Source organism: Streptomyces sp. DSM 15324 (assembly GCF_001514285.1).
Taxonomy (GTDB): domain Bacteria; phylum Actinomycetota; class Actinomycetes; order Streptomycetales; family Streptomycetaceae; genus Streptomyces.
The window spans coordinates 57,672-114,272 of sequence record NZ_KQ949036.1; the positions used below are offsets into that span (position 1 = coordinate 57,672).

Sequence of the window (56,601 nt, forward strand, 5' to 3'; positions counted from 1 at the left end):
GTATGTATGGATCGGCGGTAGGCTGACGCCATGGGACACCGTGAGGATCTGCTCGAAGGCGCCAAGCGCTGCCTGCTGGCCAAGGGGTTCGCGCGCACCACCGCCCGGGACATCGTGAAGGAGTCGGGGACGAACCTCGCCTCCATCGGCTACCACTACGGCTCCAAGGACGCGCTGCTCGCGCAGGCCTACGTCGCCCTGGTGGAGGGGATGTCCTTCGACGGCGGCGGGACGATCGCCGGGGCGCCCGGCTCGCTGGAGCGGTTCAGGGAGGTGTGGTCGCACATCGTCGACAGCATGCGCGAGTCCGGCGCGATGTGGCGGCTCGGCGTGGAGATCATCGCGATGGGCGACCAACTGCCGGAGGTCCGCGCCCAGTTGTCCCGTGCGCAGCGCGAGGGCGGCCGGGGTCTGGTCTCGCTGATGACGGGCGTGCCGGAGGAGGAGGTGTCCGACGAGAGTGCCGACACCCTCGGCCGCTTCTACATGACCCTGATGTCGGGCCTGATCTCGCAGTGGACCTTCGACCCGAAGACCGCCCCCGACGGCGAGGTGCTCACCGAGGGGCTCCGTCAGATCGTCGAGGGCGCCACCCGCGGTTGACCGGCCCGCCTACGGCAGTCGGGCCGCCTTCAGTGTCATGTGCAGCAGCAGCCGGTCCTCGCCGTCGGCCAGGTCCAGGCCGGTCAGCCGCTCCACGCGGGAGAGCCGGTAGTACAGGGTCTGGCGGTGGATGCCGAGCCGGGCCGCCGTGCGGCCCGCCTGGCCCGCGCAGTCGAGGAAGACCTCGGCCGTGTGGGCGAGTTCCCGGTGGGCGGGGGTGAGCAGGGGGCGTACGGCGGGGTCGTCGGCCGTGTCCCCGGGCAGCGCGGTCAGCAACCGGTACGGCCCGATCGCCGCCCATCGGGCCACCGGCCCGAGGCGCCCGTCACCCAACGCGGCCCGAGCGGCCCCCACCGCCTCCCGCCAGGCCCCGCCGAGCTCCCCGAGCCCCACCCGCCCCACGGCGACCCCGGCCACCACCGTGGCCCCGAGGCTGCCACCACTCCCGCCCCCTGATCCCCCGAGACGTCCTGCCGCCACCGCCCCGACCTCTCGTGCCCCGCCGGCCTCACCGGCACCGGCGCCACTCACCGCCCGCCCCCCGGTGTCACCGCCGCCTCCTCCGCCTGCGCTGCCCGTGCCGCCGAGGTGGCCGGCCGGCTCGCCTCCGACGGCGCCGGGCCGGACCCCCGGGGCCGGCGTCCGTTCCAGCAGGCGGGTCGCCACCGTCGTGGCCGGGGTGAGGACGTCCGGGGCGCGCAGGCGTACCAGGACCGCCAGGGCGTGGGCCGTCGGGCCCCAGGGTGCCGTGCAGAGGGCGGTGGCGCCCGGGAGGGTGCGCAGGGACGGGGCGTCGTCGGGGGTCGTGGCCGGCCAGGGGGCCACGCAGATCAAGGTGTGCGGGACGTCCGCGCGGGGGCCGAGAGCGGTGCGCAGTTCCGCCAGCGCCGCGTCGTACGGCCAGCCCGGTTCCGCCGTCAGGACCGCCCGCAGCTCACGGGTGAGGTCGGCGCCGTGCTGGGCCTCGTCCGCGAGGAGCGCCCCGATCCGCACGGTCACCTCCATCGCCGCCGCCAGCTGCCCCCGCGAGGGACCGGGATCGTCGGCGAGGAGCCAGACGTACCCGAGGACGACCCCCCGGTGCCGTACGGGAAGGCAGATCCGCCCCCGCAGCACGCCCGCCTCCGGGGTCGGCGGGATCCGCACCGGGCCGGTGGCGCGGGTGATGCCGAAGCCCTCGAACCAGGTGCGCACGGCCGCCGTCGACCGCCGGGTCAGGATCGAGCGGGCCCGCACCGGGTCCAGCGCTGAGGCGTCCAGCTCGTCCTCGCTGTCGTACGCGCCGAACGCGATCAGCTCGAAGTCCCGGTTCTCCAGCGTCGCGGGGACGCCCAGCAGCTCCGAGATCTCATCGACCAGGTCCTGGTAGTCACCTTGGTATTCGGCGGTCACCCGGGCATTCTCCCGCAATCCCGCAGGCCTTCATACATCTGTCTGAGATCGGCCGCACGGATGCGTGACAGCTGTCGATGGCCCACGATCGGAGAGATCCCTAACTTTCACGGTGGTTCTCCGTGCCGTTCCCGGATCGTCGGGTATCGGCCTCGTATGGGTTGGTATGTGGAGGTGCCCCGTGCTGGGTCCCGTGATTCTCGCCGCGTCGCGCAGCGACCGGATGCGACGCCTGATCTCGGCGGCCCCCGTGACCAGGCAGGTCGTCGACCGCTTCATCCCGGGGGAGACCGTCGACGACATCGTGCCGATCGTCGAGGGCCTCACCGCCCAGGGCCTGGAGCTGACGATGGACGTCGTCGGCGAGGACATCACCACCCCCGAGCAGGCCGCCGCCGCCCGTGACGCCTACCTCGCCCTGATCGACCGCCTCCGCCCGCTCGACCTCGGCGAGCGCGTCGAGATGTCCGTCAAGCTGTCGATGTTCGGCCAGTCCCTGCCCGACGGCCACGAACGGGCGCTCGCCAACGTCCGCCCGGTCGTCGAGGCCGCCGCCGCCATCGGCACCACCGTCACCCTCGACGCCGAGGACCACACCACCCTCGACTCGATGTTCGCGATCCACGAGGAGCTGCGGAAGGACTTCCCGCAGACCGGCTGCGTGATCCAGGCCTACCTGTTCCGCACCGAGGCCGATGCCCGCCGCCTCGCCGCGAACGGCAGCCGGGTGCGGCTGGTCAAGGGCGCCTACAAGGAGCCCGCCGAGGTCGCGTACCAGCAGAAGCCCGAGATCGACAAGGCGTACGTGCGGATCCTGCGGACGCTGATGGACGGGACGGGGTATCCGATGGTCGGGTCCCACGACCCCCGGCTGATCTCCATCGCGCAGGAACTGGCCCGCAGGGCCGGCCGCAAGCCCGACGAGTACGAGTTCCAGATGCTGTACGGCATCCGCGGCGACGAGCACCTGCGGCTCGCCGCCGAGGGCCACCGCATGCGCGTCTACACCGCCTACGGCACCGACTGGTACGGCTACTTCATGCGCCGGCTCGCGGAGAAGCCGGCGAACCTGCGCTTCTTCGCCCGCTCCCTGCTCACCAAGGGCTGAACCCCGACACAAGCCCGAACACCCGCTCACGTACAAGGAGTTACGGATTCCATGGACGCTGTGACCCAGGTCCCCGCCCCCGTCAACGAGCCGGTGCGCGGCTACGCCCCCGGCTCACCCGAGCGGGCCCGGCTGGAGGCCAAGCTCAAGGAACTGGCCGACAACCCGCTCGACCTCACCTGCACCATCGGCGGCGAGCGGCGCATGGGCGGCGGCGACGCGTTCGACGTGGTCCAGCCGCACAACCACCGGGCCGTGATCGGCACGTACCGCAACGCCACACAGGCCGACGCGAAGGACGCCGTCGACGCGGCCCTGGCCGCCGCCCCCGCCTGGCGCGCGATGTCCTTCGACGACCGCGCCGCGATCATCCTGCGCGCCGCCGAACTGCTCGCCGGCCCCTGGCGCGAGACCATCGCCGCCTCCACCATGCTCGGGCAGTCCAAGACCGTGCAGCAGGCCGAGATCGACACCCCCTGCGAGCTGGTCGACTTCTGGCGCTTCAACGTCCACTACGCCCGCCAGATCCTGGCCGAGCAGCCCCCGGCCAACGCGCCGGGCGTGTGGAACCGCCTCGACCACCGCCCGCTGGAGGGCTTCGTCTACGCGATCACGCCGTTCAACTTCAGCGCGATCGCGGGCAATCTGCCCACCGCGCCCGCCCTCATGGGCAACGTCGTGGTGTGGAAGCCGTCGCCGACCCAGACCCACGCGGCCGTCCTGCTGATGCGGCTGCTGGAGGAGGCCGGTCTGCCCAAGGGCGTCATCAACCTCGTCACCGGCGACGGCATCGCCGTCTCCGAGGTCGCCCTCACCCACCGCGACCTGGCCGGCATCCACTTCACCGGCTCGACGAAGACCTTCCAGTACCTGTGGAAGACGGTCGGCGCGAACATCGAGAACTACCGCTCCTACCCGCGCCTGGTCGGCGAGACCGGCGGCAAGGACTTCGTCGTCGCCCACCCGAGCGCCGACCGCGCGGTCCTCAAGACCGCTCTCACCCGTGGCGCCTTCGAGTACCAGGGCCAGAAGTGCTCCGCGACCTCCCGCGCCTACCTCCCGGCGTCGATCTGGAACTCCGGCTTCAAGGAGGAGTTCGCCGCCGAGGTCGACCAGCTCACCATGGGCGACGTCACCGACCTGTCGCACTTCCTCGGCGCCGTCATCGACGCGCGCGCCTTCGCCAAGAACAAGGCCGCCATCGACCGCGCCCACGCCGACCCGACCTGCACCGTCGTCGCGGGCGGCACCTACGACGACTCGGTCGGGTACTTCGTCCGTCCGACGGTCGTCGAGTGCACCGACCCCGAGAACGAGGTGTTCACCACCGAATACTTCGGCCCGTTCCTCGCCGTGCACGTCTACGAGGACGCGAAGTACGACGAGATGCTCACCCAGATGGAGTCGGTCTCCGACTACGCCCTGACCGGCTCGGTCATCTCCGGCGACCGGGCGGCGACCGCGTACACCATGGAGAAGCTGCGCTACGCGGCCGGCAACTTCTACATCAACGACAAGTCGACCGGAGCCGTCGTCGGCCAGCAGCCCTTCGGCGGCGGCCGCGCCTCCGGCACCGACGACAAGGCCGGCGCCCCGCAGAACCTGACCCGCTGGACGCTGACCCGCGCCATCAAGGAGACCCTGGTCCCCCCGACCGACTACACCTACCCGCACATGGGCTGACCCGCCACAATGCGGGGATGACCCTGTACACCGACGACGGATTACGCCTGTGGGCGAGCGCGTCCGGCCGGGGCGCGCCGCTCGTGCTGTGCCACGGCGGACCCGGCCTGTGGGACATGTTCGGGGACGTGGCCGCGCTGCTCGAGGACACCGCCACGGTGATCCGCTGGGACCAGCGCGGCTGCGGTCGCTCCGAGCGGTGCGACGGGCCGTGGACCACCGAGCGTTTCGTCGCCGACCTCGACGCCGTACGCCGTCACTTCGGCCTCGACCGCATCGCCGTGCTCGGCCACTCCTGGGGCGCCCAGCTCGCCCTGGCCTACACCCTCGCCCACCCGGAACGGGTGAGCACACTGGTGTACGCCGCCGGCACGGGCATCGGCCCCGACGCCGACTGGCACCCGGCCTACCGCGAGAACCTCCTGGCCCGCCTCGGCGAGACGCCGCGAGGGCTGGCGCGCTGGCGGGAACTGGCGGACCGTACGGCCCTCACGCCGGCCGAGGCCCGGGAGTACGCCGTCCTGCAGTGGTCCGTCGAGTTCGAGGACCGCGAGCGCGCCCCGGACCTCGCCGAGCGCATGGCGGACCCGTGGTTCGGAGTCAACGGCGACTGCAACAAGGCCCTCGGCGAAGAGCGGCGCCGAACCTGGGGGACCCCGGCGTTGCGCGCCGCCTGCGCGGACCTCGACGTGCCGGTGCTGATCGTCGACGGCGCCGGCGACATCCGGCCCCGCTCGGCGGTCGACTCACTGGAGCGGGCGCTGCCCGACGTGCGCAGGGTCGTCCTGCCGAGAGCCGGACACCATCCCTGGGAGGAGGACCCGGAGGGATTCCGGACGGCCGTGACGTCGGCCCTGGCGCACGCCACCACCTAGCCGGGCATCTCGGTCCGCTCCCACCAGGTGTAGACGGGCAGTCTGCCCTCCGAGGTGTCCTTCTGGCGGCCGGAGGGCCGGAAGTGTTCGTAGCCGCCCCGGAGCTCGATCTTCAGGTCCGCGCCGGGTGTCGTGACCGGGACGATCCGGGCGGGCAGATCGTCCGGGCCGCCTTCGAGGACCGCCTTCGCCGTGTCGCTCATGCCCTCACCGTTCCCGCTGACCCGACCCGCTCTCGCGCCCCCGTCCAGGATCAGCCGTCCGGGCGATCACCGCGGGCGGACCGGTCCGGCCCGGGGACGCCGCGCTAGCGGTGGTGCGGCGGGTGCGGCGGTGGGGGCGGGATGGTGTCGGTGCCGGGCGCGGCCTCCGGCCAGACGAGCAGGACCGGGCAGGGGGCGTGGTCGACGATGAAGCGGCTGGCGGGGCCGAGGCTGCGGGGCCCGAGGTGGGTGCGGTCGCCGTCGCGGGCGAGGATGAGCAGGTCGGCGCCTTCGGCGGCGGCCACGACCTCCCGCTCGACGCGGCCCCGGCGCTCGGTGCGGGTGCAGGGCCGGCCGAGCCGTTCGGCGGCGTCGGCCAGGAGGTGTTCCCCGGCCTCCGTGGCGAGGTGTTCCACGACGGTGCCGGGGTCGCGGTCGGGGCGGGCGCGGCCGAACAGTCCGGCGTAGGCGCCGCGGGCGGCACCGGGCGCCTCGGACCCGCTGACGTGCAGCAGCACGATGTCGGCGTCCGAGGGGGCGTGGGTGCGGGCGGCGTCGACGCAGGCGGCCCAGGTGCCTTCGACGATCCAGGCGATGACGGTCACGGGTTTCAGCCTCCGATCACTTGGAGCGAGGCCCACAGTGCCACAACCGCGGGCAGCAGGGCGGCGGGCACGGCGAGAGCCCCGAGGCGGGTGAACTCGCCCAGTTCCACGTCACTGTCGTGTTCGCGGACGATGCGCCGCCACAGCAGGGTGGCCAGCGAACCGGCGTAGGTGAGGTTGGGGCCGATGTTCACCCCGAGCAGCACCGCCAGGACGGCGCCGGGGCCGGTGGGGGCGGTCAGCGGCAGCAGGACGAGGACGGCGGGCAGGTTGTTGATGACGTTGGCCAGCAGCGCGGCCAGCGCCGCGATGCCCAGCAGCGCGAGCAGGCCGGTGCCGTCGGGCACGAGATGCCCGAGCGCGTCGGCGAGGCCGTTGTCGACGACCGCGCGGACCACGATGCCCAGCGCGAGGACGAAGGCGCAGAACGGCACCGCGGCGGCGCGGACGATCGCGGCGGGGGTGGTGCGGCGCCGCAGCAGCGCGCGCCCGGCGAGCACGGCCGCGCCGGCCGCCGCCGCCCACGCCGGGTCGATCCCCACCACGGAGGTGATCACGAACCCGGCCAGCGTGCAGCCCACCGTGGCCAGCGCGAACACCGGCACCTCACCTGGGGCCGGCGCGGGCGGTGCCTGGGCTCCGGCGTCGAGGTCGGTGGCGAAGAACCGGCGGACGACCAGGTACTCGGCGCCGATCGCGACCAGCCAGGGGAGCGCCATCAGGGCGGCGAAGCGGGTGAAGCTCAGACCGCTGGCGGCGAACGCGAGCAGATTGGTCAGGTTGGAGACCGGCAGCAGCAGCGAGGCGGTGTTCGACAGATGGGTGCAGGCGTACACATGAGGCTTGGGACGGGCGCCGATCCGGGCGGCGGTGGCGAACACCACCGGGGTCAGCAGCACCACCGTGGCGTCCAGACTGAGCACCGCGGTGATCACGGACGCGGCAGCGAACACCAGCACCAGCAGCCGGCGGGGGCGCCCGCCCGCGCGCTGGGCCATCCACGCACCGCAGGTGTGGAACAGGCCCTCGTCGTCGCAGAGCTGGGCCAGGACCAGCACGGCCGCGAGGAAGCCGATCACCGGCCCCAGCCGGGCGGCCTCGTCCGCCGCGTGGTCGAGGGAGATGGCCCCGGTGGCGATGACCACCCCGGCGGCCGGGACGGCGACGACGGCCTCCGGCCAGCCCCACGGCCGGATCACCGCACACGCCAGGATCACGACGAGCAGGGCGGCGGAGAGTGTTTCTGCGAGCGCGGCGTTCAGCGGCCAAGCCTTTCCGGGACGGGCGGCAGCCGACGGCGAACCCGCCGGGCATCCCTATCTTGCCGTCTTGGCGTCCCTTTTCGGCCGCAGGGTCCGGCTGAGCGGCGTGCCCGGGGTGCGGGTCTCCTCTGCTCCGTCCGGGGCCGCCGTCTCAGATAGTAGGAAGTCCGAGTAATTGTGCAGACAGCCGCGCGCTCCTCGCTTAGCTTTGTAGGAGCCGAACGTCTCGCTCGATCAAGCGAAGGGCGGTCGCGAGCCGGGCCCCGCGCAGGCAACCCCTGCGGCCCGCAGCTCCCCGCCCCGGCGTCTCGTACCCCCTTCCGCACTCCCTGGGTCCTTCGAAGGAGTCGATTCCCCATGGCCGAGACGACCGTCCGCCGAGTCCGTCACACCTCGCGTACGAGCGAGTCCGACCGCAAGCAGGCCGCCGCCGCCCTCCAGCGCGCCCTCGACCGCCGCGACAACGGCGGCGAGACCGGCCACCTGTAGGCAGCCCCCGCAGTCCGGGAGCCGCACCCGCACGGGGCGCGGCGCGGGTCCTGAACGGGACTTCAGGCCCCGCGCCGCACCTCGAACCGGTCGATGCGCCGCCCGTCCTCCGCCAGCGCCGACACCGTCAGCCGCGCCGAGGGCCCGCCGGTCGCCTCCACCGACAGGAACGAGAAGCCCCGGTAGCGCACCCGCGACCACTCCACGGTCTCCGCCGCGTTCTCGCGCGAGCGCGTCCAGTGGAAGGTGTCCACCGCGTCACGGTCGCGCACCCGCCCCTCGTAGCTCTCCGGCGCGTCCGCGGGGAAGCCGTACAGATCACGGCCGCCGCCGCCCGCCGTGACGTACACCGTCCCGTCCCGCGCCGGGTCCGTGGAACCGCCGACCGGGACGGTCCGGCCCACCCGTCCGCCCTTGAGGGCGTCCGTCCGCTCGTAGACATGGTTGTGCCCGTTGACCACCAGGTCCACCTGGTACCGGTCGAACAGCGGCAGCCACTCCGCCCGCACCCCGCCGTCCGAGGCGTGCGCCGAGGTCGAGTAGGCGCAGTGGTGGAAGAAGACGACGACGAAGTCGACGTCCGGCGACGCCCGCAGCGCGGCCAGCGTCCGCTTCAACCAGGCCGTCTGCCGGCCCTGGGTGTAGCCCCGGTTCGCGGGGATCTCGTACGACACGTCGTTCGCGTCCAGCGCCACCACGCCCACGTTGCCGTAGGTGAACGTGTACACGCCCGGGGCGGTGCGCGGGTCGAAGCCGGTGTCCGGGAGGGAGAACCGGGCGAGCTGGCCGCCGTAGCCGTCGGGGGAGTACCAGGCCTCCATGTCGTGGTTGCCGGTCGTCACCATCCACGGCACCGACCGCGCCACCGGCTCGCTCTGCTTCAGGAACGCGTCCCAGGCCGTCGGGTCGTAGCCGTCCGTCCTCTCGCCCCGGCCGGTCCCGTCGGCATAGCAGATGTCGCCCGCGTGCAGATGGAAGGCGGGTGCCGCCTTCAGCAGCAGCCGGTCGACCGCCGCGGCCGAGCGGCCGACGCCCTGGTCGCCGAAGGCGGTGAACACGAACCGCCCGGGGCCCGCCGGTGCCGTGCGCAGCGGGGCGATCGTGGCGCGGTGCTCCGCGTCGGCCGGGTCGAAGCCGTCGTGGCCGACGCCGTAGTAGTACGTCGTCCCGGGCAGCAGGCCGTCCACCGCGGCGTGCACGTAGTACTGCTCGAGCGCCCGGCGTACCCCGTCCACGCCCGGCGTGTGCAGCGCGCGCACCTCGGCCCGCACCTTGCCGCCGAGGTCGTCGGGGCGGGTGCCGATCCGGACGTACGGCTCCCGCACGGCCGCCGGGACCTGCCAGGAGATCCGCATCCCGGTGCGCGGGTCCGCGCCGAAGGAGAGATGGCGGCCGAAGGGAACGGCCGAGGAGCGCCCCGGCGGGCGGGGCGGGGAGGAGGTGCGGGTCGCCCGCGCCCGCGGGCCCAGGGAGCGGCCCCCGCAGCCGGCCAGCAGCGCGTCCGCCGCCACCGTGCCCGCCGACACCAGGGTGCGGCGCCGGGTGAGCTTCGTGCGCAGGTACTCGTACTGCTCCGCCATACTCATCCCGCGGGCGAGCCGCGGCGGAATGCCGACGTCCGGTGTCTCCATGTCCGAGAAGTTTCCCGGTCGGTCCGACGGGCGTCCTGCGTACGGGTGAACACCGGTCGACCGGAGCGAGCCGTCCGCCCCTCGGTGTCCGGTCCCTGGTGTCCGTATGGCGGACTTGGGCGTGTCATCCCATGGGACAAGGAGTACGGTGCCGACATGTCTCGCAGCATCAATCTCGCAGTGATTCCCGGTGACGGCATCGGCCAGGAGGTCGTGGCCGAAGGTCTGAAGGTCCTCTCCGCCGTCCTTCCGCAGGATGTGAAGCTGGAGACCAAGGAGTACGACTTCGGCGCCAAGCGCTACCACGACACCGGTGAGACCCTCACCGACGCCGACCTCGACGCGCTCAAGCAGCACGACGCGATCCTGCTCGGCGCGATCGGCGACCCGTCGGTCCCCTCCGGCGTCCTGGAGCGCGGCTTCCTGCTCAAGCTCCGCTTCGCCTTCGACCACCACGTCAACCTGCGGCCCTCGAAGCTGCTGCCCGGCGTCGACACCCCCCTCAAGGGCCAGCCGGCCATCGACTTCGTCGTGGTCCGCGAGGGCACCGAGGGCCCGTACACCGGCAACGGCGGCACCATCCGCAAGGGCACCGAGCACGAGGTCGCCACCGAGGTCTCGGTGAACACCGCCTTCGGTGTCGAGCGTGTCGTGCGGGACGCCTTCGCCCGCGCCCAGGCCCGCCCGCGCAAGAAGCTCACCCTCGTCCACAAGAACAACGTGCTGACCTTCGCCGGTCATCTGTGGACGAACATCTTCACCAAGGTCGCCGCGGAGTTCCCCGAGGTCAGCACCGACTACATCCACGTCGACGCGGCCACCATCTACCTGGTCACCGACCCGGGCCGGTTCGACGTCATCGTCACCGACAACCTCTTCGGCGACATCATCACCGACCTCGCCGCGGCCGTCTCCGGCGGTATCGGCGTCGCGGCCTCCGGCAACATCAACCCGGCCGGCGAGTTCCCTTCGATGTTCGAGCCCGTCCACGGCTCGGCCCCCGACATCGCCGGCCAGGGCAAGGCCGACCCCACCGCCACGGTCCTGTCCGTCGCCCTCCTGCTGCGCCACCTCGGCTACGAGACCGAGGCCGCGCGCATCGACGAGGCCGTCTCCGCCGACCTCGCGGAGCGCACCGGCAAGCCCGCCCGCAGCACGTCCGAGATCGGTGACGCGCTGGCCGTACGAGTAGCCGGCTGACCCCGCCGCCCCTCGATATCTTTCGAAGCCGCCGGGTCGCATCCGCACCCGGCGGCTTCCGCATGTCCCCGCCGGGTGGAACCATCAGCCCCGGGTCGCATTCACGCCGTTTTCTTCCCGCCGCCCCGCTTGCGATAATCGAACGCGGAGCCGCGGAATGAGGCAATGCTCGGACGTCCTACCACTGGCCGCCGGCCGTGCGGACGTGAGCGCGGCCCGTCACTACAACCGGTGAAGGACACCCACTCATGACGACGCCCACGATCGAGCTCAAGCCCTCCGCCAGCCCCACCGCCGCCGCCGAGCGCGAGGCGGTCCTGGCGAACCCCGGGTTCGGCCGCCACTTCACCGACCACATGGTGACGATCAAGTGGACCGAGGGCCGCGGCTGGCACGACGGCCAGCTCGTCCCCTACGCGCCGATCCCGCTCGACCCGGCGACCAACGTCCTGCACTACGCCCAGGAGATCTTCGAGGGCCTGAAGGCCTACCGCCGCCCCGACGGCTCCGTCGCCACCTTCCGCCCGGACAAGAACGCCCAGCGCTTCCAGGCCTCCGCCCGCCGCCTCGCCATGCCCGAGCTACCGGTCGAGACCTTCATCGAGGCCTGTGACGTCCTGGTCGCCCAGGACAAGGACTGGGTGCCCGCGCACGGCGGCGAGGAGTCCCTCTACCTGCGCCCCTTCATGATCGCCACCGAGGTCGGGCTGGGCGTGAAGCCGGCCAACGAGTACCTGTTCCTGGTCATCGCCTCCCCGGCCGGCGCCTACTTCCCGGGCGGCGTGAAGCCCGTCTCCATCTGGGTCTCCGAGGACCACGTCCGCGCCGTCCCCGGCGGCATGGGCGACGCCAAGACCGGCGGCAACTACGCCGCCTCGCTGCTCGCCCAGGCCGAGGCCGCCGCACAGGGCTGCGCCCAGGTCTGCTACCTCGACGCGGTCGAGCGCACGTGGGTCGAGGAGCTCGGCGGCATGAACCTCTACTTCGTCTACGGCGACAAGATCATCACACCGTCGCTGACCGGCTCCATCCTGGAGGGCGTCACCCGTGACTCCCTGCTCACCGTGGCCCGTGACCTCGGCTACCGGGCCGAGGAGGGCCGGATCTCCGTCGACCAGTGGCAGCGCGACTCGGAGAACGGCACCCTGACCGAGGTCTTCGCCTGCGGCACCGCCGCCGTGATCACCCCGGTCGGCACGGTCAAGCGCACCGGCGCCGAGTGGCAGCAGTCGGGCGGCGAGCCCGGCGAGGTCACGCTGAAGCTCCGCCAGGCCCTGCTGGACATCCAGCGCGGCACGGCCGAGGACCGGCACGGCTGGATGCACCCGCTGGGCTGAGCCACCGCCTCCCTCCCAGGGCCGCTCCCGACCTCCGGGGGCGGCCCTGCCGCCTTTCCGGGGGACCACCTCGTATTGAGCGTCACTCAAACAGGTCGTACCAGGGTTTTACGATCTACGCGGCCCGGCTGCGGGCGCTGCTGGACGGTTTCTCCATCCATGTGGCGATCGGACTGCGCGGGACGGACCGGCGGCAGGTGCTGGCGCACGTGCGCGAGTTCCTGGACACCTCGCTGCTCGCATCCTGAGACGCCCCGCTCACCGAGGTCCGGCTTGTGCCAAACTGCCCCCGTGCTCTCGTTCGCCATGATTATTGGCAGCAGGCGCGCCGGTCCGCAGTGACCGCCACGTACGACCAGGTACGGGCGGCCACCGTCGTCCTCGACCCGCGCGCAGACCTCTCGCACCCGCGAGAGGTTTTTCGCTTTTCTGGCCCACCCACAGCCGGAAGCGAGCGCACGAGGGACCATGGGGACGGTGGAGCCGGTCATTCCGGTAAGACCGAAGATCCACAACAGGAGCCTTGAGACCATGACCGAGACGGCACCCAGCGAGCTCGACGACTCGTTCCACGTCTTCGACACCACCCTGCGCGACGGCGCCCAGCGGGAGGGCATCAACCTCACCGTCGCCGACAAGCTCGCGATCGCACGGCACCTGGACGACTTCGGCGTCGGCTTCATCGAGGGCGGCTGGCCCGGCGCCAACCCCCGCGACACCGAGTTCTTCGCCCGCGCCCAGCAGGAGATCGACTTCAAGCACGCCCAGCTCGTCGCCTTCGGCGCGACCCGCCGAGCGGGCGCCAAGGCCTCCGAGGACCCGCAGGTCAAGGCGCTGCTGGACGCGGGGGCACCGGTCATCACCCTCGTCGCCAAGTCGCACGACCGGCACGTCGAACTGGCCCTGCGCACCACCCTGGACGAGAACCTGGAGATGGTCCGCGACACCGTCTCCTTCCTGAAGGACCAGGGCCGCCGGGTCTTCGTCGACTGCGAGCACTTCTTCGACGGCTACCGCGCCAACCCCGAGTACGCCAAGGCCGTCGTCCGCGCCGCCGCCGAGGCCGGCGCCGATGTCGTCATCCTCTGCGACACCAACGGCGGGATGCTCCCCGCCCAGGTCCACGCGGTCGTCTCCACCGTCCTCGCCGACACCGGCGCCCGCCTCGGCATCCACGCCCAGGACGACACCGGCTGCGCGGTCGCCAACACCCTCGCCGCCGTGGACGCCGGCGCCACGCACGTCCAGTGCACCGCCAACGGCTACGGCGAGCGCGTCGGAAACGCCAACCTCTTCCCGGTCGTCGCCGCCCTGGAGCTGAAGTACGGCAAGAAGGTCCTCCCCGACGGCCGGCTGCGCGAGATGACCCGGATCTCGCACGCCATCGCCGAGGTCGTCAACCTCACCCCCTCCACCCACCAGCCCTACGTGGGCGTCTCCGCCTTCGCCCACAAGGCCGGCCTGCACGCCTCCGCCATCAAGGTCGACCCCGACCTCTACCAGCACATCGACCCCGAGCTCGTCGGCAACACCATGCGCATGCTGGTCTCCGACATGGCGGGCCGGGCCTCGGTCGAGCTCAAGGGCAAGGAACTCGGCATCGACCTCGGCGGCGACCGCGAGCTGGTCGGCCGGGTCGTGGAGCGGGTCAAGGAGCGCGAGCTCAAGGGCTACACGTACGAGGCCGCCGACGCCTCCTTCGAACTGCTGCTGCGCACCGAGGTCCAGGGCGGCAAGCCGCCGCGCTACTTCGAGGTGGAGTCCTGGCGGGCCATCGTCGAGGACCGCCCCGACGGCTCCCACGCCAACGAGGCCACCGTCAAGCTGTGGGCCAAGGGTGAGCGGATCGTCGCCACGGCCGAGGGCAACGGCCCGGTGAACGCCCTCGACCGGGCCCTGCGGGTCGGGCTGGAGAAGATCTACCCCCAGCTCGCCGCGCTCGAACTGGTCGACTACAAGGTCCGTATCCTCGAAGGCGTCCACGGCACCGAGTCCACCACCCGCGTGCTGATCTCCACGACCGACGGGACGGGCGAGTGGTCCACGGTCGGCGTCGCGGAGAACGTCATCGCGGCCTCCTGGCAGGCCCTCGAGGACGCCTACACGTACGGCCTGCTGAAGGCGGGGGTCCAGCCGGCCGAGTGACCGGCCTCAGAAGCCCCGCCACACGTTGTCGAAGGCCGCGTCCTCGACGCGCCGCCGCTGCCGTACGGCCTCCAGCTCCGTCAGCGCCCCGTTGACCGCCGCGACCACGGTCACCAGCGCCTCGTCGGCCGGGACGGGCGGCTCCTCCGCCGCCCCCTCGGGGATGCCCAGCGCCGCCGCGAGCGAGGCGAGGACGGGCTCGCGCGCGCTCCAGCGCTCCCTCGCACGGGCCCGGTCCGGCGCCTCGGCGGCGACCTCGCGGCCGCTCCGCGGCGCCAGCAGCCGGTACCGCGGCCGACCGGCCGACTCCTCCGTCTCCAGCTCGTTGGCGTAGGTCTGGGCGAGCCCGTCCCCCCGGCGCCACAGCCAGTCCTCGACGGACTCGTGCGGCGGCTGCCGGACGAGGGCCGCTCCGGCCTCGGCCAGCAGCCGGTCGTCCGTGGTCGGCGGCAGCCCGGGCACGATGCGGTCGTCGTCCAGCGTGACCGCCTCGGCGGCGAGCAGATCGGCCAGCTCGGCCCCCGCGAGGGCCAGGGAGAGGTCGCCCCGCTCGACGGGCCGGGCGGACGGGACGTCGAGGGAGACGATCAGCAGATCGCGCGCAGTGGTCATCGCAGTGGTCATGGCGGACTCCAAGTCGGTTGCCCCCATGATCCCTCCCTCACCGGCCCACGGCGAGAACACCTCTTGACGGGCCTGCGGGGCGTTAGTTAACTCACGGCGTGATCTAAGCCCTGAGTGAATCCCGAGAGCCGAGGGAAGGTCCATGCCGAGAACCGCCCTGCTCGTCGCCACCGCACTGTTCGCCGCCCTGCTGTCCCCGACCGCCGTCCGCGCCGCCGCCGACCCCGCCCCGGTCCCCGTCGACCGCTTCGAGGGCGAAGTCCCCTTCGCGTCCCAGCCCGCCGAGGGCATCTTCACCTGGGGCAGCGACGCCGACGACCCGCCCGCGCTCCGGCGTGCCGCCCGCGCCGACGCCCCCGAGGGCGAGCAGGTCCTCACCGGCACCTACGACATCAGCGGCTGGGGCGGCTTCACGCACGACTACGCCGCCGCCGGACCCGCCCACGACTGGTCGGCCCACCGCGGCATCCGGTTCTGGTGGGAGGGGCACGGCGACGGCCGCAGGATCGCCTTCGAGATCAAGGACGGCGGCGCCCACGGCGAGGCCTCCGAACTGTGGACGACGTCCTTCACCGAAGACTTCACCGGTTGGAAGCACCTCGAGATCCCCTTCGCCGACTTCCGTTACCGCACCGACTACCAGCCGGTCGGCGGCATCGACCACGTCCTCGGGCTGACGCAGATGTGGGGGTACGCGGTCACCCTGCCCGCCGGCACCCGCGGCGACTTCGCGATGGACGGCGTCGAGCTCTACGGCCGCGCCGACCAGTCCCTGCGCGCCTCCGTCACCACCGACGCGGCCGTGTACCCGGTCGCCGAGGGCGGCGCGGCCACGGTCCGCGTCACCCTCGCCACCACCGGTTCCGCCCCGGTCGACGAACCCGTGACGGTGATCTACCGAACGGCCGGCGGCACCGCCGAACCCGGCCGGGACTACACCCCGGTCGCCGGATCCCTCACCTTCCCCGCGGGCACCCCTTCCGGGACCTCCCGCACGGTCCGCGTCCCGACCCTGCGGGACCGGGCCGCCGAAGCCGCCGAGACCGTCCCGCTGACCCTGACGGTCACCGGCGCCAAGGCCCCCGCAGAGACCCCGCAGATCGTGATCGACGCGCACGGACTGCCGTACCTGGACAGCACGTTGCCGGTCCGCAAGCGCGTCGCCGACCTGCTCTCCCGGATGTCCCCGCAGGAGAAGGCCGGACAGATGACCCAGGCGGAGCGCGGCGCGCTGACCGCGCCCGGCGACATCGCCGCGTACCACCTCGGTTCGCTGCTGTCCGGCGGCGGCTCCACACCCACGCCCAACACCCCCGAGGCCTGGGCGAAGATGATCGACGCCTTCCAGCTCCGCACACGGGCCACGCGGCTGCAGATCCCGCTGATCTACGGCGTCGACGCCGTGCACGGCCACAACAACCTGGTCGGCGCCACGGTCATGCCGCACAACATCGGCATCGGAGCCACCCGTGATCCCCAACTCGCCCACCGCACCGGTGAGGTGACCGCGGCCGAGGTCCGCGCCACCGGTGTCCCCTGGGACTTCGCCCCCTGCCTGTGCGTCACCCGCGACGAACGCTGGGGCCGCTCCTACGAGTCCTTCGGCGAGGACCCGGCGCTGGTGGAGTCCATGGAGACGATCATCCAGGGCCTCCAAGGCGCCCCGGACGGGCGGGACTTGAAGGACGCCGACAAGGTGCTGGCCACCGCCAAGCACTTCGTCGGCGACGGCGGCACCACCTACGGATCCTCCACCACCGGCAGCTACACCATCGACCAGGGCGTCACCGAGGTCACCCGCGAGCAGCTGGAGGCCGTCCACCTCGCGCCGTACCAGGAGGCGGTCGACCGGGGCGTCGGCACGGTCATGCCCTCCTACTCCTCCCTCGACATCGCGGGGGACGGGCAGGGCCCGGTCAAGATGCACGCCCGCGCCGACATGATCAACGGTGTGCTGAAGGGCCGGATGGGCTTCGACGGGTTCGTGATCAGCGACTGGGCGGCCATCGACCAGCTCCCCGGCGACTACGCCTCGGACGTCCGGACCTCGGTCGCCGCCGGCCTGGACATGATCATGGTCCCCAACGCCTACCAGGACTTCACCCGCACGCTGACCGCCGAGGTGACCGCGGGCCGGATCGATGAGCGGCGGATCGACGACGCGGTCTCGCGCATCCTCACCCAGAAGTTCCGCCTCGGCCTCTTCGAGCACCCGTACGCCGACACCGGTGGGGCCGCCGACATCGGCTCCGCCGCCCACCGCGCCGTGGCCCGCCGGGCCGCCGCCGAGTCGCAGGTGCTGCTGAAGAACTCCGGCGGTCTGCTGCCCCTGAGGACGTCGCAGAAGGTGTACGTCGCCGGATCGAACGCCGACGACATCGGCAACCAGGCCGGCGGCTGGACGGTCACCTGGCAGGGCGCGTCCGGCAACACCACCCCCGGCACGACGATCCTCCAGGGGATGCGTGCGACGGGCGCCCGGGTTACCTACTCCGAGGACGCCTCCGCGCCCCTGACCGGCCACGACGTCGGTGTGGTCGTCGTCGGCGAGACCCCCTACGCCGAGGGGGTCGGCGATGTCGGCAACGGCAACGACCTGGAGCTGAGCCCCGCCGACCGAACGGCCGTGGACCGGGTGTGCGCGGCCATGAAGTGCGTCGTGCTGATCGTCTCCGGGCGCCCCCAGCTGATCGGCGACCGGCTCGGCTCGATCGACGCCCTGGTCGCCTCCTGGCTGCCGGGTACCGAGGGCGCCGGCGTGGCCGACGTCCTCTACGGCCGCCGTCCCTTCACCGGCCGGCTCCCGGTGACCTGGCCCCGCTCGCAGGACCAGCTCCCGATCAACGTGGGCGACCCGGTGTACGACCCGCAGTACCCGTACGGCTGGGGTCTGACGACCCTGAAGAAGACCCCCGGGGGCGGACTGGCCGCCCTGCACCGGCTGGCGGACGCGGCGGGGCGGGCCCGCACCGCGCAGGCGGGCCGCGACGCCGTCGACCGGGCCCGCGGGATCGTCCAGGCGCATATCGCCGCCCGGATCACGGCCGCCTCCGCGAAGCCCTTCGCCGAGGCCGACCATCTGCTGCTGACCGGGCGGTACGCGCAGGCGGTGCGCAAGCTCATCGAGGCCTATCGCGCCGGGTGACCTGTTTGGCAGGCTTCGGGTAGTTTCGAGATATGAAGGGTGTCGTACGGCCCCGGAGCCGGAGCCTCCCGGTTCTGCTGGCGGCGCTGGCCCTGGCGCTGCTGACCGTGCTCGCCCCGCGGGCGGCGGCGGAGACGAGCGTGTCGCGGATCGCCGACGCCCTGCGCGAGAACCCCGTCTACGTCGACCCGGCCGCGTCCGCCCAGCTCTCCGGGGCGGCCGCGGACGCCCTGCGGCGGCGGATCGAGGACGCCGGCAAACCCCTGTTCGTCGCCGTCCTCCCGGCCGGCTACCCGACCGCCCGGCTCTTCACCGACCTGCGCACGGCCACCGGCGTCACCGGCCTGTACGCGATCCGCCTCGGCGACCGCTTCGACGCCCGCGCCGACTCGGTCGTCCTGTCCCGCCGGGCCGTGGGGAACCTGGTGAGCAGTGTCCGGGGCGAGCCCGACGCGGCCACCCAGCTCGGCGACTTCACCGACCGGGCCCTGCCGTCGATGCGCGGCTCGGCGCCCGCGAGCTGGGGCTCCTCCGGAGGCGGGGGCGGGGTCTCCACGGCGGGGCTGGTCACCGCCGGGGTGGTGCTCGTCGCGGGCGGCGCGGGCGCCTACACCCTGGTCCGGCGCAACCGCCGCCGGCACGAGGAGGAGCGGCGGGCGGCGCTGGAGAAGCTGCGGGTGGTGGTCGACGAGGACATCACCGCCTTCGGCGAGGAACTGGACCGCCTGGACTTCCACCCGGCCGAGCGGGGCGCCGACGACGCGATGCGCGCCGACTACGAACGCGCGCTGGACGCCTACGACCAGGCGAAGTCGGCGATGGCCGAGGCGAGCAGACCCGAGGACGTGCGGGCCGTCACCCAGGCCCTGGAGGACGGCCGCTTCTCCCTCGCCCAGCTGGCCGCCCGGCGTGAGCGGCGGCCGCTGCCGGAGCGCCGGCCGCCCTGCTTCTTCGACCCCCGCCACGGTCCCTCCGTCACCGACGCGACCTGGGCCCCGCCGGGCGGGGCGGCGCGTGAGGTGCCGGTCTGCGCGGCGGACGCCACCCGGCTGGCCGACGGCCGCGATCCGGTGATCCGCGAGGTGGACAGCGACTACGGGCGCCGCCCCTACTGGGAGGCCGGTCCGGCCTACGGCCCGTGGGCGGGCGGCTACTTCGGCGGCGGACTGCTGCCCGGCCTGCTCGTCGGCACCATGCTCGGCGGCCTGATGGCCACCCCGTCCTACGCGGGCGACTACGGCTCGGGCTACGGCGACTTCGGCGGGGGCTACGACGGCGGCGACGTCTCCGGCGCCGACTTCGACCCGGGCGACTTCGGCGGCGGCTTCGGCGGCGGTGACTTCGGCGGGGGCGGTGACTTCGGGGGCGGCGGCGACTTCGGCGGCGGCTTCTGAGGCACCGGCGCTTGAGCGGCGCTTCACCGGCGCTTCTCCGGCGCGGCGGGGACGCGGAGGGGGTGCGCCGAAGGCGGCGCCCGAAGGGGCGCGGGGAACCGCGCGCCGGGCCACGACCGACCCGCGCCGGCCCCCCCCGCGCCCCCGGTGGACCGAGTGGACCCGCTAGAGCGAGGCCGCCGCCGAGGCGATGGCCGAGGCGAAGGTGGACACCTCGGAGTAGACACCGGGCGCGTTGGGCTGGGCACAGCCGATGCCCCAGCTCACGATGCCGACCTGGATCCACGCGTTGGCGGAGTCCCGGCGGAACATGGGGCCGCCGGAGTCGCCCTGACAGGTGTCGACGCCGCCGGACGGGTAGCCGGCACAGATCTCGTCGCTCGCGACGAGCCCGCTGTAGCCGCTGTACGTGCGGCAGGTCGCGTCGCTGACGAACGGCACGGTCGCCTTGAGCAGGTAGCGCTGCTGGGCGCCGCCCTGGGTCGCGGCGCCCCAGCCGGCGACGGTGAAGGTGCCGGTGTTGTACTGCGTGGTCGTGGCGATCTTCAGCGTCGGCAGGTCGATGGGCTGCGCCAGCTTGATCAGCGCCCAGTCCTTGCCGTTGCCGTTGTAGCCGGGCGCCCGGTAGACGTACGTCGACCGCACCTGGACCCGGCCCGTGCTGGATTGCAGGTCCACGACTCCGGCGGTGGCGGTGATGCTCGTGGTGGCGCCGGTGCCGCTGACGCAGTGGGCGGCGGTCAGCACGATCTGCTGGGTGTAGAGCGCGCCGCCGCAGCCCATCGAGAGGCGCACCATGAACGGGAACTCGCCCTGCGCGGCACGGGTTCCGCCGACGACGGGGGAGGGGGCGGCCTGTGCGGCCGACACGGGCTGCAGGCTCGCGACGGCGAGCGCGGTGGCGCCGACGGCCGCGAGTCTCTTGAGTGCGGTGAGGAGCTTCTTCATGGGGCTGCCTCCGTGGGGGGGGGTGAGGAGAGGGGTGGGGAGAGAAGATGACAGACTCGTGTGACGCGTACATGTCATGCATCAAGACAAAGAAACACCCATGCACTGGCATGGGCAGGTCAAGTCTGTCCCCTGGATTATGTGAATCCGCCGAGCGCCCGCACAAGGGGCCCGATTCGGCCACCCCGCCGCAGCCCGCCGCAGGGGGCCGCCGGCGGCGGGGTGGCCGGTCCGCTCAGTCCTGGGCGGCCGACTTGGCGTAGTCCAGCAGCTGTTCGAAGTCGATCGCCCCCGGGTCGCCGTGGGTGTTCTCCGGGACGTGCATGTGTCCGCACACCCCCCGGAACGCGTTCCAGCGCTGGAAGCTCATCCGCTGGCCGCCGCCGTTCCCGGAGGACCTCGGGTAGGGCGGCCACAGGGACGGGCCGCGCAGTGGTACGTCGTGGTGGATGTGCATCCACGCCAGGTACCGCGCCACGCCGCGCAGGGCCCACTCGGGAGCCTGGGGCCAGTAGACGTGCCCCGGCTCGCCCGTCCCCCACTTGGTGTGGCGCTCCGGGTCGCAGGTGCCGACGAGTTCCACCTGGCAGACGTTCAGGGTGTTCGTCTCCACCCCGCCGCGGCGGTTGACCAGCGCGCGCGAGGAGATGTCGATGTCGAAGTGCTGGTACCACCGCAGCCGCCTGGCGCCGAAGTCCGGTACGGCGGTGAGGTTCGGCGCGTTCGCGCCCCCCTGGTAGTCGGGCAGCGAACGGCCCTCGGTGGTGTGCAGGACGACGGCGTTGACCTCCATCCGGTCACCGCCGAACTCGCTCTGGTACCAGTGGTCGCGATTCGCGCCCGGGTAGTGCTGGGGTCCGGTCCTGGTGCTCATGGCCGCGACTGTGGCACAGCTCACAGATGGCGGCCGGAAGCATTCCGCTTCCGGCCGCCATCTGCTGCTTTCTGAAGTTTTCCGCCTGCCTCGGTCCTCGGGTCACGCGTTCTTGATCGCCGAGATGTCGAAGTTCAGCTTGATCTTGTCCGAGACCAGGACGCCCCCGGTCTCCAGCGCCGCGTTCCAGGTCAGGCCCCACTCGGAGCGCAGGATCTCCGCCTTGCCCTCGAAGCCGACGCGCTCGTTGCCGAACGGGTCCTTGGCGGAGCCGTTGAACTCCAGGTGGATGGTGATCGGCTTCGTCACGCCGAGGATGCTCAGGTCCCCGGTGATCCGGTAGTCGTCGCCGCCCAGCGCCTCGGCGGAGGTGGAGCGGAAGGTCATGGCCGGGAACTCGTCGGTCTTGAAGAAGTCCGCGCTCCTCAGGTGGCCGTCACGGTCGGCGGACCCGGTGTCGATGCTCTCCATCTTCACGTCGATGGAGGCGCTGGACCGGGACGGGTCGCTGCCGTCCAGGTGCAGGGACCCGGTGAAGTCGTTGAACTTGCCCTTGACGTTCGTGACCATCGCGTGCCGGGCGACGAAGCCGATGGTGGAGTGGGCCGGGTCGATCGAGTAGTCGCCGGTGAGCGCGGCGAGGTCCGGCGTCACCGCGGTGTCGGCGATGCTCGCGCCGGTGTCCTTGCGGCCGAAGATGCCCATGACGTGCCTCCTGTGGGGACGGGAAGATCTTTTCTGTTGAATCTTCAACCGTTCTAACGCGGACCCTCCCGTTCCTATTCCGGCGTGTATCCCATCGGGACGCCGCGTCACTCCGACGGCGGATGATCCCGGCGCGGCGCCCGACCGGATGTGAACGGCGTCTCACCCGCAGCCTTTGTGTGACCCCCACAAGCCGCAAGCCTCCTGAGCAGTCAGAACGCCTGCGCTCACCCCTCGTTCTGTTCGGTGCTACCAGGAAAACGCTCCGAGGACTGTACGGAGTCGACGTCTCACTTTCCTTGGCAGGCTTCGTAAGGTCGCTACATGACCGTTTTGGAAGAGACGACGGGCGAACCGGACGCGGCGCCCTCGGAGCCCACGGACGCGCGCGGGCGTGTGGCCGAGCTGCACGGAATCCGTGCGCAGGCGCTGGCCGGTCCGAGCGAGAAGGCGACCCAGGCCCAGCACGCCAAGGGCAAGCTGACCGCGCGGGAGCGGATCGAGCTGCTGGTGGACCCGGGCTCCTTCCAGGAGGTCGAGCAGCTGCGCCGGCACCGGGCGAGCGGTTTCGGTCTGGAGACCAAGAAGCCCTACACGGACGGCGTCATCACCGGCTGGGGCACGGTGGAAGGCCGTACGGTCTTCGTCTACGCCCATGACTTCCGCATCTTCGGCGGCGCCCTGGGCGAGGCCCACGCCATGAAGATCCACAAGATCATGGACATGGCCATCGCGGCCGGCGCGCCGCTGGTGTCGCTCAACGACGGCGCCGGCGCCCGTATCCAGGAGGGCGTCTCCGCGCTCGCCGGATACGGCGGCATCTTCCAGCGCAACACCAAGGCCTCGGGCGTCATCCCGCAGATCTCGGTCATGCTCGGTCCCTGCGCGGGCGGCGCGGCCTACAGCCCCGCCCTGACCGACTTCGTGTTCATGGTCCGTGAGACCTCGCAGATGTTCATCACCGGCCCGGACGTCGTCAAGGCGGTCACCGGCGAGGAGATCACCCAGAACGGCCTCGGCGGCGCGGACGTGCACGCCGAGACCTCCGGTGTGTGCCACTTCGCCTACGACGACGAGGAGACCTGCATCGCGGAGGTCCGCTACCTCCTGTCGCTGCTGCCGCAGAACAACCGCGAGAACCCCCCGCGCCACGCCACCGGCGACCCGGCGGACCGACGCGGTGACGTCCTGCTCGACCTGGTCCCCGCCGACGGCAACCGGCCCTACGACATGACCAAGGTCATCGAGGAGATCGTCGACGACGGCGAGTACCTCGAGGTCCACGAGCGCTGGGCCCGCAACATCATCTGCGCCCTGGCCCGCCTCGACGGTCAGGTCGTCGGCATCGTCGCCAACCAGCCCCAGTCCCTGGCCGGTGTGCTCGACATCGAGGCCTCCGAGAAGGCCGCCCGCTTCGTACAGATGTGCGACGCGTTCAACATCCCGATCCTCACCCTTCTGGACGTCCCCGGCTTCCTCCCGGGCGTCGACCAGGAGCACGGTGGAATCATCCGCCACGGCGCGAAGCTGCTGTACGCCTACTGCAACGCGACCGTGCCCCGGATCTCGCTCATCCTGCGCAAGGCCTACGGCGGGGCGTACATCGTCATGGACAGCCAGTCCATCGGTGCCGACCTCACCTACGCCTGGCCGACCAACGAGATCGCCGTGATGGGCGCCGAGGGCGCCGCCAACGTCATCTTCCGCCGTCAGATCGCCGAGGCCGAGGACCCCGAGGCCATGCGGGCCCGCATGGTCAAGGAGTACAAGTCCGAGCTGATGCATCCCTACTACGCGGCCGAGCGCGGCCTGGTCGACGACGTCATCGACCCCGCCGAGACCCGCGAGATCCTCATCAAGTCGCTCGCGATGCTCCAGTCCAAGCACGCCGACCTGCCGTCGCGCAAGCACGGCAACCCCCCGCAGTAACCCGGCGGACTCTCCCCGGCACCCCTGCGGAAACCTCTCTCACGGAGACTGACACCCATGAACACTCCCGACATCCGCGTCGAGAAGGGCCACGCCGAGCCCGAGGAGGTCGCCGCCATCACGGCGATCCTGCTGGCCCGCGCCGCCGCCCGCACCTCCGAGCCCGCCCCGACCCACCGCGCCCACCGCAAGGCCGGCTGGCGCCGTCTGGAGCGCGAGAACGGCTTCCGCGCCCCGCACAGCTGGCGCTAGGCCGCGCCGCTCCGGCGGTCCGCACCTGAGAGAAGGGCCCCTCTGCTACAGAGGGGCCCTTCTTCCGTGCCCGGCCCGTCCCCGCGCGGCCCCGCCACCCGTCCCCGCCCGTCGCCGGCAGAGACGAGAACGGCCCCTGTGCCCCCTCGGGGAGGGCACAGGGGCCGTACGTAGGGCGGAGCGCTACCGCAGGCGGGCCATCAGCGCGTGCTCGACGAGCGTGATGAGGGCCGACTTGGCGTCCGAGCGGTGCCGGGCGTCCGTCGTGATGATCGGGGCGTCCGGACCGATCTGCAGGGCCTCACGGACCTCTTCGGGGTTGTACGGCTGGTTGCCGTCGAAGCCGTTGAGGGCGATCACGAACGGCAGGCCGCTGTTCTCGAAGTAGTCGACCGCGGGGAAGCAGTCGGCGAGACGGCGGGTGTCCACCAGGACGATCGCGCCGATGGCGCCGCGCACCAGGTCGTCCCACATGAACCAGAAGCGGTCCTGGCCGGGGGTGCCGAACAGGTACAGGATCAGGTCCTGGTCGAGGGTGATGCGGCCGAAGTCCATGGCCACCGTGGTGGTGGTCTTGTCCCCGGTGTGGGTGAGGTCGTCGATGCCCGCCGACGCGGACGTCATGACGGCCTCGGTACGCAGCGGGTTGATCTCCGAGACGGCCCCGACGAACGTGGTCTTGCCCACGCCGAAGCCACCCGCCACCACGATCTTCGCCGAGGTGGTGGAGCGGGAAGGACCGCCGCTAGAGCTTGCGAAGTCCACTGAGCACCCTTTCGAGCAGTGTCACGTCTGGCTGGCCGCCGGCGCTCTCGTCGCCGCCGGGCTGATGGATGGCGACCAGTCCCGCCTCCGCCAAGTCGGCGACGAGGATCCTGGCCACGCCGAGAGGGATGGTCAGGAGGGCCGAGATCTCGGCCACCGACTTGATCTCACGGCACAGATTGCAGATCCGCTGATGCTCGGGCAACTGCCCCTGCATCTGGTGCGGCTGCGCAGTGGTGTGCACCAGCGCCTCGATGGCGAGCTGGTAGCGCGGGCGCGTCCGGCCACCGGTCATGGCGTACGGACGCACCAGGGGGTTGTTCGACGCCCCGGCGGGCGCCGGCTCGGGGGCGCGGCGCTGCGGTTGCACGGGCTGGATGCGCGGGGCCTGCGGCTGGTCGTACGGCGACGGCCCGGGCCCCTGCGGGCTCTGGGGTGCGTACGGGCGCTGCTGGCTGGGTGCGGAGGGGAAGTTGTAACGGTTCGGGTTGTGGGAACCGTCGCCCGGGCCCTGGGGAGGACCGTACGACCAATTACCCGTATTCGAACCGCCTGGGGGTGTTGCCACTTTCTCTCCTCCTCCGACTGTGCCGGGCACCTATGGAGCCGCGTCCCGAAACCCTACGGCCTCGGGACGCCAAAACGCACCGTCCGACTGCTAGTTGAGAAGGCTCCCTTGGAGCTCCGCACGAAGGTCGGGCGTCAGGACCGTACCGGCACGGTCCACCAGGAGGGCCATTTCGTAGCCAATGAGGCCGATGTCCGCCTCGGGGTGCGCGAGCACCGCGAGCGAGGAACCGTCGGACACGGACATGATGAACAGGAAGCCCCGTTCCATCTCCACGACCGTCTGGTTCACGGCGCCGCCCTCGAAGATCCGGGAGGCGCCCGCGGTCAGGGACGTCAGACCGGAAGCGACGGCCGCGAGCTGGTCGGCGCGGTCGCGGGGGAAGCCTTCGGACATCGCCAGAAGGAGTCCGTCGGCGGAGACCACCACCGTGTGGGACACCCCCGGGGTGTTGTCCACGAAGTTGGTGATCAACCAGTTCAGGTTCTGTGCCGCCTGGCTCATCGGGCTCACACTAACGCTCCTGGTTGTAGGTGCTGTCAGGACCGAAGCCCTGGCCGTTCGTTTCACTGCCTGCGTTGCGTCCGCGCTGGACGCCCCGCCGCAGGTTGCTCAACCTGCCTCGGACGTCCTCCGGGGCGCGGGAGACCTGTGGGCCTCCCTGAGGGGTGCTCTCGGCGGTGCCCTCGACCAGGTTGGCCTTGGGTACGCGCCGCGGCAGACCGGACGAGGTGACCCCGCCTGCCTTGGGCTTCCGGAGCTGCGAGGCCTGCTGCCAGCGCGCGTCGTTCGCCGAACGCCAGGCGCTGTCGCCGTTGCTCTCCGAAGTGGAGGCCGGCGCTTCCGTGCGCACGGGCCGTACGGCGCCGTTCGAACCGTTCGCCGCGGTGGATCCGCGGCGGGGAAGCCCGGCGTCGGTCAGCTCGTGGACGGCGGAGGGGGCCGGTCCCGGACGGTCGAAGCCTACGCGGTCCTGCTCACCCGCGTCAGCGGCCTGCGTGGATTCCGCTTCCGGAGCGTACTGGTCCGGGTAGCCGTTCTGGTAACCGGACTGCTGCGGCCAGTCGTCCTGGTAGGACTTCTCCTCGTACGTCGGGTATCCGTCGCCCGCCGTGGCGTGCGACGCCGCGGGCTCCTCCTGGGCGGGCTCCGCATACGCGGGGTCCGGGTAACCGCCGTTGGGCGAGAAGCCGTTGCTCTGGGGCACCCCGTTCGGGGCCGAGAAGGACTCGCCCCGCGGCATCCCCTCGCCCGGCGCGAAGTACTGCTCGTCGTACGCAGGCCGCTGCTGCTCCTCGTACGGCGCCTGCTGCGGCTCCTCGTACGCCGTACGGCCGCCCTGGCCGTTCGCGCCCTCGTACGCCCCCTGCTGGTCCACGAACGCCGTCCGGCTGCTGTCGAAGCCCGTCGGGGCCGCGTCGAAGCCGTTGTCGTACGCGGGCTGCTGCCGCGGGGTGCCGTCGAAGCCCTCCGCGAAGGCGGGGATCTCCTGGGTCTGCTGCGGGTGCCCGGCCTGGGACTCCAGGGCCGCCTTGCGCTCCTCGCGCATCAGCGAGCGGCCCACCGGGTCCAGGTCGCGCAGGTCGTCGGGGACCTCGTAGCGGCTGTCGTCGAAGCCCAGCTCGGCGGCCGTGCGCATGGGCAGGCCGTTGTTGAAGTCCTCGCCCGGGAGCTGCTGCTGCTGGTGCTGCTCCGGGATGATCTGCGAGACGGTGAACTCGTCGCGCTCGGGCTGCTCGCCGCCGCCACCGTGGGTGATGGCGTCCGGGAGCATGACCAGCGACGTGGTGCCGGCCTGCTCGCCGGAGGGACGCAGCTGGACCCGGATGCCGTGCCGGTCGGACAGCCGGCCGACCACGAAGAGGCCCATGCGCTGGGAGATCGCGGCGTCCACGGTCGGCGGGTTGGCCAGCTTGTGGTTGATGTCCGCGAAGTCCTCGGCGGTGAGGCCGATGCCCTTGTCGTGGATCTCGATCATCACGCGGCCGTCGGGGAGACGGGTCGCGGTCACGCGGACCTTGGTCTGCGGGGAGGAGAACGTCGTGGCGTTCTCCAGCAGCTCGGCGAGCAGGTGCACGAGGTCGGTCACGGCCCGGCCGTGGATCTCGGCCTCCGGGACGCCGGACAGCTCGATGCGCTCGTACTGCTCCACCTCGGAGGAGGCGGCGCGCAGCACGTCGACCAGCGGGACCGGCTGGTCCCAGCGGCGGCCCGGCTCCTCGCCGGCGAGGACCAGGAGGTTCTCGCCGTTGCGGCGCATACGGGTCGCGAGGTGGTCCAGGCGGAAGAGGTTCTCCAGCTGGTCCGGGTCGGCCTCGTTGTTCTCCAGGTCGGTGATCAGGGTCAGCTGGCCCTCGATCAGCGACTGGTTGCGGCGCGAGAGGTTGGTGAAGATCGCGTTGATGTTGCCCCGCAGCAGGGCCTGCTCGGCGGCGAGCCGGACGGCCTCGCGGTGGACCTGGTCGAAGGCGCGGGCGACTTCGCCGATCTCGTCACGGGTGTTGATCGGGATGGGCTGGACGCGGGTGTCGACCCGGCCGGGGTCGGTGCGCGAGAGCTGGTCGACCAGCATCGGCAGCCGCTGCTCGGCGATGCCGAAGGCGGCGTTGCGCAGCTGGCGCATCGAGGTGCTCATCTGGCGGGCCATGAGTGAGGCGATGATGAAGGCGGCCAGCAGGGCGATGATGACGATCGAGGCGTTGATGATCGCGTCGCGCTGGGCGTCGGAGGCGATCTGGCCGGCCTCGTCCACCGCACGGTTGATCATCTCGGTCTCGAGCTGGTCATAGCCCTCGAACTTCAGGGTCGCGGCGGCCATCCAGGACTTGGCGGTGACGCCCTGGGCGGCGAGCTGGGCGGTGGTCAGCTGACCGCTGCCGATCAGCCTCATCATGTCGGACATCGCCGGCGGCGCCGTGAAGTCCTGGCCCGCGGCCTCTGCCTTGGCCTTGGCGTCGGCAGCAGCCTTCTCGCCCTCGGACTGCTTCTCGTCCATGACCTCCTTGAGCCGCACGGCGTCCTGGGGGGTACCGCCGGAGACGAACTCCTGCATGGCGATGCCCTCGAGGTAGGCGTACGAGGTGAAGGCGGTGAGCTGTTGCCGGTAGACCTTCTCGTCGGGGCTGGGCCGGACCAGCAGGTGCATGCCGATCGCGCGCTGCAGGGATTCGGCCCCCTTGCCGAGGGCGAGGGCGTACACCGAACGGCCGTATGCCGTGATGTTGCCGGTGCCGAGGCCGAGTTCGTTGGAGAACTCCACGAGCAGGTGCTCGATGGCGACGTAGCCCTCTTCGGTCTGAACAGGGTCCATCTTCTTGGTGAATGCGGCCAGGCGGATCTTCGCCAGCGCCGGCTCGGCATCCTTCACCAGGTTCAGCCGCCGCTTGAGGCCCTCCTTGTCGGGCATCCCGACGGTCTCCTGGTGGAAGGCGGCCGCCTTCGCATCCGTGACCGCGCGGGCCTGCTTGACGACGGCGGAGTCCGTCTTGTTCTCCAGCAGGGGCTCGGCGGAGACGTCGCGCTCGTTGAGGAGTGCCTGGGCGTACTGGCTGGCGGCGGCCACGATCTTCGCGGTCTTCTCGGCGTCGCGCGCCTCCTGCCAGGTGTCGATCGAGCCCTTCACCTGGAAGCCGCCCATGACCAGGCCGACCAGCACAGGTATGAGCAGGATCGCGTTCAGCCGCGTCGGCACCCGCCAGTTGCGCGGGGACAGACGGCCACCGCTCTTGGGGGGTGCGGCCGTCGGCTCCGAGCCGGGCACAGGGGCGGGCGCCGCTCCGCGCGGCGGCGGCGTGAAGTTGCCCCGGGCCGTCGGCTCGGGACTTTTCTTGCTTCGCCTCACTCGACCAACAACCTCTCGGCGGTCGGCACCTTCCGTGCCGCGCAGTGTCTCAGAGCCCGGTCAGCCATCGACCATCAGTACGTCATTGACTATTGGGCAGTTCAGGCATTCCAGCACGACGTCCTGCGCGATTCCAAACATGGAGAAGTGCCGGTTCGACGTGATGTAAGCCCCACGTAAAACGGTCAAAAAGAACGAGCCCCGTCAAAAGACGGGGCCTTCGTGCGCACAGCGAGACCAAGTGACCGCGACGCGTCGCGGTACCACCCGATTCCTCTGCCGAAACGTTATGAACACCGGAGCCGGCCGTGTCAAACGCCACAGCCGGCTCCGAAGTGTCTACGACAAGTTCCGTAGAGGCACGGGGAACTTGAAAGTTACCGCAGGCGCGCCATGAGCGCATGTTCGACCAGGGTGATGAGTGCCGACTTGGCGTCCGAGCGGTGCCGGGCGTCCGTCGTGATGATCGGGGTGTCCGGCCCGATCTGGAGCGCCTCGCGCACCTCTTCGGGCTGGTACGGCTGCTGCCCGTCGAAGCCGTTGAGGGCGACGACGAACGGCAGGCCGCTGTTCTCGAAGTAGTCGACCGCGGGGAAGCAGTCGGCGAGACGACGGGTGTCGACGAGCACGACCGCCCCGATGGCGCCGCGCACCAGGTCGTCCCACATGAACCAGAAGCGGTCCTGGCCGGGGGTGCCGAACAGGTACAGGATCAGGTCCTGGTCGAGGGTGATGCGGCCGAAGTCCATGGCCACCGTGGTGGTGGTCTTGTCCCCGGTGTGGGTGAGGTCGTCGATGCCCGCCGACGCGGACGTCATGACGGCCTCGGTACGCAGCGGGTTGATCTCCGAGACCGCCCCCACGAACGTGGTCTTGCCGACGCCGAAGCCACCCGCCACCACGATCTTCGCGGAAGTGGTGGCCCGGCCGCCGTCAGAGCTTGCGAAGTCCACTGAGCACCCTTTCGAGCAGCGTCACGTCCGGAGCGCCGCCGTTGTTCTCGTCGCCGCCCGGCTGGTGGATGGCCACCAGACCGGCCTCGGCGAGGTCCGCCACCAGGATCCTGGCCACCCCCAGCGGCATGGCCAGCAGCGCCGAGACCTCGGCGACCGACTTGACCTCGCGGCACAGGTGGCAGATGCGCTGGTGCTCCGGGAGCAGCCCCATGAGTGCTGCCGGGTCGGCCGTGGTGCTGATCAGCGCCTCGATGGCGAGCTGATAGCGCGGCCGGGTCCGGCCACCGGTCATCGCGTAAGGACGCACCAGCGGCTGGTCGCCCTCATCCCCGTACGGCTCCGCGTACGGATCATGATGGGCGGGGGGCGGGGTCATGGATCCTCCGGGCGGGACAGCATTCTCGGTCAGTCGTGCCGTCCGTCGAGGCCGGTGGGGGGGAGTGTGTCGGCCGGACGGTGATTTCGTGAGGCGGGTGGTGCCGGGGACGGTCAGTGGAGCAGACTGCCCTGGAGCTCGGCGCGCAGGTCGGGGGTGAGAACCGCGCCCGCGCGGTCGACGAGCAGCGCCATCTCGTAGCCGACGAGGCCGATGTCGCACTCGGGGTGCGCGAGCACGGCCAGGGACGAGCCGTCCGAGACGGACATGAGGAAGAGGAATCCCCGCTCCATCTCGACGACCGTCTGGGCGACGTTGCCACCCTCGAAGATCCGGGAGGCCCCGGCCGTGAGCGAGGTGAGCCCCGAGGCCACCGCCGCCAGCTGGTCGGCACGGTCGCGCGGGAAGCCCTCGGACATCGCGAGCAGGAGCCCGTCGGCGGACACGACGACGGTGTGGGACACCCCGGGGGTGTTGTCCACGAAGTTGGTGATCAACCAGTTCAGATTCTGTGCCGCCTGGCTCATCTGACTCAACTAACGCTCCTGCGGGTGAGTGGGGCTCGGGAAACTGCCGGTCTGACCGTTGCCGGCCTGACGACCCTGCGCGATGCCCCGACGAAGATTGGTCAGCCGTCCGCGTACGTCGTCAGGCGCACGCGAGACCTGCGGACCGGTTTGGTGCTGTTGCTGCTGTGCGGTGCCCGGGACCAGGTTGGCCCGGGGCACCCGGCGCGGCAGACCGGAGGTGGTGACCCCGCCCGCGGCGGGCTGCCGGACGCGCTCGGCCTGTCGGACGAGTTCGTCGTTCGGCGACGTGCGCCACGAGGAGGTGGAGGGGCCGCCGGCCGCGGGCCGCTGGGGTGCGGCCGGAGCCTGCGGCTGCTGCTGGGGTGCCTGCGGCGCGGGAGCCTGGCCCGGACCGCCCGCCTGCGGCCCGCCGTGGAACCAGTTGGTCTCCAGCGTGTCGTACAGCGGGGTGCGGCCGTCGCCCGGACCCGGGGCCGGCGGCAGGGCCTCCGGCTCGGGACGGTGGGCGGGGCGCGGCGGGACCTGCGGACGCGGCGAGCCGAAACCGCCCGCGCCGTTGACCTGGGGGCGCTCGAACTGACCCGTGGACGTCATGTCCTGGCGGCCGGGCAGCGCGTGCTGGCCCGTGCCGGAGCCGTCGTAGCCGGGCGCGGCGAACTGGCCGGTGGAGCCGGTGTCGTACGCCTGCGGAGCGAACTGGTTCGGGTTCGGCGCGGTGTTCTGGCCGCCCGGGGTGCCGAAGACGTCGGAGCGGGTGAACCCGTTGTCGTCGCGGTCGGCGGTGCCCGGGCGCTGGAACTGGCCCGTGTCCTGGGGGCCGGCCGGAGCGACGGCGGGGAACTGGCCCGTGCTCTGCGGAGCGCCCGCGCCGCGGCCGAAGTCGGCCGGGCCCTGGCGGTCGTCGATGCGCGGCATGCGCGAGGTCTGCGCGACGTCCGGCTCCTCGTGGCCGCGCGGAGCGTCCAGCGGGGTGCGCGGAACCGGCGGCTGGGCGTTCTCGTCGCCCCAGCTCGTCACGCGCGGCTGCGGGTTGCCACCGGGCAGCTCGGCGCGCGGGCCGCCGCGCGGCGGGAGCTGCGGCTGACGGCCGCGCTGCTCGGAGTTGTTCTTGCGCTGCGGGGGACGCCCGCCGCCGAAGAAGTCCTGGCTCTGGCCGTTCACACCGGAGTTCTGCAGCCCCTGCGGGGCGCCCGGTGCCTGACCGCCGAAGCCGGCGCCCGCACCGGCCGGGGCCGTCCGGTCCTGCTGGGGCGGGAGGGGCGACTGCGGTCCGCGCGGGGGCTGACCGCCGGGACGGCCACCGCCGTCACGGCCGGGCAGCGCGGCCCGGGGACCCTGGCCGGCGGCCAGGCGGCCGCCTCCGCCGGGAGAGGAGCCGGGACCCGCACCGAGGGCGCCGCCCCCACCGGGGGCACCGGCGCCGAGCGCACCGCCCTGCGGGCCGCCGTTCTGGCGACGTGCGGCGGCCGCGCCCGCGGCGGCCTGCGCGGCGGCGGGACCGCCGGCGGAGCCGCCCTGGCCGGGCTTGGGCTGGGGCTTCTTGCCGCCCTGGGCGACGTCCACGGGCAGCATGACCAGCGCGGTCGTACCACCGGAGTCGGACGGGCGCAGCTGGATGCGGATGCCGTGCCGCTGGGACAGACGACCGACCACGAAGAGGCCCATGCGGCGGGAGACGGAGACGTCCACGGTGGGCGGCGAGGCGAGCCGCTCGTTGATCGCGGCGAGGTCCTCGGGGGACAGGCCGATACCGGTGTCGTGGATCTCGATCAGCACGCGGCCGTCGGGCAGCGCGTGACCGGTGACCTTGACCTTGGTCTGCGGGGAGGAGAACGAGGTGGCGTTCTCCAGCAGCTCGGCGAGGAGGTGCACGAGGTCGTTGACGACCCGGCCGGCCACTTCGGTGGACGGCACGGAGGCCAGTTCGATGCGCTCGTACTGCTCCACCTCGGAGGCGGCGGCGCGCAGGACGTCGACCAGGGGGACCGGGCGGGTCCAGCGTCGGCCGGGCTCTTCACCCGCGAGGACCAGGAGGTTCTCACCGTTACGGCGCATGCGGGTGGCGAGGTGGTCGAGCTTGAAGAGGGAGGACAGCTGGTCCGGGTCGGCCTCGCGGGACTCCAGTTCGGAGATGAGCGAGAGCTGACGCTGGATGAGGCCCTGGGAGCGGCGCGAGAGGTTGGTGAACATCGCGTTGACGTTGCCCCGCAGCAGGGCCTGCTCGGCGGCGAGGCGGACCGCCTCGCGGTGCACGTCGTCGAAGGCCGCGGCCACCTGGCCGATCTCGTCCCGGGAGTGCACACCGACCGACTCCACGGACGTGTCGACGTCCTGCGGGTCGGACTCGGAGAGCTGCTTGACCAGCTCGGGCAGGCGGTCCTGGGCGACCTTGGTGGCGGTCTCCTGGAGGCGGCGCAGCGAGCGGATCATGGACCGGGCGACGACGAAGGCGCCGACCAGCGACACACCGAGGACGAGGAGGATCAGGGCACCGTTGATGATGGCGTCGCGCTCGGACTCGGAGCGCAGCTCACGGGCCTTCTGTTCCATGTCCTCGAGCAGGGTGAGCTCGATGTTGTTCATCTGGCGGATCTTGGTCGACGAGTCGTCGATCCAGTCCTGGTACGACCGCTGGTCCTGCGAGGTCAGACCGGAGGCGGAGGCGAACGCACGCGAGGCGTAGGTGTCGGACTCCTCGATGACCGGGTTGCCCTGCTCGATGGGCTTCAGCAGCTCCTCGGCGCCGTCGTCGCCGTAGATGCTGCGGAAACTGGCGAGTTCGGAGGCCTCGTTGTCGAAGGCGGCGTCGGCGTACTGCCGCTCGTTGTTGGAGAGCTCGCCGTACGACGTGTTGTTCGCCGGCAGCGCGGCCGCGAGGACGGCGCGCTGGATGGAGGCGTACTCCTTGGCGTTGGAGAAGGCGGCCAGCGCACGCGTGCGCTGGATCATCTCCGGGTTGCTGGTGGCCTGGGCCATGTCCTGCGAGAGGTCGAGCAGGCTCGTGATGAGCTGGTGGTAGGCGTCGACCGTCTGGGAGGCGTTGCCCTTCTCCGCGTACGCCGTGGAGCGGATCTTCTGGAGGTTCGCGAGGTCGGAGAGCAGACCGATGAGGCTGTCGCGGACGCCCTGGAGGTTGCCCGCCTTGGAGGCGGTGTTGATCTCCTCGGAGGCGTCCTGGAAGGCGGTCACGGCCCGGTCCGTCTTGGTCCGGTAGCCCTTGATGCCGAAGTCGGTCGCCTTGGTGCCGTGCGACATCGGGCCGGCCGAGCGGTCGCGCTCCTCCTGGAGGGCGACGGCGAGCTCGGTGGCCTGCTTGGTCATGTCCGTCAGCAGCCGCATGTTGTCGAGCTGCTGGATGTCGTCCATGGACTCGTTGATACGCAGCGCGCCCAGCGTGGTGGCCGCGACCACCGGGAGGGTCAGCAGCGCCACGAGACGCGTGGAGATGCGCCAGTTGCGCAGGGCCACGCGGGAGCCGGTCCCGCCGGGCCCGGCCGGCGGCTTGACGGTCGGAGTCGGGGGAAGGGGGCTCGGCGACGCGGACGCGCCGGGGCGCCCTGAGCGCTCACCACCGTCGCCGGACGGGTTCGGGCCCGGGTTCTGGGCGTGCTGGAGCGAGGAGCTGCCATTGCTGGGGGCAGTCCCGCCGTGCGGCTCCGGCTCCGCCGAAGCACTGCCATCCCTCTTGAAACGTCCCTGCACTAGCGTCGCAACCTCTGGACCAGGCGCCCTTCCGGATGAACGGAAGGACGGTGTCGGCGTATTGAAGGACGTCCTGAATTACGTCCCTCGAACGGTCGTGAGTGACCGGCGCTGGCTCCCCCTTCCAACCGCCACTACGGCGCTCTCGCGCCCCGGTGCGCCGGCTCGATTCAGCGGCGGTCCGTGAGATTCCAGCACAGTGCCGGACCTCCAACAAGGTGTGTTGGCCGGGCTGTGACATGCGTGACAGCACGTGAGGGGAACGTTACGGGACGTGGAAAACGTTCCGCCATAAAGCGGGCGTAAGGGCCCGAACCGTGAAGGGGGAGCAGGTGTCCCAGTCGCCATGATCAGGAGCGGAATGGGTGATTCAGGGGGTCAATGTCCGTTTCGAAGCGGTCGTTCGACGGCACGGTTTGACCGCTTTGATCACCGATTCGTGAGCAAACTCACACAGTGATCGTGCTGCCCTGATGAGTTACCGGGGAATCGCGTGTTTAGCCTGACGCTTTACAGGGACGGCCTATCCGACAACCCCGGCACCACGAGTAGACAGGGTCACGTAAACAGTGAAGACGACGACGATGTTCCACAAGATCGCCAACCCGCGACGCACGACGCTGGCCCACCTCACCGGCACCGCCGAACTGCAGCTGCCGGTCCAGCAGGAGCACGCCGTCGACCTGCCGGCCCAGACCGCCAACCCCAAGCGCACCATCCTCATGGAAGCCCCGGTCACGGCCTCCGTCGCGGAGTAGATCTGCCGTACAGATCCACGAGATCCTCACGATCTCCGCGCACTGATACGCGCACGGGCCGCCGAATGCTCAAGGCGGCCGCACACGGATGTCAAGGGCGCCCCCGGCCGGGGGCGCCCTTCCGCGTTAGCCTGGAGCGTCACACTCCAGCCAGCTCAGTCTCCGTCTTCAGGCAAGGGGCCAACCAACCCGTGCGCATCGCCAGGTTCTCCATCGACGGCAACGTCGCCTTCGGCGCGGTCGAGGGCGACAAACCGGACGAGCTCGTCCTCGACATCATCAAGGGCATCCCGTTCGCGGACTTCGAGCTCTCCGGTACGAAGGTGCCGCTGAGCAAGGTCCGGCTGCTCCCGCCCGTCCTGCCCAACAAGGTGGTGGCCTTCGGCCGCAACTACGCCGAGCACGCGCGAGAACTCGGCCACGAGGTGCCGGACGCCCCGTTCGCCTTCTTCAAGCCCTCCACCTCGGTGATCGGCCCCGGGGACGACATCCAGTACCCGGCGTTCTCCGAGGAACTGCACCACGAGGCCGAGCTCGCCGTCGTCATCGGCCGGATGTGCCGCGAGGTCCCGCGCGAGCGCGTGGCGGACGTGATCTTCGGCTACACCTGCGCCAACGACGTCACCGCACGGGACGTCCAGCGGCGCGAGAAGCAGTGGGCGCGGGCCAAGGGCTTCGACACCTCCTGCCCGCTCGGCCCCTGGGTGGAGACGGACCTGGACCTCGCCACCGCGTCCGACCTCACGATCCAGCTCACGGTCGACGGCCAACAGCGCCAGCTCGGCCGCACCAGCGAGATGATCCACTCCATCGAGGATCTGATCGTCAACATCACCGAGGCCATGACGCTGCTCCCCGGCGACGTGATCCTCACGGGCACCCCGGCAGGGGTCGGCCCCCTGGCTGTCGGCGACGAGGTCGCCGTCACCATCGAAGGCATCGGCACTCTCACCAACAAGGTTGTCAAGCGTGGCTAGCGCACCCGGCTCACCCGTCCGCGTACGTTTCTGTCCTTCCCCCACCGGTAACCCCCATGTGGGCCTGGTCCGCACCGCCCTGTTCAACTGGGCGTTCGCCAAGCACCACCAGGGCACGCTGGTCTTCCGCATCGAGGACACCGACGCGGCCCGCGACTCCGAGGAGTCCTACGCCCAGCTGCTCGACTCGCTGCGCTGGCTGGGCTTCGACTGGGACGAGGGCCCCGAGATCGGCGGCCCGCACGCCCCCTACCGCCAGTCGCAGCGCATGGACCTCTACGCCGACGTCGCCGGGAAGCTGCTGGACGCCGGCCACGCCTACCGCTGCTACTGCTCCCAGGAGGAGCTGGACACCCGCCGCGAGGCTGCCCGCGCCGCCGGGAAGCCCTCCGGCTACGACGGCCAGTGCCGCGACCTCAGTGCCGCGCAGGTCGCGGAGTACGAGGCGCAGGGGCGCGCCCCCATCGTCCGCTTCCGGATGCCCGACGAGACGATCACCTTCACGGACCTGGTCCGCGGCGAGCTGACCTTCACCCCGGAGAACGTGCCCGACTACGGCATCGTCCGCGCGAACGGCGCCCCGCTCTACACCCTCGTCAACCCGGTCGACGACGCCCTGATGGAGATCACCCACGTCCTGCGCGGCGAGGACCTGCTCTCCTCCACCCCCCGCCAGATCGCCCTCTACAAGGCGCTGATCGAACTGGGCGTCGCCAAGGAGATCCCCTCCTTCGGGCATCTGCCGTACGTGATGGGCGAGGGCAACAAGAAGCTGTCCAAGCGCGACCCCGAGTCGTCCCTCAACCTCTACCGCGAGCGTGGCTTCCTCCCCGAGGGCCTGCTCAACTACCTCTCGCTGCTCGGCTGGTCCCTCTCCGCCGACCAGGACATCTTCACGCTGGACGAGATGATCGCGGCCTTCGAGATCGCGGACGTCAACCCCAACCCGGCGCGCTTCGACCTCAAGAAGTGCGAGGCGATCAACGCCGACCACATCCGCATGCTCGACGTGAAGGACTTCACCGAGCGCTGCGCCCCCTGGCTGCGGGCGCCGTTCGCGCCCTGGGCCCCCGAGGACTTCGACGAGGCGAAGTGGGAGGCCATCGCCCCGCACGCCCAGACCCGTCTGAAGGTCCTGTCGGAGATCACCGACAACGTCGACTTCCTCTTCCTCGCCGAGCCGGTCACCGACGAGGCCTCGTGGACCAAGGCGATGAAGGAGGGCGCGGACGCGCTCCTCGTCACCGCCCGCGAGAAGCTGGAGTCGGCCGACTGGAGCTCGGCGGAGTCGCTGAAGGAGGCCGTGCTGGCCGCCGGCGAGGCCCACGGCCTCAAGCTCGGCAAGGCCCAGGCCCCGGTCCGCGTCGCCGTCACCGGCCGCACGGTCGGCCTCCCCCTCTTCGAGTCCCTGGAGATCCTGGGCAAGGAGAAGACGCTGTCGCGCATCGACGCGGCGCTGGCCAAGCTGGCGGGCTGACTCGCAGGTACGCGTGAGGGGCGGCACCCGGTGACTCCGGGTGCCGCCCCTCACGCGTTGCCCACGGCGCGTCGGCTTCGTCGATCAGGTATTGGGTTTGCGCAGGTTGTCGTCCGGTCCCAGTGGTGCGGTCGAGGTCTTCCGGAAAGGGTCACGGGCCAGTATCCGCACGGCCCTGTCCAGTTGCGCGAACTGGACGCGATACTCGCTCGTGCCCCCCAGTGCGCCAGCCCGCGATACCGTCGGGGCCATGAGCATTCGCGCCGTGGTCTGGGACGTTGACGACACTCTCTTCGACTACACGACCGCGGACCGGGAGGGCATGCGGGGGCATCTCGTGGCGGAGGGGCTGCTGGAGGGTTACGGGACGGCGGAGCAGGCGCTCGACCGGTGGCGGGAGGTCACCGATCAGCAGTGGGCGCGGTTCTCTGCGGGGCAGATCAGCTTCGAGGGACAGCGGCGGGACCGCGTCCGGGTCTTCCTCGACCGGCCGGAGCTGACCGACGCCGAGACCGACGACTGGTTCCGGCGCTACCTCACGCACTACGAGGCGGCCTGGGCGCTGTTCCCCGACGTCCTGCCGGTGCTGGACGCGCTCGCCGCCAGCCACCGCCACGCGGTGCTCTCCAACTCCAGCCTCGTCGTCCAGGACCACAAGCTGCGCGTCCTCGGCGTGCACGACCGCTTCGAGACCATCCTGTGCGCCGCCGAGCTGGGCGTGTCCAAGCCCGAGGCCGCCGCCTTCCTGGCCGCCTGCGACGCCCTGGAACTCGCCCCGCACCAAGTGGCGTACGTCGGCGACCACCCGGAGATCGACGGGCGGGGGGCAGCCGACGCCGGTCTGCTGTCGGTGTGGATCGACCGGTACGGCGGTACGGCGACCGTCGAGGTGCCGCCCGGCCGGCACCGGATCGCGACCCTCGCCGAACTCCCGGCCATCCTCGGCGCGGATACCCGTTTTGGAGCCCCGTCCACCTTCGGGTAATGTTCTTCCTGCGCCGAGGGAAGCGGGCCGGAAGGCCGGGAAACCGAAGCGCGAAACTAGAACAAGATCCCCACAGGGGCTTGCGTTCCAGTGGCCTATGGTGTAATTGGCAGCACGACTGATTCTGGTTCAGTTAGTCTTGGTTCGAGTCCAGGTAGGCCAGCTCGCAGAGCTCATCTGCAAAGCCCCCGTTGTGTAGCGGCCTAGCACGCCGCCCTCTCAAGGCGGTAGCGCCGGTTCGAATCCGGTCGGGGGTACTGGTTCCGATCACGCAGGATCATTTCGGAACTGCTAGGGCCCCCGTTGTGTAGCGGCCTAGCACGCCGCCCTCTCAAGGCGGTAGCGCCGGTTCGAATCCGGTCGGGGGTACGACTGGTCTAAACCACATTGGTCTATGGTGTAATTGGCAGCACGACTGATTCTGGTTCAGTTAGTCTTGGTTCGAGTCCAGGTAGACCAGCTCGGACCTGCGGAAACGCAGTGTCCACGCCCCCGTTGTGTAGCGGCCTAGCACGCCGCCCTCTCAAGGCGGTAGCGCCGGTTCGAATCCGGTCGGGGGTACGTGACCGGAAGGCCCCTCGCTTCGGCGGGGGGCCTTCCGCGTGTCCGGCCTCACTCGAAGCCGTACCGCCGCGCCGACTCCTCCTCCTGGGCCAGCCGGTGCAGCGCCTGGAGGATCGGCTCGACCAGGACCGCGCTCAGCACCGCCGTCTCGATCCGCTCCGCCTCCGACTCCCGCGTCTCCACGAAATCCAGGTCCAGTACCGCCGCCCGGTGCATCAACTCCGCGTAGGACCTGAGCAGTTCGGCGTCCCAGTCGTAACCGAGGCGGCGCAGCGCGGCCACCGACACCACCAGTGAGCGATAGGCCGGGGAGATCGTGGTCAGCAGCCGGGCGTTCGTCCAGCCCAGGGTGCGCAGCAGGGTGTCCGCCTCCTGCCGGGCGGCCCGCACGTGCTCGTCCTCCGCGTCCGGCTCCGGGACCTGGGGGAGCGCCCACAGGGCCGCGCCGAGCCGGATTGTCCGGCCGAGGGAGTCGTCGTCGACGTGCCCGAGGACCTCCCGGACCGTGGCCACCGGGATCCGGCCCACCTGGATCATCGCCCGCACCAGCCGCAGCCGCCGCAGATGCCCCTCGTCGTACTCGGCGGTCGTGGCGTTGATCTGGCGGCCGGGCGGCAACAGGCCCTCGCGCAGGTAGTACTTGATCGTCGCCGTCGAGACCCCGCTGTGTCTGCTCAGCTCGGCCAGTCGCATCCCGTGCGCTCCTCCTTGGTCAGCGCCACTATCCAAACATGTCCGGAGCCGACCGAACCATCGCGGACGCGCAGGGGGACGTGGGCGCCTGCTCATCGGGAGCGCGTCCACGACGGGGACATGCCGGTGTTCGGGCCGCCGGCGGCGCACGGACAGGTGCGGTTGGCTGCGCGCGGGCGGTATGCGAAGGATCGGTTCGCCTGGCGCGCCTGGTCGTTCGGGGGGCGTGGTCGTATGGCGGGTGCGGGTGCGGGTGTGCGGGGGCTGGTCGCGCAGTTCCCCGCGCCCCTTCAGGTGGCGTACGTGCCGTCGGGAAGGGCTGCCGCGGCGTTGAGGCCGCCCTTCTCCTCCTGGCTTCAGCCGGTCCTGCGCAGCGCCTCCGACAGGCGGGCGGCCGCGTCGATGATCGCCTGGGCGTGCATCCGGCCCGGGTGGCGGGTCAGGCGCTCGATCGGGCCGGAGACCGAGACGGCGGCCACGACGCGGTTGGAGGGGCCGCGGACCGGGGCGGAGACGGACGCCACGCCCGGCTCGCGCTCGCCGATCGACTGGGCCCAGCCGCGGCGGCGGACGCCCGAGAGGGCCGTCGCGGTGAAGCGGGCGCCCTGCAGCCCGCGGTGGAGCCGCTCCGGCTCCTCCCAGGCCATCAGGATCTGCGCCGAGGAACCCGCCTTCATCGTGAGCGTGGAGCCGACCGGGACGGTGTCCCGCAGGCCGGACAGACGTTCCGCCGCGGCGACGCAGATGCGCATGTCGCCCTGGCGGCGGTAGAGCTGGGCGCTCTCGCCGGTCACGTCCCGCAGGTGGGTGAGCACCGGGCCCGCGGTCGCGAGGAGGCGGTCCTCGCCGGCCGCCGCGGCGAGCTCCGCGAGACGCGGACCGAGAATGAAACGGCCCTGCATGTCGCGCGCCACCATGCGGTGGTGTTCCAATGCCACGGCCAGCCGGTGGGCCGTGGGTCGTGCGAGTCCGGTGGCCGCGACCAGCCCCGCGAGGGTGGCCGGACCGGACTCCAGGGCGCTCAGGACAAGGGCTGCCTTGTCCAGAACGCCCACGCCGCTACTGTTGTCCATGAAACGATATTCCCGTCTCACTCTGTGAAACGCAAGTTCATTTTTCCGTGAGACGCGCAACCCTGGAGGCATGGCGGCCCGATGACCGACGGGCCTGGCGGCGGGTGCCCGGGAACAGGGGCCGAGGGCGTCGCCTCCACAAGATCTCTAGTTGGGCCGGTGCGTCATTGCCGGCCGGAGGGAAAGCGATGGGTAGGACACTCGCGGAGAAGGTCTGGGACGACCATGTCGTCCGGCGCGCCGAGGGCGAGCCCGACCTCCTCTTCATCGATCTGCACCTGCTGCACGAGGTGACCAGCCCCCAGGCGTTCGACGGGCTGCGCCAGAACGGCCGCCAGGTCCGCCGTCTCGACCTGACCATCGCGACCGAGGACCACAACACCCCGACCCTCGACATCGACAAGCCGATCGCCGACCCGGTCTCCCGCGCCCAGCTGGAGACGCTGCGCAAGAACTGCGCCGAGTTCGGCGTGCGGCTGCACCCGCTCGGTGACGTCGAGCAGGGCGTCGTCCACGTGGTGGGCCCCCAGCTGGGGCTGACCCAGCCGGGCATGACCGTCGTCTGCGGCGACTCCCACACCTCCACGCACGGCGCCTTCGGCGGCCTGGCGTTCGGCATCGGCACCTCGCAGGTCGAGCACGTGCTGGCCACCCAGACGCTGCCGCTGGTCCGCCCCAAGACCATGGCGATCACGGTCGACGGCGAGCTGCCCGACGGCGTCACCGCCAAGGACCTGATCCTGGCGATCATCGCGAAGATCGGCACCGGCGGCGGCCAGGGCTACGTCCTGGAGTACCGCGGCTCCGCCATCGAGAAGCTCTCGATGGAGGCCCGGATGACCATCTGCAACATGTCGATCGAGGCCGGCGCCCGCGCGGGCATGATCGCCCCCGACCAGACCACCTTCGACTACCTCGAGGGCCGTCCGCACGCCCCCAAGGGCGAGGACTGGGACGCCGCCGTCGCGTACTGGAAGACGCTGAGGACGGACGAGGACGCGGTCTTCGACGCCGAGGTCGTCATCGACGCCGCCGCGCTCTCGCCGTTCGTCACCTGGGGCACCAACCCGGGCCAGGGCGCGCCGCTTTCGGCGGACGTCCCCGACCCGGCTTCGTACGAAGACGCCTCGGAGCGCCTCGCCGCCGAAAAGGCCCTGGAGTACATGGGGTTGGAGGCCGGACAGCCGCTGCGCTCCATCAAGGTGGACACCGTCTTCGTAGGTTCCTGCACCAACGGCCGCATCGAGGACCTGCGCGCCGCCGCCGCGATCGTCGAGGGCCGCAAAGTCGCCGACGGCGTACGGATGCTGGTCGTCCCCGGCTCCGCCCGGGTGGGTCTGCAGGCCGTCTCCGAGGGCCTGGACGTGGTCTTCAAGGAGGCCGGCGCCGAATGGCGGCACGCGGGCTGCTCGATGTGCCTCGGCATGAACCCCGACCAGCTGGCCCCCGGCGAGCGCTCCGCCTCCACCTCCAACCGCAACTTCGAGGGCCGGCAGGGCAAGGGCGGTCGTACGCACCTGGTGTCGCCGCAGGTCGCGGCCGCCACGGCCGTCCTGGGCCACCTGGCCTCCCCGGCCGACCTGTCCTCCGACACCCCCGCGTCCGCTGGAGTCTGATCAGTCATGGAAGCATTCACCTCGCACACCGGCCGGGCCGTCCCGCTGCGCCGCTCCAACGTCGACACCGACCAGATCATCCCTGCTCACTGGCTCAAGAAGGTGACGCGGGACGGGTTCGAGGACGGACTGTTCGAGGCCTGGCGCAAGGACGGGGAGTTCATCCTCAACCGTCCCGAGCGGCAGGGCGCGACCGTGCTGGTCGCCGGCCCCGACTTCGGCACCGGCTCCTCCCGCGAGCACGCCGTCTGGGCGCTGCAGAACTACGGCTTCAAGACCGTGATCTCCTCCCGCTTCGCCGACATCTTCCGCGGCAACTCGCTGAAGAACGGCCTGCTCACGGTGGTCCTGGACCAGAAGATCGTGGACGCGCTGTGGGAGCTCACGGAGAACGACCCGCAGGCCGAGATCACCGTGGACCTCGAGTCCCGTGAGGTGCGCGCCCAGGGCGTCACCGCCTCCTTCGAGCTGGACGAGAACTCCCGCTGGCGGCTGCTGAACGGCCTGGACGACATCTCCATCACCCTCCAGAACGAGCCGGACATCGCCGCCTACGAGGCCAAGCGCCCCTCCTACAAGCCGAGGACGCTCCAGGTCTGATCCAAAGCCCCGGGGCAAGTCGAGTTTCGGCCAGCCCAACACCCCTCCTGTACCCCCGATCGGTCCGATCGGGGGTACAGCCGTGTCCGGGCCCGCAACCGACTCCGAACCCTCGGACTTCTTGCCAACTTCCCACGTTAGAGCGGTGATTGCCGGGGTACGCGCCCTCTGTGGACGCGACTTCCGTCGGTGCCGTGAGGGCCGTTCGAGGGGGCAGTTGCCCCCTGGGCGGGCGACAACTCGCCCCAGATGGCACAATCTGTGCATGGAACACGACGGCCAACTCGAGCTCTATACGGCGGTCGCGAACCAGCTCAAGGAAGCGCACACAACAGTGCGCGCACTGCAAGTCCCGGAGGGCGTACGGATGGCGCTGACCCGGAAGCTGCTGGTCATTACGGCCGCGGCCAAGCACGATCTCGCCGATGCGACAAGGCGTCTGGAGCGGTTCATGGCGGACCTCGACGAGGGGCGAATGCCCGAAGAGGAGCGTTGATCGCCTCCGGAACAGCCGACTTCGTTGCGGCACAAGGGTGATTAGCCCGTTTCGTGTTTGATTTGCGGTATATATCTGCCTAACGTGCGAAAAAGCTTGAACACTTTCGTTCTGGCGAGGTCTCCGAAGGGGAAGACGTGAACAAGGCGCAGCTCGTAGAAGCGATTGCCGACAAGCTGGGCGGCCGCCAGCAGGCCGCCGACGCGGTCGACGCGGTCCTGGACGCCATCGTCCGCGCGACCGTCGCCGGGGACCGGGTCTCGGTCACCGGCTTCGGTTCGTTCGAGAAGGTCGACCGGCCGGCCCGTTACGCTCGCAACCCCCAGACGGGCGAGCGTGTTCGGGTCAAGAAGACGTCCGTGCCGCGCTTCCGCGCAGGTCAGGGCTTCAAGGACCTGGTGAGTGGCTCCAAGAAGCTGCCGCGCGGCGGCGAGGTCGCCGTCAAGAAGGCCCCCAAGGGCAGCCTCACCGGCGGCGCCTCCGCCACGGTCAAGAAGGCCGCGGCGAAGAAGGCCACCACCAAGGCCGCCGCCGCGAAGAAGACGACCGCCGCGAAGAAGACCACGGCCGCCGCCGCGAAGAAGACCACGGCCGCCGCGAAGAAGACCACGGCCGCCGCCAAGAAGACGACCGCCGCGGCGAAGAAGACCGCTGCCGCCGCCAAGAAGACGACCGCCACCAAGTCGGCCGCCGCGAAGAAGACCACCCCGGCGACGAAGGCCACCGCCAAGAAGGCCCCGGCCAAGAAGTCGACCGCCCGCAAGACCACCGCCAAGAAGGCCACCGCCCGCCCGTCGTAGGACCGACGGCACCAAGGGCACTCACGCGCCGGGCCGGACTCCCTCACGGAGCCCGGCCCGCGGCGTGTTCAGGGGGCGGGCGCTCAGAAGGTCTGGAGCGTCACCAGGGTGATCCGCGGGCTCCCCTTCGGCCCCTCCACCTCGATCCGCACCCGCTGCCCCGGCCGCAGCAGCCGCAGCCCGCCCGCGTCGAACGCCGGCGCGTCGAAGGGCACCGGAGTGCCGTCGTCGAGCAGCACCTGCCCGCTGCGGGTGTCGGGGTCGTACGTGTATGCGGTCGCCTGCATGGGTCGAGCCTACTGCCCGATACCGAGCAGCCGCGCCGCCGCCGCGGCCGTCCGGGGACCCACCCCCAGCGCCAGCGCCGCGCGCAGGTCCGCGCCGGTGTCCACGTCCTGGCGCACCGAATCGACCGAGGCGAGCCGGAGTTCTTTCGCGCCCGACGCGTGATGACGGGCGCGGGAATCCGTGCCGAATGCGGGGAGCAATTCACGGTCCGCCGAGACGGCCAGCAGAGTGGTGCCGATTCCCGCCGCATCGGCGAGAAATGCGCGCGGGAATTCCGCCGCCGCATCGAGAACGCGCGCCAATTCCTCCGGGCGCAGTGCGGGGAGATCCGCGTTGAGCGCCGCGAGAGGAGTTCCGGGCCGCAGACGCCGTACGGCGGCGGCAGCGTGCGCGAGCGCCGCGTTCAGACCCGTGCGCGGCTCGTCGGGCACGATCCGGGCCCCCAGGGCGGCCAGCGCGTGCCCCGCCGGCTGGTCGTCCGTGACGACCACCACATCCCGTACGGCCGCGCAGGCCAGCGCCGCCGCCACCGTGTCCTCGGCGAACGCCAGGGCCAGCCCGGGGCGCAGCTCGTCCCCGGCTGTGTCCGCGAGCCTGCTCTTGGCCAGCGCCAAGGGCTTCAGGGGTATGACCAAGGTCCACTGCACCGGCGTACCGTCCCCTCTCCTGTCGCGGCCATTGTCACCCGGTCCATCGGCACGCCGACGCGTCGGGCGTACGGTGTTCTCGACAGACCGGCTGCCTGGGGCGACACTTGTGCGGCTCGCAGGCTCCGAGAGAAGCCCCGAGCGAAGTGCCGAGAGAAGTACCGGGAGAAGTCCCAGAGGGAAGGTGTCCGCGTGCCCCGCCGCAGAATCGGCTTCTGGTACCGCTTCGCAGCGGTCCTCTGCAAACCCTGGCTGGTGGTTCTGATCAAGCGGGACTGGCGCGGAATGGAGCACATTCCGGCCGAGGGTGGATTCATCACCGCCGTGAACCACAATTCACACGTCGACCCGTTCGCCTACGCGCACTACCAGTACAACACCGGACGGGTGCCGCGGTTCCTGGCGAAGAGCGGGCTCTTCAAGAAGGGGTTCGTCGGCGCCGCGATGCGCGGCACCGGGCAGATCCCCGTCTACCGCGAGTCCACGGACGCGCTGAGCGCCTTCCGGGCCGCGATCGACGCGGTGGAGCGCGGCGAGTGCGTCGCCTTCTACCCCGAGGGCACCATCACCCGCGATCCGGACCTGTGGCCCATGACGGCCAAGACGGGCGCCGCGCGGGTCGCGCTCCAGACCAAGTGCCCCGTGATCCCCGTCGCCCAGTGGGGCGCCAACGAGCTGCTGCCGCCGTACAGCAGCAAGCCGCACCTCTTCCCGCGCAAGACCCACCATGTGCTCGCGGGCCCGCCCGTGGACCTCACGCGCTTCTACGGCCAGGAGATGACCGCGGACGTCCTCAAGGAGGCCACGGAGGTCATCATGGCGGCCGTCACCCGCCAGCTGGAGGAGATCCGCGGCGAGAAGGCGCCCGAGACGCCCTACGATCCGCGCCAGGAGCGGATCGAGCAGCGGCGCCGCACCGAGGCGGAGACCGGCGCGCAGACCGCCGCCCAGACCGGTGCGCAGTCCAGTCACGAGGGGGAGAACAGCAAGTGAGCAAGTCCGTCAAGGCGGCCGTCTTCGGTACCGGATCCTGGGGGACCGCCTTCGGCACGGTCCTCGCCGACGCGGGCTGCGAGGTGACATTGTGGTCGCGCCGCCCCGAGCTCGCCGAGGCGGTCAACTCCACCCGGACCAACCCGGACTACCTGCCCGGCGTCGAGCTGCCCGAGAACCTCCGGGCCACCGCCGACGCGGCCGAGGCCGCCCGCGGCGCCGACTTCACCGTCCTCGCGATCCCCTCCCAGACCCTGCGCGCCAACCTCGCCGAGTGGACCCCGCTGCTCGCCCCGCACACCGTCCTCGTCTCCCTGATGAAGGGCGTCGAACTCGGCACGACCATGCGGATGAGCGAGGTCATCGAGGACGTCGCCAAGGTCGGCCGGGACCGCGTCGCCGTGGTCACCGGGCCCAACCTGGCCCGTGAGATCGCCTCCCGGATGCCGGCCGCGTCCGTGGTCGCCTGCACCGACGAAACCGTCGCCCGGACGCTCCAGACCGCCTGCCACACGCCGTACTTCCGCCCCTACACCAACACCGACGTGGTCGGCTGCGAGCTGGGCGGCGCGGTCAAGAACGTCATCGGCCTGGCCGTCGGCATCGCGGACGGCATGGGGCTCGGCGACAACGCCAAGGGCTCCCTCATCACCCGCGGGCTCGCCGAGACCACCCGCCTCGGTCTGGCGATGGGCGCCGACCCGCTCACCTTCGCCGGGCTCGCCGGTCTCGGCGACCTGGTGGCGACCTGCTCCTCACCGCTGTCCCGCAACCACACCTTCGGCACCAACCTCGGCAAGGGCATGACCCTCCAGGAGACCATCGCGGTCACCAAGCAGACCGCCGAGGGCGTCAAGTCCTGCGAGTCGGTGGCCGATCTGGCCCGCCGGCACGGTGTCGACATGCCCATCACCGAGACGGTCGTCGACATCGTCCACGAGGGCAAGCCGCCGGTCGTCGCGCTCAAGGAGCTGATGTCGCGCAGCGCGAAACCCGAACGACGCTGAGCGAACCCGGCGGGTGGCCGCTGACTCCCGGCCCTACCACCGGGTACTCTCAAGCCGATATGAGCACCGAGAACCTCCCCCAGAACCCCGAGCAGCCCCCGCGCAAGCCGCGGGTGGCCGTCGTGTCCGGTGGCCGCAGCTCCGAACACGGGATCTCCGTGGTCACCGCCGGCGCCGTCCTGAAGGCCATCGACCGGACCAAGTACGAGGTCCTGCCGATCGGCATCACCCGGGACGGGCGCTGGGCCCTCATCGCCGACGACCCCGAGCGCATGGCGATCACCGACCGCCGTACGCCCGACATCGAGGCGCTCGCCGAGTCGCAGGAGGGCGGCGTGGTGCTCCCCGTCGACCCGGCCAACCGCGAAGTCGTCTACAGCGAACCGGGATCGGTGCCCAAGGCGCTCGGCGAGGTCGACGTGGTCTTCCCCGTGCTGCACGGCCCCTACGGCGAGGACGGCACCCTCCAGGGTCTGCTGGAACTCTCCGGTGTCCCGTACGTCGGCTCGGGCGTGCTCGCCTCGGCCGTCGGCCAGGACAAGGAGTACATGAAGCGGGTGTTCACCTCCTTCGGGCTCAAGGTCGGCCCGTACGTGGTGATCCGGCCCCGCGAGTGGGAGCGGGACGAGTCCGCCGCCCGCAAGAAGATCGTGGACTTCGCCGGCGAGCACGGCTGGCCGCTGTTCGTGAAGCCCGCGCGCGCGGGTTCGTCGATCGGCATCACCAAGGTCGACGACCTGTCCGGCCTGGACGAGGCGATCGCCGAGGCGCAGCGCCACGACCCGAAGATCCTGGTCGAGGCGGCCGTACGGGGCCGGGAGATCGAGTGCGGGGTCCTGGAGTTCGAGGACGGCCCGCGGGCCTCCGTCCCGGCCGAGATCCCGCCGCCGGACGCGCACGCGTACTACGACTTCGAGGCGAAGTACATCGACTCCACGCCCGGCATCGTCCCGGCGCCGCTCACCCCGGAGGAGACCGCCGAGGTCCGCCGGCTCGCCGTGGACGCCTTCGAGGCGGCCTCCTGCGAGGGCCTGGTCCGCGCGGACTTCTTCCTCACGGAGGAGGGCGACTTCGTCATCAACGAGATCAACACCATGCCGGGCTTCACCCCGATCTCGATGTACCCGGCGATGTGGCAGGCGACGGGCATCGGCTACGAGGAACTGGTCGACCGGCTGATCCAGGCGGCGCTGCGCCGCTCCACGGGGCTCAGGTAGTCCACCGCAAGGGGTGCGGGGAGCTGCGCGAGCGACCCCGCACCGCCCGCCCCCGCCGCGCGACCGCGCCCCTCACGGCGCTCAGTCGGCGATCCCTTTCGGCACCTGCTTCTTGATCGCCGACGCCAGGTCGATCAGCACCGAAGAGCTGTCCGCGTCCTTCGGCACCGTCACCTCGACATAGGCGAGACGGCCGGCCGTGGTGAAGCGGTACCCCCCGCCGTCCCGCTTCTCCATCAGCCAGTCGACCCCGTTCACGCCGCCGGCCACCGCGTCCGCGTCCTGGCCCTGCGCCACCTTCGGGTCCACCATCTTCGGCGGCCGTTCCACACCGCAGCGCAGTATGATCGCCGGGTCCCCCCAGCCCGCGGTCAGTGCGGAGGCGGGCTCGGGATCCCGGCGGCCCCGGCCGTCCACCTTCGACGGCAGTGCCTCGTCCAGGTCGCGGCACAGCTTCACGGTCTTCGCCGTGGGACGGGGAACCGCCGCCGACGTGCCGCCGTCTGCCGAGGAGCAGCCCACGGCGGCGCAGAGCAGAACGAGCGCGGGCAGGCGGGCGGGCAGACCACCGGGCCGGTGACGGAAAAGGTTCACCGGCCAAGGGTAGACGGGGGCTACAGATGCACGACCGGACAGGTCAGGGTGCGGGTGATCCCGTCCACCTGCTGGACCTTGGCGACCACCAGTCTGCCGAGGTCGTCGACCGTGTCGGCTTGGGCCCGCACGATCACGTCGTACGGACCCGTCACGTCCTCGGCCTGGACGACCCCAGGAATCTTGCTGATCTCCTCGGCGACGGTCGACGCTTTGCCGACCTCCGTCTGGATCAGGATGTACGCCTGTACCACGGAACCTCCAGGGCGGCCACGAGGATCATGTGGGGAAAAGGAACGCCACGGTATCGCGTCGCCGCGTGCCACGGGGAGACCCGCGGGACGCACGGCCCCCGTGCCGGGGTGCAGGGATGGCAGAGGTTGACGGTCACGTCGGCCGTCCCGGTAGGGCGGGCCGTCTCGGCCCCCTCGACCGTATCGAGGACACTGGTGCTGCGCGACCGGGCACGGACAGGGACAGAAGGGGCGAAAGGGAAATGAAGGGCACTGTTGGTGAGCTCGGGGAGTTCGGGCTCATCAGGGAGCTCACCTCCCGTCTCACCACCACCTCCGCGGTGCGGGTCGGCCCCGGCGACGACGCCGCGGTGGTGGCCGCGCCCGACCGCCGAGTCGTGGCCAGCACCGACATCCTGCTGGAGGGCCGGCACTTCCGCCGGGACTGGTCCACGGCCTACGACGTCGGCCGCAAGGCCGCCGCCCAGAACCTGGCCGACATCGCCGCGATGGGCGCGGTGCCGACCGCGCTGCTGCTCGGCCTCGTCGTGCCCGCCGAGCTGCCGGTGACCTGGCCGAGCGAGCTGATGGACGGCATCCGCGACGAGTGCCAGGTGGCGGGCGCCTCCGTGGTCGGCGGCGATGTCGTACGGGGCGACATGATCATGGTGTCGATCACCGCGCTCGGCGATCTGCGCAACCAGGAGCCGGTCACCCGGGGGGGAGCCCAGCCCGGAGACCTGGTCGCGGTGACCGGCTGGCTCGGCTGGTCCGCCGCCGGGTACGCGGTCCTCTCCCGCGGCTTCCGCTCCCCCCGCGCCTTCGTCGAGGCCCACCGCCGCCCCGAACCGCCGTACCACGCGGGCCCGGCCGCGGCGGCCCTCGGCGCGACCGCGATGTGCGACGTCAGCGACGGACTGATCGCCGACCTCGGGCACATCGCCGAGGCCAGCAAGGTCCGCATCGACATCCGTTCCGGCGCCATCGACATCCCCACCCAGATGAACGACATCGGGTCGGCCGTCGGCGTGGACCCCATCCAGTGGGTGCTGACCGGGGGAGAGGACCACGCGATCGTGGCGACCTTCCCGCCGGACGTGAAGCTGCCCGCCCGCTGGAAGGTGATCGGCGAGGTCCTCAACCCCTCCGCGCTGCCCCAGGTGACCGTCGACGGGGCACCCTGGACCCGGCAGGGCGGCTGGGACCACTTCGGGGACATAGAAGGAGCGTGAGGACGGTGCGACCGCGCGTCCTCACGGTGGCCGGCTCCGACTCCGGCGGCGGCGCCGGCATCCAGGCCGACCTGAAGACCATGCTCGCGCTCGGCGTGCACGGCATGAGCGTCCTCACCGCCGTCACCGCGCAGAACTCCGTCGGAGTGCAGGGCGCCTGGGAGTTGCCCGCCGAGGCGGTGCGCGCCCAGTACCGCAGCGTCGTGGACGACATCGGCGTCCAGGCCGTGAAGACCGGCATGCTCGCCTCCGCCGAACTCGTCGACACCGTGGCGGCCCTCATCGCCGGCACCGACGCACCGGCCGTCGTGGACCCGGTGGGCGTCTCCAAGCACGGGGACCCCCTGCTCGCCGCGTCCGCCCTGGACTCCGTACGGACCCGGCTGCTCCCGGTGGCGACCGTCGCCACGCCCAACCTCGACGAGGTCGCCCAACTCACCGGGGTCCGCGTCGAGTCCGAGGAGCAGCTGAAGGAGGCCGCGGCGGCCGTCCTGGCGTACGGACCGCGCTGGGTGCTGATCAAGGGCGGCCACCTCCCCGGCGACGCCGTGGACCTGCTGACCGACGGCACCGAGGAGCACTGGCTGCGCGCGCCGCGCCACGACAACCGGCACACGCACGGCACGGGCTGCACCCTCGCCTCCGCGATCGCCTCCCACCTCGCCCGCGGCCGGTCCGTGCCGGAGGCCGTGACGGCCGCCAAGCGGTTCGTCACGGGCGCGATCGCCGCCGGTTTCCCGCTCGGCGCCGGCATCGGCCCCGTCGACCACGCCTGGTCCCTCACCCGCCGCGCGACCTAGGCCGCACGGGCACAGCAAGAAGCCGGCCCACACGAGGTGGACCGGCTCGTTGCGGCGAACCAGCAGTGGCCGCGCACTCAGCAGTGCGTCAGCGCGAGACCTTGCCGGCCTTGATGCACGAGGTGCAGGCGTTCACGCGCTTCGGCGTCCCGCCGACCACGGTACGCACACGCTGGATGTTCGGGTTCCAGCGGCGGGACGTACGGCGGTGCGAGTGCGAGATGTTGTTGCCGAAGCCCGGCCCCTTGCCGCAGACGTCGCAGTTGGCAGCCACGGGTCACTCCAAAGACTTCAGATGCACTTACGGTGGATCCCGGCATGCCGGGATCGAGATCACAGGATCAGAGATCTTGGTGGCGTAGCCAGGGGAATGGCCCGATCGGATCGGGCAACCGGAGCAGCATACAACGACTGCGCCAGTAGAACGAAACTACCACGGCTGCTCTACGCTGCGTGCAGTCCAGCAGCTCAGGGAGGCGCAGGTGGCGCAGGTGCCGCAGACATTCTTCGATGCTCTCGCGGTGCGCACCTGGTGCTCGCTCGCGCTCACGGCGCTGGGCCGCGCGCGCGAGGAGATCGACGCGATCAACGTCTACCCCGTCGCGGACGGCGACACCGGCACCAACCTCTATCTGACCGTCGAGTCCGCCACGACCGCCGTGGAGGCCGTGTTCGCGGGGTACGAGACCGCTCCGGCGGCCGTGCGCAGTCCGTCCCTCGCCGACGCCGCGCACGCGATGGCGCACGGCGCGCTCATAGGGGCGCGCGGGAACTCGGGGACGATCCTCGCCCAGCTCCTGCGCGGCATGGCCCAGGTCCTCGCCGACGAAGGTGAGACCTCTCACACCGACGCGGACCGGCTGCGGCTGGCCCTGCGGCGCGCCGCCGACTCCGCCCGCCAGGCCGTCGTCCACCCCGTCGAGGGCACGGTCCTGTCCGTCGCCTCGGCCGCCGCCGACGCCGCCGAGGGCAGCGGGGGCGACTGCGGGACCGTCGCCCGTGCCGCCTACCGGGGGGCGTGCGCGGCCCTGGCCGCGACCCCGGCCCAGCTCACCGTCCTGGAGCACGCCGGGGTGGTCGACGCCGGCGGACGGGGGCTGGTCGCCGTCCTCGCGGCCCTGGTGGAGACGTTCACGGGCGAGGCGCCGGTCCTCTCACCGGCGCTCCCCGCGGGCGGGACGCCCGCGCGGGAGGAGGCCGGTCCACAGGCGGCCACCGCGGACTGCGCCGACGCACCGGGCGGCGCGGACGGCCCCGCCTTCGAGGTGATCTACCTCCTGGAGGCCGAGGAGCCGGCCGTCGCCCGGCTCCGGCAGCGGCTGGACGCCCTCGGGGACTCCCTGGTCGTGGTCGGCGGCGACGGCCTGTGGAACGTCCACGTCCACGTGGACGACGCGGGCGCCGCCGTCGAGGCCGGCGTCGAGGCCGGACGGCCGTACCGCATCCGCATCACCCACTTCGGCGCCGGTGACGCCCACGCGCGCGGGGGCGAACGCCTGGTCCGCGAGCGCGTCCAGCGGGCCGTCGTCGCCGTCGTGCCCGGCGAGGGCCTGGCCGGGCTGTACACCGAGGCCGGCGCGACCACCGTCCTCGCCCGTCCCGGGGAGCCGCCCGCCAGCGGGGAACTGGTGGAGGCCGTACGACGGGCCCACGCGCGCGAGGTCGTCCTGCTGCCCAACGACGCCGAGCTGCGCCACACCGCCGCCGCGGCCGCCGAACAGGCCCGCTCGGAAGGCATCCGGGTGGCCCTGATCCCCACCCGCTCCGCGGTCCAGGGCATCGCCGCGCTCGCCGTCCACGAAGCGGACCGCCGCTTCGACGAGGACGTCGTCTCCATGACCTCCGCGGCCGGCGCCACCCGCTACGCGGAGGTCGCCGTCGCCGAACGCCAGTCGTGGACGATGGCCGGCATCTGCCAGGCCGGGGACGTCCTCGGGCTCATCGACGGCGACGTCGCCGTCATCGGCGCCGACGTCACCGCCACCGCCGAGAGGACCCTCGACCGCATGCTCTCGGCGGGCGGCGAGCTGGTCACCCTGGTGCTCGGCGACGACGCCCCCGAAGACATCGCCGACCACCTGGAGAGCCGGGTGCGGGAGGCCTACCTCGCCGTCGACACGGTCGTCTACCGCGGCGGACGGCAGGGCGCGCTGCTGCTGATCGGCGTCGAGTAACCGCTACGCGCCGGACTCGTCGCCCTGCTCCAGCGCCACCTGCAACAGCTGCTCCGCCTCGGCCCGCCGGCCCGCCACCGTCCCGTCCTCGTGCCCCCGGCCGTCGCCCTCCCCGGTCTCGTCGTCGTCCGCCCGCGCGTAGGCCCGCAGCACCGCACGCGCGCGTGCCGCCGCCTCCGCCGGCCGCCCCAGATCGGCCTCCAGCCAGCCCGCGGCCAGCTCCGCCCCGGTCCGCGCGTGCACCGCGTCGCCGTCCAGCGCGACGAACACCGCCACCGCCTCGGCCATCTGCGACAACGCCTCCTCCAGGGCGCCCCGGATCGAGTCGTCGTCCGCGTCCTCCGCCGCCGAGCGGGCCAGCAGATCGCCGAACTGACGGTGGGTGTGCCCGAGTTCGGCGACCAGCCGCAGCCGCGCCTCCTCGTCGTCCTGCGCCGCGGCGAGCGCGTCCACGCACTCCTCCACCGCGCCGGCCATCAGCGCCCGCGCCCCCTCCGTCCCGTCCTCGGTGCGCAGCGCCAGCCACGCGCGGGCGCGCAGCGCACGCACCAGCCCGTGCACATGGCCCAGAGCACGCCACAGCTCCCCCGCGCGCGCGTACGCCCGGTCCGCCTCCTCGTGCAGCCCCGCCTGGCCCAGGGACTCGGCGGCCAGATGCGCGAGCGTCGCGTGGTCGTGCTGCTCGGGCCAGTGCCGGGCGATCTCCGCCGCCTGGAGCCGGCGCTCGGCGGCGTCCCGGTGCTCGCCCAGCTCGCTCAGACAGTCACCCAGCCACCACTGCGTCTGGACGACCGCCCCGTCACCGTGCGTCTCCTCCCGCAGATCCGCCAGCGCCGACTCCAGCACCTCCGCGGCCTCCGCCCAGCGCCCGAGCCGGACCAGATACCCGCCGAGCTGGTGCCGCGCCCAGGCACCGAGCGTCGGGCCCTCGCCCGCCTCGTCGGCCCAGTGCGCCGCCTCCAGGGCGTGCTCCGCGGCCTCCTCCGCCTGCCCCCGCTCCCCGACCACCTCGGCGAGCTGCAGATGCAGCTGGGCCCGCCCGACCGGCTCCAGCACGGGCCCGCCGTGCTCCAGGGCCGCCCGCAGCGCCCGCTCCGCCTCCGCCATGTCGCCCAGATGGTGCGCGAGACCCGCCAGCCGGGCCTCGTACTCACAGGCGAACCACGGCAGCCCCGCCCCGGTGAACTCCGCGGCGGCCCGCGCGAACAACCGCGCGCCCGCCTCGACGTCCCCGGAGTGCGTGGCCAGCTCCCCGAGCATCGCGTGCCCCTCGGCGAGCCGCGCCGTCAGCCGGACGTCGTCCCCGGTGCGGCCCTCGACCAGCGCGAGCAGCTCCCGTACGGCCGCCTCCGCCTCCCCCAGCACCGTCTCCGCCATCGGCCCGTCGGCCTCGTGGACCCGCCGCATCAGGATCCGCGCCCGCGCCATCAGCACCCCGGCCGCCTGCCGCACCTGCGTGCCGCCCTCGGCGTACAGCGCGAGCACGTCGTCGTACGGCCCCGCCACCGCCGCGAGCGCCTCGTCGACGTCCTCACCGGCGAGCGCACGGACGTACGCCCCACGCGCGCGTGCCGCCAGCGCCTCCCCGGGGTCCTCCGCCTCCGCGTACAGCCCCGCGGCCCGCTCGAACGTTTCCGCACCCCGCGGGCCCAGCGCGATCGCCTCGTGCTCGGCGATCTCCGCGCGGTCGCGCGCGTCCAGCACGACCCCCTCCGCGGCCTCCGCGACCGCCGCCCACGCCTCCACGGCCTCGGGCCGCAGCGTGTCCGACAACCGCCGCGCCTCGGCGAGCAGCTCGGGCAGACCGGACCCCACCGGCTCCGCCGCCTCGGCCGGCGCCGGCGCGCCCACCGCGACCGGCCGCACCGCACGCACCCCCAGCGGCAGCCGCTCCACCAGCGGACGCTGCGCCATCCGCGCCCGCGCCCGCTCACCGACGTACGCCGTGCCGTTGCGCTCGTCGAACCGCGCCGCCAGCTCCAGCGCCTCCGCGCGCGCGTGGGCGGCCAGTTCACCGGCCGTCCACTCCCGCCCGGCCGGACCGGGCACCCGCTGCCCGCCCAGACCGAGTTCCGCCAGCCGCTCCGTCAGCAGCACCACGACACACAGGAAGTCCAGCTTGCTGCGCGGATGCCCGTCGTCCGTGAAGTACGCCGGCCGCTCCGCCAGCAGCTCGAGCCCCCGTGCCTCGTTCCCCGTCAGGGCGCAGAACTCGACGTGATCGGCGTACGCGCC

51 protein-coding genes, 5 tRNA genes and 1 pseudogene (1 of these 57 cut by a window edge) are annotated in these 56,601 nt (G+C 71.7%); 32 read left to right on the forward strand and 25 right to left on the reverse strand.

Annotated features, from left to right (window positions below):
• The first annotated feature begins 30 nt into the window (after positions 1–30).
• Positions 31–603: a TetR/AcrR family transcriptional regulator gene (locus AQJ58_RS34205; RefSeq protein ID WP_067257275.1), complete on the forward strand. Its 573-nt coding sequence runs from the start codon at positions 31–33 to the stop codon at positions 601–603.
• Positions 604–612: 9 nt separating this feature from the next.
• On the opposite strand, the gene AQJ58_RS34210 is transcribed toward AQJ58_RS34205, so the two are convergent.
• A complete protein-coding gene (locus AQJ58_RS34210) occupies positions 613–1,995 on the reverse strand; it encodes a PucR family transcriptional regulator (protein WP_067257278.1) in 1,383 nt (460 codons plus the stop codon).
• A 181-nt stretch (positions 1,996–2,176) separates the two neighbouring features.
• Here AQJ58_RS34210 and AQJ58_RS34215 point away from each other — a divergent pair, with 181 nt between their 5' ends.
• From AQJ58_RS34215 to AQJ58_RS34225, 3 genes are read left to right on the forward strand one after another with little or no spacing between them, the layout of a single operon-like run.
• Positions 2,177–3,103, forward strand: a complete 927-nt coding sequence (locus AQJ58_RS34215) for a proline dehydrogenase family protein (protein WP_067257281.1) — start codon at positions 2,177–2,179, stop codon at positions 3,101–3,103.
• A gap of 51 nt (positions 3,104–3,154) precedes the next feature.
• Complete coding sequence (gene pruA / locus AQJ58_RS34220; RefSeq protein ID WP_067257283.1) at positions 3,155–4,786, forward strand: L-glutamate gamma-semialdehyde dehydrogenase; 1,632 nt, start codon at positions 3,155–3,157, stop codon at positions 4,784–4,786.
• Between the two features lie 17 nt (positions 4,787–4,803).
• Positions 4,804–5,661 (forward strand): alpha/beta fold hydrolase, encoded by an 858-nt coding sequence (locus tag AQJ58_RS34225; protein ID WP_067257285.1) that lies wholly within the window; start codon positions 4,804–4,806, stop codon positions 5,659–5,661.
• Here the strand turns inward: AQJ58_RS34225 and AQJ58_RS34230 are convergent.
• From AQJ58_RS34230 to AQJ58_RS34240, 3 genes are all read right to left on the reverse strand, one after another.
• Entirely contained in the window at positions 5,658–5,864 is a 207-nt protein-coding gene (locus AQJ58_RS34230; protein WP_067257286.1) for a DUF5988 family protein, read from the reverse strand. The two genes, AQJ58_RS34225 and AQJ58_RS34230, sit on opposite strands and share 4 nt — an antisense overlap.
• A gap of 104 nt (positions 5,865–5,968) precedes the next feature.
• Positions 5,969–6,469 (reverse strand): universal stress protein, encoded by a 501-nt coding sequence (locus AQJ58_RS34235; RefSeq protein ID WP_067257288.1) that lies wholly within the window; start codon positions 6,467–6,469, stop codon positions 5,969–5,971.
• Positions 6,470–6,474: 5 nt separating this feature from the next.
• A complete protein-coding gene (locus AQJ58_RS34240) occupies positions 6,475–7,731 on the reverse strand; it encodes an SLC13 family permease (protein WP_067257290.1) in 1,257 nt (418 codons plus the stop codon).
• Positions 7,732–8,088: 357 nt separating this feature from the next.
• Here AQJ58_RS34240 and AQJ58_RS45525 point away from each other — a divergent pair, with 357 nt between their 5' ends.
• On the forward strand, positions 8,089–8,220 hold the full coding sequence (locus tag AQJ58_RS45525; RefSeq protein WP_267892119.1) for a hypothetical protein: 132 nt from the start codon (positions 8,089–8,091) through the stop codon (positions 8,218–8,220).
• Positions 8,221–8,282: 62 nt separating this feature from the next.
• Here AQJ58_RS45525 and AQJ58_RS34245 read toward each other — a convergent pair whose 3' ends face one another.
• Complete coding sequence (locus tag AQJ58_RS34245; RefSeq protein WP_067257292.1) at positions 8,283–9,851, reverse strand: purple acid phosphatase family protein; 1,569 nt, start codon at positions 9,849–9,851, stop codon at positions 8,283–8,285.
• Between the two features lie 156 nt (positions 9,852–10,007).
• Here AQJ58_RS34245 and AQJ58_RS34250 point away from each other — a divergent pair, with 156 nt between their 5' ends.
• From AQJ58_RS34250 to cimA, 4 genes and pseudogenes are all read left to right on the forward strand, one after another.
• Entirely contained in the window at positions 10,008–11,051 is a 1,044-nt protein-coding gene (locus AQJ58_RS34250) for a 3-isopropylmalate dehydrogenase (RefSeq protein WP_067257295.1), read from the forward strand.
• Positions 11,052–11,299: 248 nt separating this feature from the next.
• Positions 11,300–12,388, forward strand: coding sequence for a branched-chain amino acid aminotransferase (locus AQJ58_RS34255; RefSeq protein ID WP_067257298.1), 1,089 nt, complete (start codon positions 11,300–11,302; stop codon positions 12,386–12,388).
• Positions 12,389–12,504: 116 nt separating this feature from the next.
• Positions 12,505–12,636 (forward strand): annotated as a pseudogene (locus AQJ58_RS45030) (TetR family transcriptional regulator C-terminal domain-containing protein); the annotation flags it as partial.
• Between the two features lie 283 nt (positions 12,637–12,919).
• Positions 12,920–14,533 carry a citramalate synthase gene (gene cimA / locus AQJ58_RS34260; protein WP_067257301.1) on the forward strand — a complete coding sequence of 538 codons (1,614 nt, stop codon included), beginning with the start codon at positions 12,920–12,922 and terminating at the stop codon, positions 14,531–14,533.
• 6 nt (positions 14,534–14,539) lie between these two features.
• Here the strand turns inward: cimA and AQJ58_RS34265 are convergent, their stop codons facing one another.
• Entirely contained in the window at positions 14,540–15,145 is a 606-nt protein-coding gene (locus AQJ58_RS34265; protein ID WP_067257304.1) for a GOLPH3/VPS74 family protein, read from the reverse strand.
• A gap of 154 nt (positions 15,146–15,299) precedes the next feature.
• On the opposite strand from AQJ58_RS34265, the gene AQJ58_RS34270 reads away from it, so the two are divergent.
• Both AQJ58_RS34270 and AQJ58_RS34275 read left to right on the forward strand, forming a co-directional pair.
• Positions 15,300–18,302: a glycoside hydrolase family 3 protein gene (locus AQJ58_RS34270; RefSeq protein WP_067257307.1), complete on the forward strand. Its 3,003-nt coding sequence runs from the start codon at positions 15,300–15,302 to the stop codon at positions 18,300–18,302.
• Positions 18,303–18,334: 32 nt separating this feature from the next.
• Positions 18,335–19,696: a hypothetical protein gene (locus AQJ58_RS34275; protein WP_067257311.1), complete on the forward strand. Its 1,362-nt coding sequence runs from the start codon at positions 18,335–18,337 to the stop codon at positions 19,694–19,696.
• A gap of 165 nt (positions 19,697–19,861) precedes the next feature.
• Here the strand turns inward: AQJ58_RS34275 and AQJ58_RS34280 are convergent, their stop codons facing one another.
• The 3 genes from AQJ58_RS34280 to AQJ58_RS34290 form a co-directional block, all read right to left on the reverse strand.
• Entirely contained in the window at positions 19,862–20,644 is a 783-nt protein-coding gene (locus AQJ58_RS34280; RefSeq protein WP_067257314.1) for a serine protease, read from the reverse strand.
• 235 nt (positions 20,645–20,879) lie between these two features.
• On the reverse strand, positions 20,880–21,518 hold the full coding sequence (locus tag AQJ58_RS34285) for a hypothetical protein (protein WP_067257317.1): 639 nt from the start codon (positions 21,516–21,518) through the stop codon (positions 20,880–20,882).
• Between the two features lie 102 nt (positions 21,519–21,620).
• Positions 21,621–22,223, reverse strand: coding sequence for a YceI family protein (locus tag AQJ58_RS34290; protein WP_067257320.1), 603 nt, complete (start codon positions 22,221–22,223; stop codon positions 21,621–21,623).
• A 324-nt stretch (positions 22,224–22,547) separates the two neighbouring features.
• On the opposite strand from AQJ58_RS34290, the gene AQJ58_RS34295 reads away from it, so the two are divergent.
• Positions 22,548–24,152, forward strand: a complete 1,605-nt coding sequence (locus AQJ58_RS34295; RefSeq protein ID WP_067257322.1) for an acyl-CoA carboxylase subunit beta — start codon at positions 22,548–22,550, stop codon at positions 24,150–24,152.
• Between the two features lie 57 nt (positions 24,153–24,209).
• On the forward strand, positions 24,210–24,404 hold the full coding sequence (locus AQJ58_RS34300) for an acyl-CoA carboxylase subunit epsilon (RefSeq protein WP_067257324.1): 195 nt from the start codon (positions 24,210–24,212) through the stop codon (positions 24,402–24,404).
• A gap of 183 nt (positions 24,405–24,587) precedes the next feature.
• Here the strand turns inward: AQJ58_RS34300 and AQJ58_RS34305 are convergent, their stop codons facing one another.
• The 8 genes from AQJ58_RS34305 to AQJ58_RS34340 all read right to left on the reverse strand — a co-directional run bounded on the left by AQJ58_RS34305 (position 24,588) and on the right by AQJ58_RS34340 (position 35,142).
• Positions 24,588–25,169 (reverse strand): GTP-binding protein, encoded by a 582-nt coding sequence (locus AQJ58_RS34305; protein ID WP_055633955.1) that lies wholly within the window; start codon positions 25,167–25,169, stop codon positions 24,588–24,590.
• Entirely contained in the window at positions 25,150–25,737 is a 588-nt protein-coding gene (locus AQJ58_RS34310; protein WP_067257327.1) for a DUF742 domain-containing protein, read from the reverse strand. Before AQJ58_RS34310 ends, AQJ58_RS34305 begins: the two co-directional genes overlap by 20 nt.
• A gap of 90 nt (positions 25,738–25,827) precedes the next feature.
• On the reverse strand, positions 25,828–26,241 hold the full coding sequence (locus AQJ58_RS34315) for a roadblock/LC7 domain-containing protein (RefSeq protein WP_003993185.1): 414 nt from the start codon (positions 26,239–26,241) through the stop codon (positions 25,828–25,830).
• Between the two features lie 10 nt (positions 26,242–26,251).
• On the reverse strand, positions 26,252–29,578 hold the full coding sequence (locus AQJ58_RS34320; protein WP_079079406.1) for a sensor histidine kinase: 3,327 nt from the start codon (positions 29,576–29,578) through the stop codon (positions 26,252–26,254).
• Between the two features lie 377 nt (positions 29,579–29,955).
• Positions 29,956–30,531: a GTP-binding protein gene (locus tag AQJ58_RS34325; RefSeq protein WP_030793795.1), complete on the reverse strand. Its 576-nt coding sequence runs from the start codon at positions 30,529–30,531 to the stop codon at positions 29,956–29,958.
• Positions 30,512–30,910, reverse strand: a complete 399-nt coding sequence (locus tag AQJ58_RS34330; protein WP_055633953.1) for a DUF742 domain-containing protein — start codon at positions 30,908–30,910, stop codon at positions 30,512–30,514. The genes AQJ58_RS34325 and AQJ58_RS34330 overlap by 20 nt, the downstream gene beginning before the upstream one ends.
• 113 nt (positions 30,911–31,023) lie before the next feature.
• Complete coding sequence (locus AQJ58_RS34335; RefSeq protein ID WP_003973453.1) at positions 31,024–31,437, reverse strand: roadblock/LC7 domain-containing protein; 414 nt, start codon at positions 31,435–31,437, stop codon at positions 31,024–31,026.
• 9 nt (positions 31,438–31,446) lie between these two features.
• Positions 31,447–35,142: a sensor histidine kinase gene (locus AQJ58_RS34340; protein ID WP_067257329.1), complete on the reverse strand. Its 3,696-nt coding sequence runs from the start codon at positions 35,140–35,142 to the stop codon at positions 31,447–31,449.
• Between the two features lie 569 nt (positions 35,143–35,711).
• Between AQJ58_RS34340 and AQJ58_RS34345 the strand changes: the two genes are divergently transcribed.
• The 9 genes from AQJ58_RS34345 to AQJ58_RS34385 all read left to right on the forward strand — a co-directional run bounded on the left by AQJ58_RS34345 (position 35,712) and on the right by AQJ58_RS34385 (position 39,900).
• Positions 35,712–35,900, forward strand: a complete 189-nt coding sequence (locus tag AQJ58_RS34345; RefSeq protein WP_067257332.1) for a hypothetical protein — start codon at positions 35,712–35,714, stop codon at positions 35,898–35,900.
• Positions 35,901–36,091: 191 nt separating this feature from the next.
• Positions 36,092–36,877 (forward strand): fumarylacetoacetate hydrolase family protein, encoded by a 786-nt coding sequence (locus AQJ58_RS34350; RefSeq protein WP_067257335.1) that lies wholly within the window; start codon positions 36,092–36,094, stop codon positions 36,875–36,877.
• Positions 36,870–38,354, forward strand: coding sequence for a glutamate--tRNA ligase (gene gltX, locus AQJ58_RS34355; RefSeq protein WP_079079407.1), 1,485 nt, complete (start codon positions 36,870–36,872; stop codon positions 38,352–38,354). Before AQJ58_RS34350 ends, gltX begins: the two co-directional genes overlap by 8 nt.
• A gap of 250 nt (positions 38,355–38,604) precedes the next feature.
• Positions 38,605–39,339, forward strand: a complete 735-nt coding sequence (locus AQJ58_RS34360) for an HAD family hydrolase (RefSeq protein WP_067257340.1) — start codon at positions 38,605–38,607, stop codon at positions 39,337–39,339.
• Between the two features lie 91 nt (positions 39,340–39,430).
• Positions 39,431–39,502: transfer RNA gene (locus AQJ58_RS34365), tRNA-Gln, on the forward strand.
• A 21-nt stretch (positions 39,503–39,523) separates the two neighbouring features.
• Positions 39,524–39,596: transfer RNA gene (locus AQJ58_RS34370), tRNA-Glu, on the forward strand.
• A 39-nt stretch (positions 39,597–39,635) separates the two neighbouring features.
• Positions 39,636–39,708, forward strand: a tRNA-Glu gene (locus AQJ58_RS34375).
• A gap of 19 nt (positions 39,709–39,727) precedes the next feature.
• Positions 39,728–39,799, forward strand: a tRNA-Gln gene (locus tag AQJ58_RS34380).
• Positions 39,800–39,827: 28 nt separating this feature from the next.
• Positions 39,828–39,900: transfer RNA gene (locus tag AQJ58_RS34385), tRNA-Glu, on the forward strand.
• Positions 39,901–39,951: 51 nt separating this feature from the next.
• On the opposite strand, the gene AQJ58_RS34390 is transcribed toward AQJ58_RS34385, so the two are convergent.
• Together AQJ58_RS34390 and ndgR are read right to left on the reverse strand one after the other, a co-directional pair.
• Positions 39,952–40,596: a MerR family transcriptional regulator gene (locus AQJ58_RS34390; RefSeq protein ID WP_067257344.1), complete on the reverse strand. Its 645-nt coding sequence runs from the start codon at positions 40,594–40,596 to the stop codon at positions 39,952–39,954.
• A gap of 356 nt (positions 40,597–40,952) precedes the next feature.
• On the reverse strand, positions 40,953–41,669 hold the full coding sequence (gene ndgR, locus AQJ58_RS34395; RefSeq protein ID WP_055634332.1) for an IclR family transcriptional regulator NdgR: 717 nt from the start codon (positions 41,667–41,669) through the stop codon (positions 40,953–40,955).
• A gap of 188 nt (positions 41,670–41,857) precedes the next feature.
• On the opposite strand from ndgR, the gene leuC reads away from it, so the two are divergent.
• From leuC to AQJ58_RS34415, 4 genes are all read left to right on the forward strand, one after another.
• Positions 41,858–43,285, forward strand: coding sequence for a 3-isopropylmalate dehydratase large subunit (gene leuC / locus AQJ58_RS34400; protein ID WP_067257346.1), 1,428 nt, complete (start codon positions 41,858–41,860; stop codon positions 43,283–43,285).
• Positions 43,286–43,291: 6 nt separating this feature from the next.
• Positions 43,292–43,885, forward strand: a complete 594-nt coding sequence (leuD, locus tag AQJ58_RS34405; RefSeq protein ID WP_067257348.1) for a 3-isopropylmalate dehydratase small subunit — start codon at positions 43,292–43,294, stop codon at positions 43,883–43,885.
• A gap of 265 nt (positions 43,886–44,150) precedes the next feature.
• Entirely contained in the window at positions 44,151–44,381 is a 231-nt protein-coding gene (locus AQJ58_RS34410; protein ID WP_067257351.1) for an SCO5555 family protein, read from the forward strand.
• Positions 44,382–44,518: 137 nt separating this feature from the next.
• The gene (locus tag AQJ58_RS34415) at positions 44,519–45,181 is read left to right on the forward strand and encodes an HU family DNA-binding protein (protein WP_067257354.1); all 663 of its coding nucleotides are present in this window, start codon (positions 44,519–44,521) and stop codon (positions 45,179–45,181) included.
• An 83-nt stretch (positions 45,182–45,264) separates the two neighbouring features.
• Here AQJ58_RS34415 and AQJ58_RS34420 read toward each other — a convergent pair whose 3' ends face one another.
• Both AQJ58_RS34420 and cofC read right to left on the reverse strand, forming a co-directional pair.
• On the reverse strand, positions 45,265–45,468 hold the full coding sequence (locus tag AQJ58_RS34420) for a hypothetical protein (protein WP_067257356.1): 204 nt from the start codon (positions 45,466–45,468) through the stop codon (positions 45,265–45,267).
• Positions 45,469–45,477: 9 nt separating this feature from the next.
• Positions 45,478–46,116, reverse strand: a complete 639-nt coding sequence (gene cofC / locus AQJ58_RS34425) for a 2-phospho-L-lactate guanylyltransferase (protein WP_067257359.1) — start codon at positions 46,114–46,116, stop codon at positions 45,478–45,480.
• Between the two features lie 192 nt (positions 46,117–46,308).
• On the opposite strand from cofC, the gene AQJ58_RS34430 reads away from it, so the two are divergent.
• The 3 genes from AQJ58_RS34430 to AQJ58_RS34440 are packed head-to-tail and all read left to right on the forward strand — an operon-like array spanning position 46,309 to position 49,333.
• Positions 46,309–47,109 carry a lysophospholipid acyltransferase family protein gene (locus tag AQJ58_RS34430; protein ID WP_067257360.1) on the forward strand — a complete coding sequence of 267 codons (801 nt, stop codon included), beginning with the start codon at positions 46,309–46,311 and terminating at the stop codon, positions 47,107–47,109.
• Positions 47,106–48,116: an NAD(P)H-dependent glycerol-3-phosphate dehydrogenase gene (locus AQJ58_RS34435; protein WP_067257363.1), complete on the forward strand. Its 1,011-nt coding sequence runs from the start codon at positions 47,106–47,108 to the stop codon at positions 48,114–48,116. Before AQJ58_RS34430 ends, AQJ58_RS34435 begins: the two co-directional genes overlap by 4 nt.
• A gap of 59 nt (positions 48,117–48,175) precedes the next feature.
• Positions 48,176–49,333, forward strand: coding sequence for a D-alanine--D-alanine ligase family protein (locus tag AQJ58_RS34440; RefSeq protein ID WP_067257365.1), 1,158 nt, complete (start codon positions 48,176–48,178; stop codon positions 49,331–49,333).
• 81 nt (positions 49,334–49,414) lie between these two features.
• Here the strand turns inward: AQJ58_RS34440 and AQJ58_RS34445 are convergent, their stop codons facing one another.
• Positions 49,415–49,927, reverse strand: a complete 513-nt coding sequence (locus AQJ58_RS34445) for a DUF3515 domain-containing protein (protein WP_067257367.1) — start codon at positions 49,925–49,927, stop codon at positions 49,415–49,417.
• Between the two features lie 20 nt (positions 49,928–49,947).
• Positions 49,948–50,181, reverse strand: a complete 234-nt coding sequence (locus AQJ58_RS34450) for an Lrp/AsnC family transcriptional regulator (RefSeq protein ID WP_030793842.1) — start codon at positions 50,179–50,181, stop codon at positions 49,948–49,950.
• Between the two features lie 242 nt (positions 50,182–50,423).
• Here AQJ58_RS34450 and AQJ58_RS34455 point away from each other — a divergent pair, with 242 nt between their 5' ends.
• Both AQJ58_RS34455 and thiD read left to right on the forward strand, forming a co-directional pair.
• Positions 50,424–51,392, forward strand: a complete 969-nt coding sequence (locus AQJ58_RS34455; protein ID WP_067257369.1) for a thiamine-phosphate kinase — start codon at positions 50,424–50,426, stop codon at positions 51,390–51,392.
• A 5-nt stretch (positions 51,393–51,397) separates the two neighbouring features.
• Positions 51,398–52,192 carry a bifunctional hydroxymethylpyrimidine kinase/phosphomethylpyrimidine kinase gene (thiD, locus tag AQJ58_RS34460; protein WP_107122227.1) on the forward strand — a complete coding sequence of 265 codons (795 nt, stop codon included), beginning with the start codon at positions 51,398–51,400 and terminating at the stop codon, positions 52,190–52,192.
• A gap of 88 nt (positions 52,193–52,280) precedes the next feature.
• On the opposite strand, the gene rpmB is transcribed toward thiD, so the two are convergent.
• Complete coding sequence (gene rpmB, locus AQJ58_RS34465; protein WP_003993230.1) at positions 52,281–52,466, reverse strand: 50S ribosomal protein L28; 186 nt, start codon at positions 52,464–52,466, stop codon at positions 52,281–52,283.
• 208 nt (positions 52,467–52,674) lie between these two features.
• Here rpmB and AQJ58_RS34470 point away from each other — a divergent pair, with 208 nt between their 5' ends.
• Entirely contained in the window at positions 52,675–54,366 is a 1,692-nt protein-coding gene (locus AQJ58_RS34470; RefSeq protein ID WP_067257372.1) for a DAK2 domain-containing protein, read from the forward strand.
• 3 nt (positions 54,367–54,369) lie between these two features.
• On the opposite strand, the gene AQJ58_RS34475 is transcribed toward AQJ58_RS34470, so the two are convergent.
• Positions 54,370–56,601, reverse strand: partial view of a methyl-accepting chemotaxis protein gene (locus tag AQJ58_RS34475; RefSeq protein WP_067257374.1) — the 3' portion only. It continues 741 nt past the right edge of the window; the window shows 2,232 of its 2,973 coding nt (coding positions 742–2,973); its start codon lies beyond the right edge, outside the window; its stop codon occupies positions 54,370–54,372.

Excerpts from the sequence above, each read along its gene's own strand:
- AQJ58_RS34225 (WP_067257285.1), top strand. The coding sequence starts at position 4,804 with ATGACCCTGTACACCGACGACGGATTACGCCTGTGGGCGAGCGCGTCC.
- AQJ58_RS34390 (WP_067257344.1), bottom strand. The coding sequence starts at position 40,596 with ATGCGACTGGCCGAGCTGAGCAGACACAGCGGGGTCTCGACGGCGACG.
- AQJ58_RS45525 (WP_267892119.1), top strand. The coding sequence starts at position 8,089 with ATGGCCGAGACGACCGTCCGCCGAGTCCGTCACACCTCGCGTACGAGC.
- AQJ58_RS34455 (WP_067257369.1), top strand. The coding sequence starts at position 50,424 with ATGAAGGGCACTGTTGGTGAGCTCGGGGAGTTCGGGCTCATCAGGGAG.
- AQJ58_RS34360 (WP_067257340.1), top strand. The coding sequence starts at position 38,605 with ATGAGCATTCGCGCCGTGGTCTGGGACGTTGACGACACTCTCTTCGAC.
- AQJ58_RS34245 (WP_067257292.1), bottom strand. The coding sequence starts at position 9,851 with ATGGAGACACCGGACGTCGGCATTCCGCCGCGGCTCGCCCGCGGGATG.
- AQJ58_RS34440 (WP_067257365.1), top strand. The coding sequence starts at position 48,176 with ATGAGCACCGAGAACCTCCCCCAGAACCCCGAGCAGCCCCCGCGCAAG.
- AQJ58_RS34230 (WP_067257286.1), bottom strand. The coding sequence starts at position 5,864 with ATGAGCGACACGGCGAAGGCGGTCCTCGAAGGCGGCCCGGACGATCTG.
- AQJ58_RS34265 (WP_067257304.1), bottom strand. The coding sequence starts at position 15,145 with ATGACCACTGCGCGCGATCTGCTGATCGTCTCCCTCGACGTCCCGTCC.
- AQJ58_RS34280 (WP_067257314.1), bottom strand. The coding sequence starts at position 20,644 with ATGAAGAAGCTCCTCACCGCACTCAAGAGACTCGCGGCCGTCGGCGCC.
- pruA (WP_067257283.1), top strand. The coding sequence starts at position 3,155 with ATGGACGCTGTGACCCAGGTCCCCGCCCCCGTCAACGAGCCGGTGCGC.
- AQJ58_RS34250 (WP_067257295.1), top strand. The coding sequence starts at position 10,008 with ATGTCTCGCAGCATCAATCTCGCAGTGATTCCCGGTGACGGCATCGGC.
- leuD (WP_067257348.1), top strand. The coding sequence starts at position 43,292 with ATGGAAGCATTCACCTCGCACACCGGCCGGGCCGTCCCGCTGCGCCGC.
- AQJ58_RS34330 (WP_055633953.1), bottom strand. The coding sequence starts at position 30,910 with ATGACCCCGCCCCCCGCCCATCATGATCCGTACGCGGAGCCGTACGGG.
- AQJ58_RS34295 (WP_067257322.1), top strand. The coding sequence starts at position 22,548 with ATGACCGTTTTGGAAGAGACGACGGGCGAACCGGACGCGGCGCCCTCG.
- AQJ58_RS34410 (WP_067257351.1), top strand. The coding sequence starts at position 44,151 with ATGGAACACGACGGCCAACTCGAGCTCTATACGGCGGTCGCGAACCAG.
- AQJ58_RS34270 (WP_067257307.1), top strand. The coding sequence starts at position 15,300 with ATGCCGAGAACCGCCCTGCTCGTCGCCACCGCACTGTTCGCCGCCCTG.
- cimA (WP_067257301.1), top strand. The coding sequence starts at position 12,920 with ATGACCGAGACGGCACCCAGCGAGCTCGACGACTCGTTCCACGTCTTC.
- AQJ58_RS34255 (WP_067257298.1), top strand. The coding sequence starts at position 11,300 with ATGACGACGCCCACGATCGAGCTCAAGCCCTCCGCCAGCCCCACCGCC.
- AQJ58_RS34205 (WP_067257275.1), top strand. The coding sequence starts at position 31 with ATGGGACACCGTGAGGATCTGCTCGAAGGCGCCAAGCGCTGCCTGCTG.
- AQJ58_RS34275 (WP_067257311.1), top strand. The coding sequence starts at position 18,335 with ATGAAGGGTGTCGTACGGCCCCGGAGCCGGAGCCTCCCGGTTCTGCTG.
- AQJ58_RS34315 (WP_003993185.1), bottom strand. The coding sequence starts at position 26,241 with ATGAGCCAGGCGGCACAGAACCTGAACTGGTTGATCACCAACTTCGTG.
- ndgR (WP_055634332.1), bottom strand. The coding sequence starts at position 41,669 with ATGGACAACAGTAGCGGCGTGGGCGTTCTGGACAAGGCAGCCCTTGTC.
- AQJ58_RS34285 (WP_067257317.1), bottom strand. The coding sequence starts at position 21,518 with ATGAGCACCAGGACCGGACCCCAGCACTACCCGGGCGCGAATCGCGAC.
- AQJ58_RS34290 (WP_067257320.1), bottom strand. The coding sequence starts at position 22,223 with ATGGGCATCTTCGGCCGCAAGGACACCGGCGCGAGCATCGCCGACACC.
- AQJ58_RS34335 (WP_003973453.1), bottom strand. The coding sequence starts at position 31,437 with ATGAGCCAGGCGGCACAGAATCTGAACTGGTTGATCACCAACTTCGTG.
- AQJ58_RS34300 (WP_067257324.1), top strand. The coding sequence starts at position 24,210 with ATGAACACTCCCGACATCCGCGTCGAGAAGGGCCACGCCGAGCCCGAG.
- leuC (WP_067257346.1), top strand. The coding sequence starts at position 41,858 with ATGGGTAGGACACTCGCGGAGAAGGTCTGGGACGACCATGTCGTCCGG.
- AQJ58_RS34420 (WP_067257356.1), bottom strand. The coding sequence starts at position 45,468 with ATGCAGGCGACCGCATACACGTACGACCCCGACACCCGCAGCGGGCAG.